At 63.3% G+C, this 56407-nt stretch carries 48 protein-coding genes, 1 tRNA gene and 7 pseudogenes (1 of these 56 cut by a window edge); 18 read left to right on the top strand and 38 right to left on the bottom strand.

Features of this window, described 5'->3' with window-relative positions; translation table 11 throughout:
• From ACVWZM_RS23535 to ACVWZM_RS23555, 5 genes and pseudogenes are all read right to left on the bottom strand, one after another.
• Nucleotides 1-553: the start of an IS4 family transposase gene (locus ACVWZM_RS23535; RefSeq protein ID WP_456854778.1), read on the bottom strand. It extends 728 nt beyond the left edge of the window; only the first 553 of its 1281 coding nucleotides appear in the window; it begins with the start codon at nt 551-553; its stop codon lies beyond the left edge, outside the window.
• A 610-nt stretch (nt 554-1163) separates the two neighbouring features.
• Nucleotides 1164-1443: pseudogene (locus ACVWZM_RS23540) on the bottom strand (IS3 family transposase); the annotation flags it as partial.
• Nucleotides 1442-1738, bottom strand: a complete 297-nt coding sequence (locus tag ACVWZM_RS23545; protein ID WP_456856757.1) for a recombinase family protein — start codon at nt 1736-1738, stop codon at nt 1442-1444. The gene ACVWZM_RS23545 and the pseudogene ACVWZM_RS23540, both read right to left, overlap by 2 nt.
• A 520-nt stretch (nt 1739-2258) precedes the next feature.
• A complete protein-coding gene (locus ACVWZM_RS23550) occupies nt 2259-3434 on the bottom strand; it encodes a zinc ribbon domain-containing protein (protein ID WP_456791496.1) in 1176 nt (391 codons plus the stop codon).
• Nucleotides 3406-4050 (bottom strand): recombinase family protein, encoded by a 645-nt coding sequence (locus tag ACVWZM_RS23555; RefSeq protein WP_456855081.1) that lies wholly within the window; start codon nt 4048-4050, stop codon nt 3406-3408. The genes ACVWZM_RS23550 and ACVWZM_RS23555 overlap by 29 nt, the downstream gene beginning before the upstream one ends.
• A 476-nt stretch (nt 4051-4526) precedes the next feature.
• Between ACVWZM_RS23555 and ACVWZM_RS23560 the strand changes: the two genes are divergently transcribed.
• Entirely contained in the window at nt 4527-4787 is a 261-nt protein-coding gene (locus ACVWZM_RS23560; protein WP_253639201.1) for a hypothetical protein, read from the top strand.
• A gap of 289 nt (nt 4788-5076) precedes the next feature.
• Nucleotides 5077-5622 carry a hypothetical protein gene (locus ACVWZM_RS23565; RefSeq protein WP_456707752.1) on the top strand — a complete coding sequence of 182 codons (546 nt, stop codon included), beginning with the start codon at nt 5077-5079 and terminating at the stop codon, nt 5620-5622.
• Nucleotides 5623-5735: 113 nt separating this feature from the next.
• Here the strand turns inward: ACVWZM_RS23565 and ACVWZM_RS23570 are convergent, their stop codons facing one another.
• Nucleotides 5736-5906: a hypothetical protein gene (locus ACVWZM_RS23570; RefSeq protein WP_456855084.1), complete on the bottom strand. Its 171-nt coding sequence runs from the start codon at nt 5904-5906 to the stop codon at nt 5736-5738.
• 612 nt (nt 5907-6518) lie between these two features.
• A complete protein-coding gene (locus tag ACVWZM_RS23575; RefSeq protein WP_456856759.1) occupies nt 6519-7052 on the bottom strand; it encodes a YfbU family protein in 534 nt (177 codons plus the stop codon).
• A gap of 166 nt (nt 7053-7218) precedes the next feature.
• Here ACVWZM_RS23575 and ACVWZM_RS23580 point away from each other — a divergent pair, with 166 nt between their 5' ends.
• A complete protein-coding gene (locus tag ACVWZM_RS23580) occupies nt 7219-7437 on the top strand; it encodes a DUF6894 family protein (RefSeq protein ID WP_456816479.1) in 219 nt (72 codons plus the stop codon).
• A gap of 5 nt (nt 7438-7442) precedes the next feature.
• Here the strand turns inward: ACVWZM_RS23580 and ACVWZM_RS23585 are convergent, their stop codons facing one another.
• Entirely contained in the window at nt 7443-7961 is a 519-nt protein-coding gene (locus ACVWZM_RS23585) for a pilus assembly protein N-terminal domain-containing protein (protein ID WP_456855085.1), read from the bottom strand.
• Nucleotides 7962-8280: 319 nt separating this feature from the next.
• On the opposite strand from ACVWZM_RS23585, the pseudogene ACVWZM_RS23590 reads away from it, so the two are divergent.
• A pseudogene (locus tag ACVWZM_RS23590) lies at nt 8281-8537 on the top strand (IS5/IS1182 family transposase); the annotation flags it as partial.
• Between the two features lie 260 nt (nt 8538-8797).
• Entirely contained in the window at nt 8798-8971 is a 174-nt protein-coding gene (locus ACVWZM_RS23595) for a hypothetical protein (protein WP_456855087.1), read from the top strand.
• 36 nt (nt 8972-9007) lie between these two features.
• Here ACVWZM_RS23595 and ACVWZM_RS23600 read toward each other — a convergent pair whose 3' ends face one another.
• Entirely contained in the window at nt 9008-10174 is a 1167-nt protein-coding gene (locus ACVWZM_RS23600) for an IS110 family RNA-guided transposase (RefSeq protein ID WP_456856761.1), read from the bottom strand.
• Nucleotides 10175-10772: 598 nt separating this feature from the next.
• Between ACVWZM_RS23600 and ACVWZM_RS23605 the strand changes: the two are divergent.
• A pseudogene (locus ACVWZM_RS23605) lies at nt 10773-11168 on the top strand (reverse transcriptase domain-containing protein); the annotation flags it as partial.
• Nucleotides 11169-11434: 266 nt separating this feature from the next.
• Here the strand turns inward: ACVWZM_RS23605 and ACVWZM_RS23610 are convergent.
• Nucleotides 11435-11614 (bottom strand): annotated as a pseudogene (locus tag ACVWZM_RS23610) (IS481 family transposase); the annotation flags it as partial.
• Nucleotides 11615-11967: 353 nt separating this feature from the next.
• Between ACVWZM_RS23610 and ACVWZM_RS23615 the strand changes: the two are divergent.
• Nucleotides 11968-12147: a hypothetical protein gene (locus ACVWZM_RS23615; protein ID WP_225649137.1), complete on the top strand. Its 180-nt coding sequence runs from the start codon at nt 11968-11970 to the stop codon at nt 12145-12147.
• A 316-nt stretch (nt 12148-12463) separates the two neighbouring features.
• Here ACVWZM_RS23615 and ACVWZM_RS23620 read toward each other — a convergent pair whose 3' ends face one another.
• On the bottom strand, nt 12464-12724 hold the full coding sequence (locus tag ACVWZM_RS23620) for a hypothetical protein (protein ID WP_225649136.1): 261 nt from the start codon (nt 12722-12724) through the stop codon (nt 12464-12466).
• Nucleotides 12725-14083: 1359 nt separating this feature from the next.
• Nucleotides 14084-14160 (bottom strand) — tRNA-His (locus tag ACVWZM_RS23625).
• 492 nt (nt 14161-14652) lie between these two features.
• Here ACVWZM_RS23625 and ACVWZM_RS23630 point away from each other — a divergent pair.
• Nucleotides 14653-15509, top strand: a pseudogene (locus ACVWZM_RS23630) (tyrosine-type recombinase/integrase); the annotation flags it as partial.
• Between the two features lie 69 nt (nt 15510-15578).
• Here the strand turns inward: ACVWZM_RS23630 and ACVWZM_RS23635 are convergent.
• The 4 genes and pseudogenes from ACVWZM_RS23635 to ACVWZM_RS23650 all read right to left on the bottom strand — a co-directional run.
• Nucleotides 15579-16937 (bottom strand): annotated as a pseudogene (locus ACVWZM_RS23635) (S8 family serine peptidase); the annotation flags it as partial.
• Between the two features lie 3 nt (nt 16938-16940).
• Nucleotides 16941-18062, bottom strand: a complete 1122-nt coding sequence (locus ACVWZM_RS23640; RefSeq protein WP_456855088.1) for an AAA family ATPase — start codon at nt 18060-18062, stop codon at nt 16941-16943.
• 719 nt (nt 18063-18781) lie between these two features.
• Entirely contained in the window at nt 18782-20056 is a 1275-nt protein-coding gene (locus ACVWZM_RS23645; protein WP_456855090.1) for a tyrosine-type recombinase/integrase, read from the bottom strand.
• Between the two features lie 146 nt (nt 20057-20202).
• Complete coding sequence (locus ACVWZM_RS23650) at nt 20203-20814, bottom strand: JAB domain-containing protein (protein ID WP_456855091.1); 612 nt, start codon at nt 20812-20814, stop codon at nt 20203-20205.
• Between the two features lie 124 nt (nt 20815-20938).
• Between ACVWZM_RS23650 and ACVWZM_RS23655 the strand changes: the two genes are divergently transcribed.
• Nucleotides 20939-21658, top strand: coding sequence for a DNA-3-methyladenine glycosylase I (locus tag ACVWZM_RS23655; RefSeq protein WP_057019520.1), 720 nt, complete (start codon nt 20939-20941; stop codon nt 21656-21658).
• Nucleotides 21659-21683: 25 nt separating this feature from the next.
• On the opposite strand, the gene map is transcribed toward ACVWZM_RS23655, so the two are convergent.
• Both map and ACVWZM_RS23665 read right to left on the bottom strand, forming a co-directional pair.
• The gene (gene map, locus ACVWZM_RS23660; RefSeq protein WP_016844429.1) at nt 21684-22508 is read right to left on the bottom strand and encodes a type I methionyl aminopeptidase; all 825 of its coding nucleotides are present in this window, start codon (nt 22506-22508) and stop codon (nt 21684-21686) included.
• Nucleotides 22509-22675: 167 nt separating this feature from the next.
• Nucleotides 22676-23992 carry a mechanosensitive ion channel family protein gene (locus tag ACVWZM_RS23665; RefSeq protein WP_057019519.1) on the bottom strand — a complete coding sequence of 439 codons (1317 nt, stop codon included), beginning with the start codon at nt 23990-23992 and terminating at the stop codon, nt 22676-22678.
• A gap of 221 nt (nt 23993-24213) precedes the next feature.
• On the opposite strand from ACVWZM_RS23665, the gene ACVWZM_RS23670 reads away from it, so the two are divergent.
• The gene (locus ACVWZM_RS23670) at nt 24214-26007 is read left to right on the top strand and encodes a potassium/proton antiporter (RefSeq protein WP_057019518.1); all 1794 of its coding nucleotides are present in this window, start codon (nt 24214-24216) and stop codon (nt 26005-26007) included.
• 9 nt (nt 26008-26016) lie between these two features.
• Here the strand turns inward: ACVWZM_RS23670 and ACVWZM_RS23675 are convergent, their stop codons facing one another.
• The 6 genes from ACVWZM_RS23675 to mepA all read right to left on the bottom strand — a co-directional run bounded on the left by ACVWZM_RS23675 (nt 26017) and on the right by mepA (nt 31471).
• Nucleotides 26017-27309: a hypothetical protein gene (locus tag ACVWZM_RS23675; protein ID WP_456855092.1), complete on the bottom strand. Its 1293-nt coding sequence runs from the start codon at nt 27307-27309 to the stop codon at nt 26017-26019.
• A 94-nt stretch (nt 27310-27403) separates the two neighbouring features.
• A complete protein-coding gene (gene modC, locus ACVWZM_RS23680; RefSeq protein ID WP_057019517.1) occupies nt 27404-28075 on the bottom strand; it encodes a molybdenum ABC transporter ATP-binding protein in 672 nt (223 codons plus the stop codon).
• 103 nt (nt 28076-28178) lie between these two features.
• A complete protein-coding gene (gene modB / locus ACVWZM_RS23685) occupies nt 28179-28874 on the bottom strand; it encodes a molybdate ABC transporter permease subunit (RefSeq protein ID WP_092122814.1) in 696 nt (231 codons plus the stop codon).
• Nucleotides 28875-28876: 2 nt separating this feature from the next.
• A complete protein-coding gene (modA, locus tag ACVWZM_RS23690) occupies nt 28877-29662 on the bottom strand; it encodes a molybdate ABC transporter substrate-binding protein (RefSeq protein ID WP_456856763.1) in 786 nt (261 codons plus the stop codon).
• 205 nt (nt 29663-29867) lie between these two features.
• The gene (locus ACVWZM_RS23695) at nt 29868-30377 is read right to left on the bottom strand and encodes a hypothetical protein (RefSeq protein ID WP_168858345.1); all 510 of its coding nucleotides are present in this window, start codon (nt 30375-30377) and stop codon (nt 29868-29870) included.
• 131 nt (nt 30378-30508) lie between these two features.
• Complete coding sequence (gene mepA / locus ACVWZM_RS23700) at nt 30509-31471, bottom strand: penicillin-insensitive murein endopeptidase (RefSeq protein WP_456855093.1); 963 nt, start codon at nt 31469-31471, stop codon at nt 30509-30511.
• 195 nt (nt 31472-31666) lie between these two features.
• Here mepA and ACVWZM_RS23705 point away from each other — a divergent pair, with 195 nt between their 5' ends.
• Together ACVWZM_RS23705 and ACVWZM_RS23710 are read left to right on the top strand one after the other, a co-directional pair.
• On the top strand, nt 31667-32104 hold the full coding sequence (locus ACVWZM_RS23705) for a L,D-transpeptidase (RefSeq protein WP_225163662.1): 438 nt from the start codon (nt 31667-31669) through the stop codon (nt 32102-32104).
• A 353-nt stretch (nt 32105-32457) separates the two neighbouring features.
• Nucleotides 32458-34660, top strand: a pseudogene (locus tag ACVWZM_RS23710) (putative bifunctional diguanylate cyclase/phosphodiesterase).
• Nucleotides 34661-34878: 218 nt separating this feature from the next.
• On the opposite strand, the gene ACVWZM_RS23715 reads toward ACVWZM_RS23710, so the two are convergent.
• The 3 genes from ACVWZM_RS23715 to ACVWZM_RS23725 are packed head-to-tail and all read right to left on the bottom strand — an operon-like array spanning nt 34879 to nt 36760.
• Entirely contained in the window at nt 34879-35325 is a 447-nt protein-coding gene (locus ACVWZM_RS23715) for a DUF1801 domain-containing protein (protein ID WP_057019512.1), read from the bottom strand.
• Between the two features lie 35 nt (nt 35326-35360).
• Nucleotides 35361-36143: a sulfite exporter TauE/SafE family protein gene (locus tag ACVWZM_RS23720; protein WP_456855095.1), complete on the bottom strand. Its 783-nt coding sequence runs from the start codon at nt 36141-36143 to the stop codon at nt 35361-35363.
• A gap of 11 nt (nt 36144-36154) precedes the next feature.
• Complete coding sequence (locus tag ACVWZM_RS23725; protein WP_229189690.1) at nt 36155-36760, bottom strand: TetR/AcrR family transcriptional regulator; 606 nt, start codon at nt 36758-36760, stop codon at nt 36155-36157.
• A gap of 108 nt (nt 36761-36868) precedes the next feature.
• On the opposite strand from ACVWZM_RS23725, the gene ACVWZM_RS23730 reads away from it, so the two are divergent.
• The gene (locus tag ACVWZM_RS23730; protein ID WP_456855096.1) at nt 36869-37762 is read left to right on the top strand and encodes a sterol desaturase family protein; all 894 of its coding nucleotides are present in this window, start codon (nt 36869-36871) and stop codon (nt 37760-37762) included.
• A 21-nt stretch (nt 37763-37783) separates the two neighbouring features.
• Here the strand turns inward: ACVWZM_RS23730 and ACVWZM_RS23735 are convergent, their stop codons facing one another.
• The 6 genes from ACVWZM_RS23735 to lepA all read right to left on the bottom strand — a co-directional run bounded on the left by ACVWZM_RS23735 (nt 37784) and on the right by lepA (nt 46375).
• Nucleotides 37784-39751, bottom strand: coding sequence for a methyl-accepting chemotaxis protein (locus tag ACVWZM_RS23735; protein ID WP_253588679.1), 1968 nt, complete (start codon nt 39749-39751; stop codon nt 37784-37786).
• 179 nt (nt 39752-39930) lie between these two features.
• Entirely contained in the window at nt 39931-40848 is a 918-nt protein-coding gene (locus tag ACVWZM_RS23740; RefSeq protein ID WP_456855097.1) for an NADP-dependent oxidoreductase, read from the bottom strand.
• A 466-nt stretch (nt 40849-41314) separates the two neighbouring features.
• Nucleotides 41315-42487 carry an acyl-CoA dehydrogenase family protein gene (locus ACVWZM_RS23745; RefSeq protein ID WP_076831139.1) on the bottom strand — a complete coding sequence of 391 codons (1173 nt, stop codon included), beginning with the start codon at nt 42485-42487 and terminating at the stop codon, nt 41315-41317.
• Between the two features lie 166 nt (nt 42488-42653).
• Nucleotides 42654-43880: an MFS transporter gene (locus ACVWZM_RS23750; RefSeq protein WP_456855099.1), complete on the bottom strand. Its 1227-nt coding sequence runs from the start codon at nt 43878-43880 to the stop codon at nt 42654-42656.
• A 253-nt stretch (nt 43881-44133) separates the two neighbouring features.
• Nucleotides 44134-44463 carry a hypothetical protein gene (locus ACVWZM_RS23755; RefSeq protein WP_456855100.1) on the bottom strand — a complete coding sequence of 110 codons (330 nt, stop codon included), beginning with the start codon at nt 44461-44463 and terminating at the stop codon, nt 44134-44136.
• A 100-nt stretch (nt 44464-44563) separates the two neighbouring features.
• Nucleotides 44564-46375: a translation elongation factor 4 gene (lepA, locus tag ACVWZM_RS23760; protein WP_057019506.1), complete on the bottom strand. Its 1812-nt coding sequence runs from the start codon at nt 46373-46375 to the stop codon at nt 44564-44566.
• 238 nt (nt 46376-46613) lie between these two features.
• Here lepA and ACVWZM_RS23765 point away from each other — a divergent pair, with 238 nt between their 5' ends.
• Nucleotides 46614-46826: a M15 family metallopeptidase gene (locus ACVWZM_RS23765; protein ID WP_456855101.1), complete on the top strand. Its 213-nt coding sequence runs from the start codon at nt 46614-46616 to the stop codon at nt 46824-46826.
• Between the two features lie 109 nt (nt 46827-46935).
• Nucleotides 46936-48549, top strand: coding sequence for a glycosyltransferase family 39 protein (locus ACVWZM_RS23770; protein ID WP_057019504.1), 1614 nt, complete (start codon nt 46936-46938; stop codon nt 48547-48549).
• A 187-nt stretch (nt 48550-48736) separates the two neighbouring features.
• Here the strand turns inward: ACVWZM_RS23770 and ACVWZM_RS23775 are convergent, their stop codons facing one another.
• From ACVWZM_RS23775 to ACVWZM_RS23795, 5 genes are all read right to left on the bottom strand, one after another.
• A complete protein-coding gene (locus ACVWZM_RS23775; protein WP_028335869.1) occupies nt 48737-49063 on the bottom strand; it encodes an HPr family phosphocarrier protein in 327 nt (108 codons plus the stop codon).
• Nucleotides 49060-49461: a PTS sugar transporter subunit IIA gene (locus ACVWZM_RS23780; protein ID WP_021076632.1), complete on the bottom strand. Its 402-nt coding sequence runs from the start codon at nt 49459-49461 to the stop codon at nt 49060-49062. Before ACVWZM_RS23780 ends, ACVWZM_RS23775 begins: the two co-directional genes overlap by 4 nt.
• A gap of 214 nt (nt 49462-49675) precedes the next feature.
• Nucleotides 49676-50116 carry an HPr kinase/phosphorylase gene (locus ACVWZM_RS23785; RefSeq protein ID WP_456855102.1) on the bottom strand — a complete coding sequence of 147 codons (441 nt, stop codon included), beginning with the start codon at nt 50114-50116 and terminating at the stop codon, nt 49676-49678.
• Complete coding sequence (locus ACVWZM_RS23790) at nt 50113-51921, bottom strand: sensor histidine kinase (protein WP_057019534.1); 1809 nt, start codon at nt 51919-51921, stop codon at nt 50113-50115. Before ACVWZM_RS23790 ends, ACVWZM_RS23785 begins: the two co-directional genes overlap by 4 nt.
• A 110-nt stretch (nt 51922-52031) precedes the next feature.
• The gene (locus ACVWZM_RS23795) at nt 52032-52733 is read right to left on the bottom strand and encodes a response regulator transcription factor (protein WP_016843287.1); all 702 of its coding nucleotides are present in this window, start codon (nt 52731-52733) and stop codon (nt 52032-52034) included.
• 241 nt (nt 52734-52974) lie between these two features.
• Here ACVWZM_RS23795 and ACVWZM_RS23800 point away from each other — a divergent pair, with 241 nt between their 5' ends.
• The 3 genes from ACVWZM_RS23800 to ACVWZM_RS23810 all read left to right on the top strand — a co-directional run bounded on the left by ACVWZM_RS23800 (nt 52975) and on the right by ACVWZM_RS23810 (nt 56202).
• Entirely contained in the window at nt 52975-53709 is a 735-nt protein-coding gene (locus tag ACVWZM_RS23800; RefSeq protein WP_456855104.1) for a HugZ family pyridoxamine 5'-phosphate oxidase, read from the top strand.
• 53 nt (nt 53710-53762) lie between these two features.
• Complete coding sequence (locus ACVWZM_RS23805; RefSeq protein ID WP_456855105.1) at nt 53763-54029, top strand: hypothetical protein; 267 nt, start codon at nt 53763-53765, stop codon at nt 54027-54029.
• A gap of 556 nt (nt 54030-54585) precedes the next feature.
• Nucleotides 54586-56202, top strand: coding sequence for a phosphoenolpyruvate carboxykinase (locus tag ACVWZM_RS23810; RefSeq protein ID WP_456855106.1), 1617 nt, complete (start codon nt 54586-54588; stop codon nt 56200-56202).
• The last annotated feature ends 205 nt before the right edge of the window (nt 56203-56407 follow it).

Consider the following 56407-nt stretch of genomic DNA (forward strand, 5'->3'; position numbering starts at 1 on the left):
CAACACAGGTTCGCACCAGGAAATGCGTTCCGACCTCCTCGGCCAGGCAAAACAGCTCATAGATGTCGCTCTCGCGATCACCAATATGAACGCATCGTCCAGGAGCAGCGAGAAGGTCGGTCGATTGCCGTAAATTCCCGAGCCAGCGGATGCTCTCCTTCTGCTCGATCGGCACCCGTGTCGGATTGATCTTTCGCTTCAGCGCCGTCGTCCCCTTGAACTTCTTGCGGGTCCAGAACTTGATTGCCGACAGTCCGAGCGGAAGCCCCTCGGTCGTCACGGCGAGACTAGAATGCATCAGGATGCCGCACTGTGTGCGTCCTGCCGTCTTGCCCGTAAAGCCGATCAGATCCGGCTTCTCGCGCTTGAAGCTGAATTCCGTCGTGTCATGGAGGACGAGGATCGGTCCCTCCGTCGCCGCTACGCGCCCGCGCGTCGCCTCGAAATGACCGCAAAGAATATCCGCCTCATTGACCCGCTCATTGGAGAAGAAGCGATAGGCGGCCTTCGTGTTGGCCCAGTCCTGACAAACCAACGGGATGCTTTGACCCATGTCGCTCCCGACTTGTGCGAGCAATTTGCAGAACCGGCGACCAAGCCGCTCATCATCCCGCAGCTTCGATCAACCCACGTCTCGATACCGGTCGTCAATCGCTGAGCACGCGTCTCCGCGCGTTCCTTCACCAACCCCATCGAGCACCCCACTTCCGAATCAGGTGCTCAACAATGAATCACAACAGATTCTGCCGATTCAAGATTTCGCCCGCCGCGCCTCGCTCAAATCCGACGTCAAATGTGGGTAATTGAAAGGTGACGAATGATCTTAAAGGTAGCCCTGGCTAGCGCTGTCGTTAGGGAAAGGGGCCTTCTCTCCCTCAATAGTGGGAGGTGGCAGCACCGGCAAGGGGAGGTCAGTTGTATCGGGCCGCAATGGCCGCTTAGGCGTGTCTGCAGTTGCGCTCTTCATGTCAATCTCCGGGTGATCGAGCTTCTCGTCTCAAGTCTGGGCTTCAGTAAAAGCCACAGAGAGTGGCGCGGCAACGTGTCGAGCCATAACAGACACGCTCTCATGTGAGAAGGTGGGCGACAACCTACCAATGTCGGCAGTTGGATGACGGTGCTGGTGAACCGCCCCGGGTTTGCCGGAGGCCAATTGGTTTAAGTTATGCCGCCATGGCGGATTGTTCCAGCATGGCATAGTAGCGTTGTTCGGCTTCGGCGGGCGGGATGTTTCCGATGGGCTCCAGGAGCCGCCGATTGTTGAACCAGTCGACCCATTCCAGGGTGGCGAACCCGACGGCCTCGAAGCTTCGCCTTGGCCCGCGCCGATGGATCACCTTGGCCTTGTAGAGAGATAGTTTCGGCGAGAGCGTTGTCATAGGAATCTCCGACGCTGCCGACGGAAGGTTCGACGCCAGCTTCAGCCAGACGCTCGGTGTACTTAAAGCCGCTCGCCATCCGCAATGAGCACGCCGAATACCGAGCACAGTTCGCGAAGCTGATGCCAGTCCCGATTGTTGCGGGCCAAGCGCGAAGCGTCGAGGCTCACCACGAGACCGGCGTTGCCAAGGCCGATCTCGGCAATGAGCTTCTGGAAACCATGACGATCCACACCGCCAGCACCGGATTTGCCCAGGTCCTCGGCAATGACCTGCACGCGCTCCGGCGGCCAGCCTAGTCCGGTGGCGCGATCGACGAGGCGGTACTGCAGCTCCGTGCTCTCCTGGTGCTGGCGCATCTGGTTCACGGATGACTACCGCACGTAGACATAGGCCAACTTGGCTCGGTGCGCAGTCGTGAGCCGCTCGTCAGCGACGTTCAAGCTGATCAGCACGACCCAGTCCCCTTCCGGGCCTGCTAGGAACCGCTTGCAATCGCCGCAGCAGCGTCGCGAGGATTTGAGCGATCTGGGTTTGCGTCGCGGTCGACAGATTCGGCCACAGGCGCGGAATGTCGGCCATCGGACGGCCAGGTGGACTTGCCAATGTCGGTAGGGGGCGATACGCAACGCGACCTGGAAGCGGTCGGTGGGTCATCGCGAATCACCTTCTTGTCGAGAAGGCCCAGACTCGCGCTCAAATGTTGCATCAATGGGATCAGCGTACGTGCACTGATGCGCGGCAAATCGACGGCGTTCGGGCAGAAGTAATCGCCTCGGCAAGATCCGTCGACGCGATCCGAGCCGCCCTGGGCCTGCCGTCCGGCAGCGCGACAACGACGTAGGCGGGTACTCTGACGTGATCGGCGAACCGATGCCTTCATGATGCCTCCTTCTTCGACCGCTTAGTGCGTCGTACCCGATTGCGAAGCTGACTGATTTGTTCATCTGAGAGCTCGATCTGCCATGGCTGGCCTTTGGTTAACTGATGACCGGCCAGCAATCCGCGCGCGAGATAATCGAACACCGTTTGCGGGGTTACTCCAAGCTCAGCCGCAGCGCCCTGAATCGAGAAGCTACCGTCGGGCCAGCGCATCGGATTCTTGTCGGTGCCGTTGAGTTTGACGGTTGGAATGCCCCAGCGGGTACGCAACAGCCAGACGTTCTCGCCTTTGAAGGCGCAGCCTCGAGCCGCGACGAAGCCTTCCCGATTGAGTGTTGCGGCGATCTCGCCATCCATTTTGTGTTCGGCATTCAGCTCGGCGATCCGTTGCCGTAACCGATCAATGTCGATGTAATCGCGGTAGGTGTGAACGCGCCGCTGCACATGATGCTCGCTGGTTGCGCCGGTGTGCCAGATGATCTTGAGCCACACTTGACCTCGGGTCCGCTTCTGATCAAGAACGACTTCGCTGATGACAAATTGCAGAATGCGCTTGCGATCGGCCGCCGACGTGGTGGCCGCATTCCAAATCCGCGGCAGATTCTCGCCGAGCGCTTGTAGCCCCGCGCGTTCCGCCGAGCCGATCAGAAGCGGCTCTTGCGCGCGCCAGCGCGCATGCTCCTGCTCAACCGCCTCGACAACACGAAGCTTATCTTCCCAAACCCGCTCAAGCGAGCGCGCCACAAGACGGTTCTCGGGCTCGACGGCGTCATACTGACGCCGAGCGCGCTCGGCCTCGTAGCGAGCGCGCTCCACGCGAAGCGCCCACTGGCGCTCGAGCTGACGGCTCTCCTGCTCCAGTTGGCCCGCCGCCGCGAGTGCGATTGCAATCTGATCCGGCATCAGGGCGTCGAGGACCACCCTCTCGACCAGAGCATCAACCGCCAAGGCCCGGACTTCCTGGCACAGTGCACTGCCTTGCTGGTCCCGATCCGAGCGGCAGCAATACACCGGATAGTCGCCATTCGGCCCCGAGTAGCGCAAGCTCATGCGCCGTCCGCAACGGCCGCAGACCGCAATCCCTTGTAGCAGGGCCGCCCCTTTGCGCGGCACGCCAGCGTGCCCTGCCTCAAAGTGGGCGACGTTATCTGCCAGTCGGCGCTGGTTGGCCATGAACTCCTCCCAGCTGATATAACCCGTGTGAGCGGCGCGGAGGCAAACCGGCCAATCGGCGATCGCTACCTTGACCGTTCCCGTCAACGATCCAGGCTGGCATCGGCTCAGATCCTTTTTGCCGGCGACCATAAACATACGCCCCAGCATAGGCTGGATTTTGCAGGATACTAAGGACGCGTCCACTCTCTGACGCACGCCAGACGACCTCGTGTGGAGATGGCCCAAGTAGCGGTCGAACCGGCAAGGACAATCCGTTCCTGCCCAGGTAACGCATCACACGGCGAGCGCTTTGCAGTTCCCGGAATTTGGCAAATACAAGATGAAGACGGGCCTGCACCTCCTCGTCGGGATTGAGAACAATCGTACCCGCCCGATCGTAGGCGAGCCCGGCCGGCAGGGGCAGCCGCAGTTCGCCCCGTGCCGCCTTCTGACGCTCCCCTTGGTGAAGACGCATCCGAAGCTGATGCAACTCCGCCTCGCTCATGATACCGGACAATCCCAACAGCAGGCGGTCGTGGTAGGCTCGCGGATCGTAAAGCCGCTCACCATCCGCAATGAGGACGCCGAACACCGAGCACAGTTCGAGAAGCTGATGCCAGTCAACACCCTTCACTTTGGCACATCGATGCCGTCGAGGGGGCGTCCACCCCATCACAGCAACCGCAACAGAAGCAGAAGAAGTTCAAGCCGCGATTCCAGGTTGACCACGCAGCTCGCCAAATGCCAGAGAAGCTACCGCCAGAACGCCTCGTCACCGGGCGAGATCAAATTGGAAAGGTGGGCGACATCGTCTCGGAATCCCCGAGCGACTTCATATCGGTACACCCGGGCGACTTCGTCGGAATCCGCATCCTTGCCGGCGCCTACTCAAACGAATAGGTGCCGGCCTTGGATTTGCTGTGTCAGGTTGGGGAACGCAGCGTGCCAGTCTGTGGCTTGCCGCGTTCCCGGAGTGGCGCGCTTCGTTCAATGCTGGAGTTGTGGAGTGCGCGGCGCCGCCGCGTTCGGTTGGTGTGTCACATGGCTACGGAATTGCAGAGGCTCGTTAGCTCATAGGTGCATAGGTGTCGCCTCCCGGAGCGCAGCAAGATGGATGGTTGGATAGTAACAGTCGCTTTTTTCAAGGAGGGCGACGACGGTGAGTACAGGCACATAACTTATGCGGTCGCGATCGCAGACCCGGCGGAAGCCGTGAAAATGATTATAGAGGACAGTGGCGCCAAGGCCGCAATGCTCAACTGCCCGATCGAAGAGGGGCAGTTGCAAATGTTGGGCGTGAAGCCCGGTGAGTTTATAGTTGTAAGCGATGAAGAGGTTGGTCCAATCATCTCACGTCCCAAGCGCCATTAGTTCGGCGTCGGATCTCGTTCAACCGCGTCGGGTCAACGACATGTATGTCCGCAAGCCGCTCGAGCAGTTAGTTGGCACGCTCTGATAGTGTACAGCTTTTCTCTCTGGCACGCGGGTTGCTGAGCCATGCATGGCTTGGTCGCTTATCGAATGACCCTCGTGAGTGCTAAGCTGGTTGTCGGCGTGCGAACGACCAATCACAGGCGCCCGCACGCTTTTCTATGTTCAGCCGCAGGCGTCGGTCACACGGGGCAATAGACGCTCTCGTTCTATGCAAACCTGCTTTTCAATGACCCGATTGCTGGTGATGAGCGAAAACTCCGAAGGATGGACGCGCGAGCAGGACGAGCTCTTCTGGCATTTGGTAGGGAAGCAAACTCCGGAGGAAGTCATCGCGGAGGCCCTGAACAAAACTTGTCAGGATCTCAGACGGCGCGGTTACCTGCTGGGCCTGCCACCGAAATGGTTCAAGTCCGCAAAGCGAGTGACTGATGATCTCGAGCGGGAGGGCGGCGGGTCACGTCTAGCGGAGAGATTACCGATTGCCGACCGACCTGTTGCTCCGATCCAGTTTTCGCGTGCCAATGATGCAATGACCGTCGGGTCTCGCGTGATAGTAGCGCGCTGGGCCGGTTCAAAATTGAAGCGACGACGCGGCCTCATCGTTGGTCTTGGCACGACTAGGACAAGGGTGCGCGTCCTGTTGGACGGCAACATGCGCCCGATGACACTGCACGTGTGCCTCTTGGAGGTGGAGGAGGCGCAAGGCTCGCGGAAAGTACAAAACAGCCCAACGCCGCCCGCTAAAAATACACGCGGACGGCGTTGGTTCTAGCCCCAGGAGGAATGGCAAAATCCTGGCCCCACAGGTATGGAGTAGGGGGCACGTCTTCGCTATCCGGGTGAGTCCGGTACTCCGAATGCGTCTCTGCGACGGTTAACGGCCGCTCAGGAGGCGTGGTTCGCAAGCACAAACTTTATTCGTTCAGCCTCTTCCTTCGACAGTTTCTCGGCCCAGGTGCCGTTCCTTAAAAGAGCCGGCCCCTTGCGTTCTCGATCGTAAACCATCCAGCCGACGGTGCCCTGACGAACGATGAACCTTTGTGCAGCCAATTCCAAGACGGCCTCCAATTGCACCTAGAAAAGAAGCTTCGGCACGGGCTAAAAAGCTCCTCGGCTGAGGCGCCGGGCTGCGGTGAGCCAGAAGCCAAACCAAGACTCGATCATGATGTGTGCAAAGATGTAGAGCAGCATCACGCACCAAAAGTTCGTTCGGGCTTTGAGGTGCACAAACACGCTTGAGGAAACGGCAGTTGCCACCCCCCAGCCCCTAAGAAACTCTCACGTTCTAAAATAGCAATCAAACTACTGCCGCAATCAACGGCTGTCTATCGTAAAGAGAGCAACTTCACTCCGTAACTTTCCGGGGAAGGGCCGGTCGCTCGGGCAGTGATGCACCAAAGCAGATGAGGCCAACAATTAGCAGCGCGCCAGCGCATGCCTCTAAGACATTTGATCTATGCCGACGTGTGTACAAGGCGAGAGCTGATCCCAAAATCGTACTGAGGATACCTAGTTCGCCTATCATTTTCGATCCAAATTGCTGAACCTGATAAGTGGCTTTATCGGTGTGACTCTGGTACCCCAACGTAGTGGGGACGCTGTGGCACAATGCCCAAGGTCGGTTCTCGCGATCTCCAGCGCGCACCTTTCGACGTGCGCTCACGCGCTTTAACCCCCGTTGAAGATGGCAATGATATCCTCTTTTGAAAACCGGCCCGCGCTGAGCTTTGTGCGCATCGGCAAATAAGCCTTCAGCATCTTCCGATATCGCGGTAGGGATGTCTGCGTATGCGAGTTGTTCGAGGCGCCCGGAACATCCTTGAAGCGATGCAGATCCTGGACGAGGTAATTCGCAACTCCGTAATGAGGGTCATGATTGCTGTCAAAGCCCGGGAAGATGTCGAGCCCATGCGCGGTGTACCCAAGATCGTCACGCACCTGCTTTCGCTCTGATTGGTCCAACCGCTGAAACTGGTACATGGTCGAGCTGAACATTTCCAGGATCTCAACCGTTTCCGTGACGACTGGATTGGGCTTCTCTGATCGCTCAAAAGGAATGCCACTGAATTGCCAATCGAAGCCCCATAGTTGATCGGCATAGATTGTGTGCGCGACAAAGTCTGGATCAACTTCAGGTTTGCCTTGCAGGCGTTTCGAGATATCCGCGAGCATTAGGGCGATTAGCTTTTCACCATCGGTCATCTTCACGGAAACAGGTCTCCGCGCCGGAATGATCGCGGAGACTACCGAAGCCTGTTTGCGCCAAAAGCGCCCAAGAATGGTGGTTGCAACCACCCTGTCACTTTAGACAGTACGTCCTGACCTGAGATAGGCGCATGATCGCCGCTAACGGACAAGGGCCATTGCTATGCGGCGCTATTATTTCCCGATCATTCACAACGGGCATCTACACCCAGACGAGGAGGGTGAAATGTTCGGCTCGGCAGATCTCGCGGAGCAATACGGTGCCCGTGTTGCTCGAGATATCGGAAGCGATCCCGAGTACGATCACGCCAGCGGCACGGTCGTAAGGGTGGTTGATGGCGAAGGCGCGAACATCGCGCGGTATGGGGTTTGTGGGGTGTAGGCACATCACCAAAGCTTAGCGATATTCCTTGGTAACGCTGCGGGAGTTACCGTCCTTGTCTTGATGGGTATCGGTGAAGATGACGGCAGACGGGCCTCCTGAGGGGAGATCCGGATTGACGCGCCCGCAACCAGTGTGCCAGTGCAGAGGTAGCTATCGTATTCCCGCCCAGGCTTGCCGACGCCAGTAATAGGTGGCTTCTGCCCGTACACCTTCACTAAATGGCCGGCGACACCGATATTGAAACGGTGAATTTCCCTGCCGCCCGCTCCATAAGCTATTGCGAGCGTTTCGCCAGAGCCCGCCCCCTCGATGACAAAGGTCTTGTCGGTCATCGGCCTGATTTTGGCGATTGTTTCGCCGGCAGCTACTTTGATTTCACTGATAGACTGGTCGAACGATACAACCTTGGTCTGCCCCGGGGCGAGTTCTATCGTGTCGTCGGAGGTAACCTCAACTGGCGGCTGAGCAAGCGCGGCTTCGCACAGCAGCATGAATACTGAAAGCAAAGCAAATCGTTTCATTGAAAGCCACTCCCTGAAATGTGGAGAGGGTATGCCGCAACCAGTGATCGAGCGAGACGGTTGTATTCCCGTAGTTTCCCGACCTTGGGGCGATCCCGCAGACCTCCCTGTTGATCGCGGGTGGCGCGGGAGGGGGTATTGGCTTCAGGGGTCGGCCGTGAAGAATGCGGATTGACCTGAGAAATGAGCAGAATTGGTCCTGATGTGGTATTCGATTTGCAGGAAGGCGGGGTGTTGGACCTCGCTTTCTTGCGTTTCGGGATTTTGCTTTTGGGCGATTCGTGATTCCCTGACGGCGTCGTCGACATTGGGGAATGCGATGAGCAAGCCGCGGGATGATCGCCAGAAAGACCTGTTGCTTCCTGCGCTCGATCAGATCATCGACATGGTCATCCGCTGGTGCGGTTGGAAGCGCTGATCGACTGGAACATCCTGAATGAGCGCTTCAGTTCGGTGTCCCAAGCAGGGTCGGGACAGCCGGGCTTGCCGAGGCGGCTAGTGGCGAGCCTGTTCATTGTGAAGCACATGCACAACCTGTCAGATGAGGTGCTGTGCGCTCGCTGGATCGAGAACCCCTCACATGGGGAATTGGGTGTCAAGACAAGATGCACCTTTTTGTTTGACTGGAGCCACCTTTTCGTCCCGACCACATGCGCTCTTGGATGGCGCGCGCAGATCAAGTCAAGGCCGGCCCGAAGGGACGCCGCGAAGCGGCTCGGCCTTGACTTGATCGAGCACGCCATCAAGCTTTTATGGTTGGGTGTAAGCGGACTGCTTCTCTCCTCGCGAAGCGCAAAGTCAAATCGATCGGTTTCCAAGTTCCAAGGCCCGACTGCATGACGCGGCTCGACTGCCGAGCCTGGTCCACCTCACATTCGGTCGCCGCTCATGACGGCCGCACCAATATCCCGCTTGCGGCGGGCAGGGCTCAGGATGACGAGACCATTCTATTAAATCGGCATTTCGCCATGGGGTTCTTCGGCTCGTCGACCTGGGCCACCAGGGTTTGACTGAACCCTGGTGGCTTTAGCGATAGCTTGAGCGGATTAGGCGCTCTTCATGATTGCTCCCTCGATGAGGACGCCGGATGTCGCGTACTTCCAGAGCGCGACAAGCAACTTGCGCGCCAGTGCCACGATGGTCGATTTCTTCAGCCGACCGCTATTGCGCTGGACGCGTTCATTGAACCAGTGGGTCAGCACTGATTTGGGTTGATGCCGCAGCCACAGCCATGCCATCTGGATCAACGTCGCTCGCAATCTCGGATTGCCTGCTTTCGAGACGCCTTGCTCTCGATCGATGGACCCGCTCTGCCAGGGCGTCGGCGCCAGCCCAGCATAAGCGGCAACCTGGCGACGGTTGTCAAAATGTCGGAACAGTCCCTCCGACCATAGGATGGCGGCACACTCGGTGCCGATCCCCTTTAACTGAAGCAGCATCGTGACTGGCGAAGGTGTTGCCGCGGCGGCTTGTACTGCGATGAGCGTGTCGCGTTCGGCCTCGACCGCCTTGATCTGTTCGAGCAGAAGTTCAAGTCGATCCAACTCACGGCGTATCTGGGCTTGCATATGTGCAGGTAGCGCACGGCCATCACCGGTTCGCAGTTCAGCAAGCCGCTCTCGCCGATCCTGGCGTAGCGGCCCGTAATTCGTAATCCCTTGTGCGAACAAGAGGCCCTTGATGCGATTGACATGAGCGACGCGCTCAACGATCAGCGCCTTCCGCTCGCGGCAAATCCGCCGCCGATCCTCTTCCTCTGGAGACGGAGGGCGCGCCATGGCACACACGCGCGGCTCGCCCCGTTTATAAGCCATCAGCGTTCGCAGCAATGCCTCACCGTCAATCCGATCCGTCTTAGCTCGCCTACTTCGGCGTGGCGCCGCAATTGAGGCTGGGTCCACGACGTGGCTTTCGATTCCTTCCTTCTCAAGGACCCGATGAATCCAGAAGCCGTCAAGACCGGCCTCCTGAATGGTGATCATCGGACAGGTGTGCCCGGTCTTGATACGGCTTTTCTCGCTAAGCTTCGAAAATAGCGCGAACAGTCCGGGTACGTCCCCGGCAAGGACAGAATGCTTCGACATCTTCTCACTGCTCCCCGGCGACAACGATGTGATCAACCAGGTTGAGCGACTGAGTTCCAATGACACAAAAATCGCACCAAGATTGGTGCGTATAACGGTCGGCTGTGAGGATTGTGCGGCTGTATGCATGGTCACCTTCCGGTTCCGGATGATTACTTGGGCAACAACATTCTGCAAAAATGCCGGCTGCCATCCACCCATGGGATCTATTACCGTGTGCCACGAACACCGGCGGCGACGCCGGTGATGCTGTGTTGAAGATGGGAGTTTGGCCTCCCGGAGCCGGCCTGCAGGGGCGGGCTTCAAACCACCTCATGCTGCCGCGTTCAAAAGGCGCGGTGGTGAGCGATGAGGAAAAAGGCGGTGAATGAAACCGTCAGGTAAGTGACAAGAAGATGAGTGCAAGCGAACCGCCGATGACGTATCGAAATGGGTTCAAGACGCTGTCAAAACGGGCGTGGGGTAGTAGCGCTCGGAGGAGTGTGGGCGGAGCCTGTTTACGGCCCACGCGGCAGCCGGTGCATAGGCGGCATGATCTCGTCACAGGCTTCAACACGGAACGTGGGAACCTGACGCAATGGGGCGGAGCAACCCGTAATAGTGACGAAGCGGCTGTAATGGCCGTGGAGCAAAGGGGTTGCGTTATCCTGCCGGCGTCACTGAGCCAACCGGGAATACCGGGAGGAGCACGGTGAACTTCGGCAAACCATTGCCCATCACCAAGCGGATGGTGTGGGAGGCTTATAAGCTTGTGAAGAAGAAGGGAAAGGCGGCGGGCGTCGATGGCCAGAGTCTAGAGGACTTTGCCGGCGATCTTGAGAACCACCTCTACCGGCTGTGGAATCGGTTGGCGTCAGGAAGTTACTTCCCGCCACCAGTGCGGCGGGTCGAGATTCCTAAGACCGGCGGTGGGGTTCGTCCTCTTGGCATACCGACGGTCGCGGACCGTATCGCCCAGATGGTGGTCAAACGGTGTCTGGAGCCGGAGTTGGATGGAGAGTTTGATCCGGACTCCTACGGCTACAGGCCCGGAAAGTCGGCCCATCAGGCCATAGAGCAGGTGCGTAAGCGGTGCTGGCAGCACGACTGGGTCGTAGATCTCGACATCAAGAGCTTTTTGGACGTGGCTTCATAATACCCCCGGGTTCATGCAGGTTGGTCAAAAAGGCTGGATTGCGGGGCTAAGACCTTGATGCGGAGTCCTTTTTGCTTCCCGCGTACAACGTGCACGGCTTCGAGTTCGCCGCGCTTGACTCGCTGCAAGACGGTTTGGCGCGACACCCCGAGCGCCCGCATCGCCTCGCGCATCGGCAGAAAGTCGTCGGCCGTTTCGCCGTTGAAGTGCGCCTTGAGTTCATCGGTCAGCCGAATGCGCCAGGGAGCGCCTTAGCGCACGGTCTTTGGCCCCATCGGCGCATCGTGGACAAGGGTGCGCTTACGCCACTTGGCGACCGTCTTTTGGTTGAGCCCGTGCTGGGCGGCTAGCTCTTTGAGCGGAGCCTTCGATCGCTGTATTGCCGCTCGGATCGCGTGCGTGGTCGTGGCGCTGCCATGGAGCATCTGGCCCATAGGTCCTCCCGGAATGAAGGACCAGTTTGGCTGATTCCCCCACACTCCGGGACCAGACATGCTCGCGGCCGGCATCGCTCTCGCGATCGTTGCCATCGTCTCCAGCGTCGGCGGAACGCTCGGCAAAGCCTTCCAAAACATCGCTGCGTACCTGGGCTGAGGGCACCCCATGCAGAGCAATGAGATCATTCGGGTGACAGCAGCTGAGTTCATTGAGGCGGTTCGCGCCCGCCTCGTTCAGTACATCGAAAAGCACATAGGAGCGTCAATAGATGGCCGGTTCATTGGTGAATACGAGGCGACGATATCCGGGGCTCCTATCCGTGTCGTTTCGGCTTGAGGAGGGCAGGGACATGTCCATCACGCCAGAGCGCCAAGCGCTACTTGCTGAGGTCTGGACGGTTCTCACGGCGGCTCGCGATCTCGGCGATATCGTTACGCAGTTGGTTGCGCGCCGGATTGTGGACGCTCACTTGAACAACCGTCAGCCCCTTGAATCGGATATCGAAGTGACCACGACGTACTTCCGCTGAGCACATCAAGTCATTGAAGTTTGACGGGGCCGGCCACTGCGCCGGCCTCTCGTTTTTGGTCGAATCACTCCGAACTGATAGAGTGGACAATCCGAACGATCGAGGTGCGAAGCATGATTGCCATGAGAGTTTTCGAGCGCAACGGGCACCGATGCCTAGAGAAGGTCCGACAAACCGGCCCACAAAGCTTCGAGCTTATGGGGGACACTGCCGAGCCATACGGCGGACCTTACGTGCGAGGTCTGACTTTATGGGACCTTCTGATATGGGCCACTGCTCTTTCCGACCAAGTGACATTGATCCCGGCGGCTGCCCGCTAATTTGTGCCGCGCGGTCGGATAGGTCGCCACGTGCGCGACATCAGCGGATCGTTGCGATCATCGTATATGGGCACAAGCTCGCCAGCCTTCAGCCCAAGGCCCTTCAAATCGGCTTCGCTGAGTTCGGAATTCACGATCGTTGCGTCACCGGCGCTGGCAGCCAATGAGGCTTTCACGGCTTCCGCCTGATCAGCCATAGCGACGGCATAAGTTACATATCGAACCTTGCCGTCTTTGACGACGCCGACCGAAACCATCCATCCTGCTGCCATCTCAGTTCTGATCTATCAAAGAGAGCTTCCGTTTTCGAGGCGGCGGCCTAAGTGACGGCCTAGTGGCTTGAAGCTTCTCAACCGCGGCAAGTACGGCGCTCTTTGTGATCTTTCCCCGAGAGTACTGTTTGACTGCCACTATGGCGTTCTTCAAAGCCTCTTCCCGTGTCATGCCATGATCTCCACAGTGCTTCGCCGTGAGACCCACGGCACGACAGAAGAGAAGCGCGGGTGTTTGGCGGAACTGCCCGCGCTAGCAGGCTTGACGGCTCGCAGGGGGGCGCGAATGCATAAGTAGCCAAGCCCGTGTACGTCTCTGAGCAACTCGCGTGCCAGACGATCATGATGCCACGCGCTCGGCTGATCATCGCGCCGTGCGCACGGACGGCGGGGGCCGCCGCCGACCGTGCGAGTTGCGATGCGAGGCTTGGCCTTCACGAGGTCAGTCAGTAAGAGACCAAGCCATGCATGGCTCAGCAACCCGCGTGCCAAAAGATCAGAAAGAGGAGGGGAAGCAAATTGCGCGCTATCACAGCACGCCAGCTAACTACTCGTGCGGCTTCCGAACGCGCATGTCGTCAACCTGACCCGGTTGAACGGGATCGGACGTGTACGGCTAATGACGCCGCCGTACGCGGCTGAAAGCGAGGTCCCGCCGCGCGCCAGTCATTTCGGGAACCTCTTTCCTTTCCTCCGCGCCGCAGGTTGGGCTAGGATCGCAATCTCACGAGGGCGGACGGGTGACGAGGGAAATGCTGATCAGCGTTGAAGGGCGGCCGGCGATGCTGTCACGGCTCAAACGCATCGAGGAATGGCGCTGGACGCGTCTCCAGCGGTTGCTCGCTGATCCTGCCCGAGACGATGAGAGAGCAATTCGGGCCGCACGCCACTTTCGCGAAGTTGGGGCGCGTCGCGTGGCCGTTGAGCGCGGGGTCATCTAAGCCCTCATCGTGGCGCGCGTCCCGGATCGTCAACCCGAGCCTTTCGGTTTACGTGTCGGGCCTGGGTAACGCGCCGAGCCTTTAAGTGCATTTCGCTGCGCCCGGGCAAAGGTTCGGTCCAATAGCGGTCTCGCCGCGTCTCCGAAAAGAGCAATCGCCCGCTTCCGGAACGTCTTGAATGCTGTAAACGGTTCTTCCTTTTTGAGGCAGTCCGAGGCCAGTTTTTGAAGTCCCCGTTCGAGGTCATCCGTTTTGGCTCGAGAAAACGGCCGCAAAGGCTCGACCGGCGCCGCCATCACGGCTGCCGTCGAATTCACTGTCAATTGGCAGGAGCGGTAGGAATCGAACCCACGTAACCGGTGTTGGAAGCCGGTGCCTTACCACTAGACGATACTCCCGTATTTGGTCCCGGGGGCCAGATTCGAACTGGCGATCACCGGTCCACAGCCGATCGCTTTGGGCCTCTAAGCTACCGCAGGGGAAAATGGAAACTGCAATCGAGCCAGCCGCATCAACTTACGACCGCTACAAGGCTGCCCGTCTTTCCGGGCTGTTCTCAGCGCCGGCGAGCCGTTCGATTGGCGTCTCGACCACTCGCGGATATCGCCTCGAGGAGCGGCTGAGAACGGAGTTGCCTCCGGATCAGTATGACGCGCTGATCTCGCCCGCCTCCAGACGGCACCGGAAGGACCCGACCTGTTGCTAAGTGCAAGAAGTTCGAAGCTGACGCGAAGTGGGGAGAGGCACACTGCGAGAGGAAAAGGCGGCAGTTCTGACTCAGCCGATGTCCGCTTGTTATCGAAGAGCGGCACAGCGACGGATGTTGCGCGAGGTCGCAGATGGGCCAGAGGACTAAACCGCTCGCGCGGTAGGACGCCGCGGCTGGCGGCACGGCCAAGACGATAGCGCAACGGGGCGTCCTGTCTTGAGATCGAGGGGTTCGACAACCTCACTCAAGACAGGAGCATCCCCATGACCGACGAGGCAATGAGCCCGTTGCGCCGGCGCATGATCGAAGACATGACGATCCGCAAGTTGGCCCCGAAGACCCAACATGACTACGTGCAAAGGGTCAAGAACTTCGCCGCATTTCTCGGGCGATCACCGGATACGGCGACCTTCGAGGACGTGCGCCGCTAAAGCTACATCTGACGGCAAGCGGCGTTGGCGCGCCGACCATCAACCAGACCGTCTCGACGCTGCGGTTCTTCTTTCGGGTCACACTCAAGCGCCACGAGATCGTCGAGCATACCCATGTCATTCACGAGCCGCGCAAGCTGCCGGTGGTACTGAGCGTGGAGGAAGTGGCACGGCTGCTCGATGCCGCACCGGGGCTCAAATACAAGGCGGCGCTGAGCGCGGCCTACGGTGCCGGGCTGCGTGCCAACGAGGTCGTCTCGCTCAAGGTCTCCGATATCGACAGCAAGCGGATGATCATCCGCGCCGAGCAGGGCAAGGGCGGCAAGGACCGCAATGTCATGCTGTCGCCCAGCCTGCTCGCGCTGCTACGGGCCTGGTGGAAGATGGCTCGGCCGCAAGGCTGGCTGTTCCCTGGCCGTGACCCGGCCCAGCCAATTACCACACGCTAGCTCAACCGTGCCTGCCACGCCGCTGCCCAGATGGCGGAGATCAACAAGCGCGTCTCGCTGCACACCTTGCGGCACAGCTTCGCCACCCACCTGCTTGAGCAGAACATCGACGTCCGCGTCATCCAGGTGCTGCTCGGCCACGCCAAGCTCGACACCACCGCGCTCTATACCCGCGTCGCCACCAAGACGATCAGCGAGGTCATGAGCCCGCTGGAGCATATCACGCTGAAGCTCAAGGAGGGCAACGCCGTCAGGCTTCATGATTCCGGGACTGCGGCCCGGACCTATCGAGCTATATGGCGCGCGCTTCCAGCCCGCGCCCACCCGGTCGCAGCCGCCGATTGAAAGCCCATTCACGCAATCGGCAGGGGTCTGGATTCGGGCGTTGCCAGAGGTCCAGTCGGATTCGCCGCTGTTGCCAACGGCAATCGCCGGCAACGTCAGTCCATCCGAAAACAGCTGATCGAGAACGGCGGTCCAGGCGTGGACGTCGTTGTCTTCAATCGGAAGATCGGGGCCCAGGCTGAGATTGATAAAATCGTATTTGGGTCTGGACTCCAGGACTTCCTGAATGCGTTCGAGCACGCTGTACAGTTCGCCCTGATCGTCTTTCAGGGTATCGGCATCGAGCACTCTATAGTGATCGACGCTCGCGTAGGGGCGTTCCGCGGTAACGCCGTCCTGCAATGGCCCGAACAACAGGGCGGACGTAACAGCAGTCCCGTGGTTTTGAAATTCGGGCACCGCGTCGCCAATATTTTTCGTTTTTTTCCGGTTAACCCAGGTGTCAAGATTGGCGTCCTTCCTCACGCCGCCGTCGAACACGGCAACGCGCAGATCGCGGTCAATCGGACCATCGGTAGGCAACTGGCAGGCGAACGGCGCGAAGCCGGGGGTAGCCCGCGTTACGGGCCGAAATTGCCGCAAACGCGGCATCTCCCTTGCCAAACGCAGAAACGAATATTTCACCACCTCCGCCGCGACTTCGCGCGGCACTCGCAAGGGAAGGAAGCAAAGGCCCTCGGCGAAGAAGCGCCGCTTATCCAGATCGAGCTGTATGCCGAGCGTATCGAGATAAGCCTCAAATCCGTCCAGAATATACGCATCCTGTCTGATCGGCTGCGCATGCAGCACGACTTCAAGCAACGGCTCCTTCTCGCGTGACCGCAAGGGCTTAAGCTTTTCCTCGGGCGGCTGGGCGCGGAAGTCTTCAATTTTGATGAGATCACCGGCGCCAGCGTCGGCCTCGCTTAGATGCTCGATCCTTTGAGCGAGAGCGCGGAAGTGCGGCCTGGAACCCGCCACGAAAAGCTCCGAGGTGACGGCCGCCTCCGGCGGCTTTTTCTTTGTCCATTTTTCCGGCGAGACCTCGCGGGCGCGGCTACCGATGGTCTCCAGTCCATATGCCTCAAGCAGCTTCGCGGGATAATATGACTTGGCCAGATATGTCGGGTGCAGCGTTACAAGCGCGACCGCCTGATCCTGCGGGCAGACTTCGTCCGGAAGATCATCCAGTTCGCTGGCCGTCTCGGATATTTTTGGCGCGAGACGCCTGCGGGCCTCGGTAAAGCTGTATGGGTGCTTCTTCGGCGCGCCTGCAATGGGCGCCGCCATGTCCGAGGCGAGCCGTTCGCCATATCCGATCAGAAGATTCCCGCGCTCGGCCATGATCTATTCCTCGTCCTGCTCCGGGGCGCCGCCGGGTCTGGTTTTCTTCCGGATGGTGTCGCGGCTTACGCCCGTTAACTCGTGGACTTGGCGCTGCGAAATACCTGCCTCTATCAGCCAAAGGGCTATTTGCCCGCGGTCCTTGCGCGGCAATGGTTCGACCCGGTTTTGGACGACCTGCTCCAGGGCGTCTTCCAGCGGGACATCGCGCGTAACGGCAGCCCGCCGTGCAAGCATGACTTCCCGTTCGATGTCACTGAATGAGAGTCCGCGTAGCATGACCGCCAAGACTCCTTTCCAGGATCCCTGCGCTTTACTGGGCCCGAGGAATGTATCGACGGCCTGGCGGACCGCACCCTCGGTCGGCATGGGGAATTCAATGCGCATTTCGAAGCGCCGCCAGACTGCAGGGTCTAGCAGATCGGCATGGTTCGTCGCGGCGATGAGCAGGCCGGTAGCCGGCCAATCGTCAATTTCCTGCAGCAAAACAGTCACAAGCCGCTTCAGCTCGCCAACGTCGGTCGAGTCGTCACGCCGCTTCGCTATCGAATCGAGCTCGTCGAGTAAAAGTACGCCGTTGACGCTTTTTGCGTAATCCAGAACGTGACGGACATTGGCGCCGGTCCGGCCCAAAAAACTGCTCATGACAGCAGAGAGATCGAGGGTGAGGAGAGGCCGATGCAGCTCGCGGGCCACCCATCGCGCCGCAAGCGTTTTCCCGACGCCGGGGGGGCCCGTAAAGATGATCGAGCGCGTCGGCGAGAGGCCCTGCTTGGACAGCTCATCGCTACGCTGACGTTCAGAAATGATCTGATTGAGCGAGCGCTCGACTCCGGGTTCCCAGATCGGTTCGACGTCGAGGGCAGGCGTCTCTTCGATTCGAAGCAATTGAAGGCGAGATTCGAGGTCAACCGGCACTGGCGCGGTGGCCTCGCGCCGGAGAGGCGACTGGCGGGTGGGCGCTTCCTGCAAAAGGCCGGTCAATTGATCTGCTATGGTCGGCAGCTCCTCCTGATACCGCCGGGCCAGTCGACGAATATACGTCTGCACATCCTGAGGCCTCCCGCTGAGCGCGAGCCGTGCGATTTGGACTATTTCTTCTTCTATTGCGTTCTTGTCGGCCATATCGAAGCGGAACCCTATATTTATTCGTCAGAATCAAAATAGCATATGTGGACTAATTTTCAAGTGCATTGTAAGAACTAGTCCATCTGCGAGGCTTTGGCGTTACCCGCGTTTAGACAGGAATGCCGCGAATATTCGGCCAGCCGGTGCCGTTTTCAGGTCGCATCTCTCCGCCTGAGCCCGGAGAGACCGGGCTCTAGCTAGGCTTCGCCCCGAGCCTCCATTCTGAGTCTCGGCCCACCGGTGACGATCCCTTGCGCAAGGTCATGTGGGGTGAGCAGCACCGGTCGCGCCTTTCAAATCGAGGCAGGCTCAGGGAGGGCGCCGCCCTCCCTCCCTACGGCGCGTCTTCTGTTGGATCGGCGGGGCCGCGCCCGGCGCAGCTCCCTTCAGAACCAACCCGTTCGCAACCCGGCCAGCCGCGAAGCCACACCGACCCAGACCCGCCCGCTCTCGGCGAGGGCGAACCGGATGTATGCGCAGAAAGAAAGGGTTTCGTGATGCAGCGAACCTCCGCACCGCAAAGGACTTACGCCACCATACTGAGGATAAACAGCGGTTCTTCGTGTCGGTGGTTGCGTATGTTTCCCTCCCTGGGCACCAACCCGTCCACCGACACTTTGCCCGGCACATGCCTTCGGAGAGGCAGCGCTCGGGCTTGTGTAGACAATCAGAGCTTCTTCCGTTTTATGATTGACATCGGCGACTGCCACTCACAGTCAAGCCGCTTCTCCGGCGAGATCGTAGCGCAATGCGCGTGTTCTTTTTGGGCGCTTCCTGCCCAGTAATGCGCGCGCAAAGGCGTTCCATTTCTTCATGGCGGCCCGTTTCTCCGGCATATAATTCCAACGATCGTAGCTTTTCGAACTGACATCTTGGAGCGTGTGGTTCTGCAGCCGATCGCGAATTTCTTTGGATAGGCCAGCCTGTCCAGCCAGTGTCTTCCAAGTTCTGCGCAAATCCCTATTGGTCACGACGGGGATCACCTCGCGTTCGCGTTGCCGCCACATGAAGGAGTAGAGCGTGCCATGGCTGACGGGCTTGGTTGGATCTGTCGCAGAGGGGAAAAACCAGCCGTGCGAATTCGGCTTGATAGACTCAATCAACTCTGCCGCGATCTCAGGGACAGGAATAGCGTGCGGCTTACCGTTCTTGGTCTTGGACCAGTCAATGATCTGCTCCTTGGCGTCCCATTGGTTGACATGCAGACGAGCGATTTCCTCAACTCGCTGCCCGGTGAGCATAAGTATGCGCACTGCACGCGTGTAGGGCGGATGCACTGGCGCGTCAGGGCATTCGAGCCAACGGTAAAGACGCACGAATTCTTCTTGATCGAGCCAGCGCGTTCCGACTTTCTTGGGCTCAGTGGGGATGCCAGCAGCGGGATTGTATGCGAGCCGAAAACGCCGTTGCGCCGTGCTCCGGTAATCGTGCTCCGATTTTATGCCCCAGCTATATGCAGATCGAATGTAGCTTCGAACATGGTCCGCCATCGAGCGTTTGCCTCGGTCATAGATCGGTCGGATCAGATCCGTGATTTCCTCCGGCTCGATCTCCCTAGCCGGGCGATTTCGGCCAAGAGTATCCGCGATTTTGTTGAGGCCTTTCTCTGCTTCCTTCCAAGACGATTTTCCGGATGCTTTTAAGTACGCAACATACGCCTCGAAGAGATCGGCCACCGTGCCCGGGCGAGTGTCGCCGGCAATCTTGATGCTGCGGCCCTTCTGGATCATGTCGGCGAAGTCGCGCGTAAAAACATCCCGCGCCTTGCTGAGCGATAGGGAAGGATACGATCCGAGCTTCTTTTTGACGCGTTTCCCATCCCGCCACTGTTGAACCATCCAGTCAGCCGTGACACGGGTGGGCATGGGCTTCATGACTAGAACAAGACGACCGGTGCCGTGTCCCTCACCATCGACGAGGCTTCCCTGTTTGCCAGTCTGCTCCACTTCTTTAAGAGCGCGACGTATTTCTCCGTCAGTAAGGCTTGGCACTGGCTCTCCAATCGGGTCTCAAGTGGGGTCGCTAGGCGGATAGCAGGGGGCGGCGACTGGGGTCGCAACGGCAGCGGATCCCCCTAGAAACAGCCCCCAATATGCCACGCTATCCGGCGGCACGACAAGCCAGAAAATCCTATGATTTAAGGGGTCTGAGCGTGATCGAGCGTTATCAAGAACCATCGAGTGGGATGGTTGTGCACCAGGATCAGCGCGGTGGCGGACAATTCCAGCGCGCGCTTGATCACCTCGCGCGGATAGACCGGGGTGTGATCGACGGTGCCGGTCTGCTGCACCTCGTCGGCGATCAGCTGGTTGCGCTTATCGAGGAACAGGAGGCGGAACTGCTCCTTGTCGGCGAACGCCATGCCGGTGCGGCAATAGTCGATGACGTCGTTCCAGGACGACAGCGCGACGTTGCGCCTGATCTCGCCCTTGGCGATCCGGCCGGCGGCGGCGGCGAGCAGCTTGATCTGGTTGATCGAGGCATCCTTGACGCCCTCGACCTCGCGCAGCCGCGCCACCGGCGCATGCACCACCTCGGCGAACGAGCCGAACTTCTTCAACAGCGCCTTGGCCAACGGCTTGGTGTCGCGGCGCGGGATCGCGGCGAACAGCGCCATTTCCAGCAGCTCATAGTCGGTCAGCGCGTCGGGACCGGCCGCATAGAAGCGCTCGCGCAGCCGTTCGCGATGGCCGTGATAATGTGGCGTCTCGTCGGGCTGATCGGGGCTGTCACTGGCTTTGGCGGGCATCGGCTACAACCATGCCGTGCTCGCGGCGATTTGCAAGAGCCGATGCAACTGCCGGGTTTGCCACGATGCTTCGGGCGAATTACCGTCGGCGGCAACGGTTCGAGAGCAAGAGGGGGAGGGCGGCGTGACATCATTCAAGGTGATCCGCTCGCGCGCGGAGAAGCGCAAGGGCGGGCCGAAGGCGCTGGAGAAACTGCTGCGGCCGCCGGCGGGCGCCAAGGCGCTGGCAAAGCTCAGCGACGACCGCGTGCTGGCCGAGATGACCAGGCGCGTGTTCTGCGCGGGCTTTGCCTGGAGCGTGATCGACGCCAAATGGCCGGGCTTCGAGGAGGCGTTCCTCGGCTTTCAGCCCGCCAAGCTCGCCTTCAAGCCCGACGAATTCTGGGAGAAGCTCGTCAGCGACGCCAGGATCGTGCGCAACGGCGCCAAGATCATGTCGGTGCGCGACAACGGCCGCTTCGTGCAGGAGATCGCGCGCGAGCATGGCAGCTTCGGCAAATTCCTTAGCGCCTGGCCGTCATCGGATGAGGTTGGACTGCTGGAGCTATTGGCCAAGCGCGGCAGCCGGCTCGGCGGCAACACCGGACAGATGCTGCTGCGCTTCCTCGGTTGGGACGGCTTCGTCACCTCGCGCGACGTCGTCGCCTGCCTGCGCGATGCCGGCCTCGATATCGCCGAGGAGGTCAAGTCGAAGCGCGATCTCGCCAAGGTGCAGGCGCAGTTCAACGCCTGGGCGGAGGAGACCGGACTGTCCTATCTGCATCTGTCGCGGATCTGCGCGATGTCGATCGGAGAGAACCATACGCCCGAGGAGATCATCGAGCGCACGCGGAGCGATTATTGACGAGGACGGTTACAGCTGAACCCGATTAGACCTGGACCCACGGCTTCTCGCCATGGCGCTCGGACAGCGTGAAGATCTCGACGCCGTCAGCGGTGACGCCGACCGAGTGCTCGAACTGCGCCGACAGCGAACGGTCGCGGGTCACCGCCGTCCAGCCGTCGGACAGGATCTTCACATGCGGCTTGCCGAGATTGATCATCGGCTCGATGGTGAAGAACATGCCGGGCTTCAGCGGTGCGCCTTCGCCGGGGCGGCCGATATGGATGATGTTCGGCTCGTCGTGGAACAGGCGGCCGAGGCCGTGGCCGCAGAAGTCGCGCACCACGCTCATGCCCTGCGGTTCAACATAGCTCTGGATGGCATGGCCGATATCGCCGGTGGTGGCGCCCGGCTTCACCGCGGCGATGCCGCGCATCATCGCCTCATAGGTCACCTCGATCAGCCGCTCGGCCTTCCGCGCGATGGCGCCGATCGCATACATGCGGCTGGAGTCGCCGTACCAGCCGTCGACGATGAAGGTGACGTCGACATTGACGATGTCGCCTTCCTTCAGCGGCCGGTCGCCCGGCATGCCGTGGCAGACCACGTGATTGATCGAGGTGCAGGTCGAGTAGCGATAGCCGCGATACATCAGCGTCGCCGGATAGGCGCCGTGGTCGAAGGCGAACTTGCGAACGAACTCGTCGATGACCGAAGTCGGGATGCCCGGCTTGACGATGTCGGTGAGCGCATCGAGGCATTTCGACACCAGGGCGCCCGCCTTGCGCATGCCGGCAAAGCCGCTCGGTCCGTGCAGCTTGATCTGACCGGTCTTGCGAAGCGAGGTGTCGGTGGCGTCGATATAGCTCATGGGCGGGCTGTTTCTGCGGGCAAGGGGCTGATTTCAGGCCCTAATTTAATGATCGGCGCGCCCGGCGCAAGCCAAGGTTGGGCATGGGGACATGCCCAAACGGCTTGATTTTCAGGCCATATCCGGAACAGCGACCACCGCTGCGGCGAAAAGACCGCGCTCAAGCGCTAATTGGACACCTCGACCACGCTCTCGACCGGCAGCGCGCCGCCGCGGATGCGGAGTTCCCGCACCGGGTAGGGCACCCTGATCCCCTCCTGCTTGAAGGCGTCCCACAGCGACAGCATGACGTCGCTCTTCACATTGTCCATGCCGTCGGGGTCGGCGATCCAGAAGGTCAGGGAGAATTTCATCCCGGCCTCGGCGAACTCGGTCAGGATGCAGTTCGGCGTCCGGCCCTTGGTGGCGCGCGGATGGGCCGCCGCGGTCGTGATCGCGAGCTTGCAGACCTGCCGCGGATTGGCGTCGTAGTTGGTGGAGAAGGCGATCTTCACCAGCGTGTTCTTGTCGGTATAGGTCCAGTTGGTGACCTTCTGCGTCACCAGGTCCTCGTTCGGGATCAGGAACTCGCGGCCGTCGCCGGCGGCGACCGAGATGTAGCGGGTCTTCATCGCGCTGATCCGGCCCGAATTGTCGCCGATCGTGACGAGGTCGCCGGGCTTCACCGATTTGTCGACCAACAGGATCAGGCCGCTGATGAAATTGGCGACGATCTTCTGCAGGCCGAGACCGATGCCGACGCCGGCCGCGCCGGTGAACACCGCAAGCGCCGAGAGGTTGATGCCGACCGCGCCGAGCGCGATCACGATCGCCGTCACCATCAATCCGATGCGGATGATCTTGACCAGCAGCACCTGGATCGACGGCGTCAGATCGGTGGCGCGGTTGATCCGGCTCTCGGCGAAATTGCCGGCGAGGTTGGTCAGCCACAGCGCCACGATCAGGAGCGCGCCGGCCTTGATCAGCAGCAGCGGCGAAAGGCGGAGGCCGCCGACCACGACCGCATATGCATCCAGCGTGTCGGCCGCCCAATCGAGCTGGCCGATGATGCTGAGGGCGGCGACCACCCATGCCGCGATCGAGACTGTTTTCACGATGAAGGCGTTGTCGATCACCGAGGTGACGAGGCGGATCACCAGCCAGGCGAGCGCCAGCTTGGCGGAGACCGCGATCAGATAGCTGCGGCTCGGCCAGGTCGCGTGCCACATCACGATGCGGGAGATGATCATCAGGACCGCGAACACGGCGGTGGAAGCGCTCTTCACCATCACGCGGGCGAAGTGCCGGAGCGGCAGCGGCCAGCGCATCGCCAGCGACGACATGTCGACCCGCGCATGAATGGCGGTGTCGGCGGCGTAGGCGAGGCCGGCGGCGGCGAGGATGATGCCGAATTGCAGATAGAACCAGGGCGAGGCGACCTCGGCGCCGACCGAGCGCGCCGCCATTTGGATCGATTCGAGGACGTCCTTCCAGTTCATGTCCATCGGCAAAATCTCAACTCGAAGCGCGGGTCAGCCAAATGTGATTCGAATGCCCCGCGAGAATCCCACAAAGGCGCACACGCGACCATCGATACAACACAGTGTCGGGGCGACCTAGGGCTGATGAGACCGGGCACATTGCCGCTTATGTCAGAAATCGGTTGGCGTCCCAGTGTGGCGACGATAAGGATGCAATTGCAAGTATTTGAGACCTCCGAAGGCGCATGGCATCCCTCGACTCCGTCAGTATAGCGATCCTGCTCGGTGCGGTGCTGGTGATGGCCGGCATCCTGTCGAGCCTGCTGGCCTTGCGGTTCGGCGCTCCCTTGCTGCTGGTGTTCTTGCTGGTCGGCATGCTGGCGGGCGATTCCGGCCCCGGCCGGCTGCAGTTCGACGACGTCCGCACCACCTATCTGGTCGGCTCGGTGGCGCTGGCGCTGATCCTGTTCGACGGCGGATTGAAGACGCGGTTTGCCAGCATCCGCACCGTGCTGGTGCCCTCGATGGTGCTGGCGACCGCCGGCGTGCTGTTGACCGCGCTGATCACAGCGCCGGTCGCCCGTTTCGTGCTCGACCTCAACTGGACCGAGTCATTGCTGGTCGGCGCCGTCGTGGCCTCGACCGACGCGGCTGCCGTGTTCCTGCTGGTGCACACCCAGGGTCTGCGGCTACGCCCACGCGTCGGCGCGACGCTGGAGGCGGAATCCGGCACCAACGATCCGTTCGCGATCTTCCTCACCTTGATGCTGGTCGAGTTCATCTCGATCGGCCAGAGCTCGGCCTCGCACATCGCGCTGGAGTTCATCCAGGAGGCGGTGTTCGGCGCCATCATCGGGGTGATCGGCGGCCGGCTGGTGGTTATCGCGCTGAACTATGTAGCGCTGCCGCAGGGCCTGCATGCGCCGTTCGTCACCACCGCGGCACTGGTGATCTTCGGCGGCTCGCAGATCGTGCATGCCTCGGGATTTCTCGCGGTGTATCTCGCCGGTATCATCATCGGCAACCGGCCGACCCGCGCGCATAATTCGGTGGTGACGTTCCTCGACGCCGCGACCTGGCTGGCGCAGATCGTGATGTTCGTGCTGCTCGGCCTCCTGGTCTCGCCGCATCGCCTGCTCTCCAGCGCCGGCGGCGCCGTGCTGGTGGCGTTCGCGCTGATGCTGGTGGCGCGGCCGTTGGCGGTGTTGATCTGCCTCGCACCGTTCAAGTTCAACTGGCGGGAGAAGGTCTTCATCGCCTGGACCGGCCTGCGCGGCGCGGTCGCGATCTTCCTCGCCTCGATCCCGATGCTGGTCGGCCTGTCGAAGGCCTATCTCTATTTCGACGTCGCCTTCGTCGTCGTCATCATCTCGCTGCTGTTGCAGGGCTGGACACTGGCGCCGGCGGCACGGCGGCTGCACGTCGCGCTGCCGCGCGCCGAACGCGGCCCGCGCCGCGTCGAGCTCGATTTGCCCGGCCAGCTCGAGCAGCAGCTGGTCGGCTATCCGGTGCGGCCGAAGAGCCTGTACTTCCGCCGCGGGCTGATCCCGTCCTGGTCGAAGCCGACGCTGGTGATCCGCGACGAGCGGATCCTGACGCCGACCGAGGCCGATCCGGTCGCGCCCGGCGACTACATCTACCTGCTGGCGCCGCCGGAGCGCGCCGAGGCGCTCGACCGCTTCTTCGTCGACATGGCGCCGTCGAGCGCGCCCGATCCGCATCTGCTCGGCGACTTCATGGTGTCGGCGGAGCATACGCTCGGCGAACTCGCCGAGATCTACGGCGTCAAGGTCGACGAGCACCAGGCCAAGCTGACGCTCGCCGACTATTTCGACGTCAATCTCGACCGCGCGCCGAAGGAAGGGGCCGAACTGGCGCTCGACGAGATCGTGCTGGTGGCGCGCAGCATCAGCGGTGGCCGCGTTAACGTCGTCGGCCTGCGCCTGCCGGAGGAAGAGGAGAAGGTCGCGCCGCAAACGCGGATGCAGATCGTCAAGCGCAAGCTCGCCGATATCTGGGCGTCGGTGGCGGGGGTCTGAGGCGCGCCGTTACGTCTTGCGCAGGAAGCTCGAATCCGGCGCGAACTTCCTGATCATGTCGGATAGCCCGTCGTCGGCCGGCGGACCGGATGGGCCCTTGGACGCCGCGTCCGGCTTGGTCTCGCCCTTGATTTTCTGGCCGGAAATCTCGGCCAGCGCCGCGAGCAGCGTCTCGTCGAGATTGTCGGCCGCTGTCTTCGCAGGTGGTGTCGTCGCAGCTGGCGTCGTGGCGGGCGCAGCGGGAGCCGGCGGAGGTGGCGTCGGTGGAGTGGGCGCGACTGCACGGATTTCGGGCTCGCGCCGCGCCGGCGGCGCTGACTCCGGTGCCGGCTTGGACGCATCCTTGAACGCATCCTTGGGGGCGTCCGCCCGCCGGGCGGCAGCCTCGCTGACGGCGGCGATCAACGATGCTTCGAGAGCGGCGGGCGTGTCGGCCGGCATGGGCGGCGGTGTAGCCGGCATCGGCGGCGGTGTGACCGGCACCGGCGGCGGCCCGGCGGGCTTCGCGTCCCGGGTGGCGCGACCGAACAGCGGTTCCCGCTGGCTCGCCGCCTGCGGTCGGCTGTCGGTGGCCTTGCCCGGCTCCCTTCCGGGCTCCTTGGCAGGCTTGAAGAGACCCGCGCGTTCGGCGGCCATCTTGGCGGAAGCCTCCTCGACCGTGGCGAGCAGGGACGCTTCGAGCGCGTTTGCGCGATTGCTTGGCGAAGCCGCCGGCTTGGCGGCAGGGATGATCACCGGCTTTGGCTGCGGCGGGGGCGGCAGCGGCGGCGGCCGAGATGCTTCGACTGGTGCGGGCGGCGGCGGGATCGGCTGACCGTCCCCGGCGCGCGCGATGATGCCGTCGACAATCGCCGCCAGGCGGCCCTTGTCGGGGGCGGCCAGATAGCTCGCTGCCAGCTCGTCGACATATTGCGGGCCGTAATCGGCGAGCACATTGGCGATCTGGGCGAGATCAGGATCGCTGTCGACAAGCCGGCGCCAGGCCTCGCGGTCGTAAGTCTCCCGGCCGTAGGCTGCGTCCCCCTTCTTGTCGGGCCAGGCCACCCGGCGCGACTGACGCTGCCCGGTATCCTGGCCTGCGATCGGATCGAGGGTCGGCGGCTGCAGCCCGTCGCTGAGGCGCGGCGGGGTAAATCCCGAGGCGCCGGCCGGCACGGCGGCATCGGCCGGACGCCGGCGCCGCTCGTCGACCTGCAGCGCGATCAGGCCGACGCCCATCAGCAGGAAGCCGAGCGCGGCCCACGAAATCGTGGCGCACAGCAGCCCGCCGATCAGCAGCAACACCCAGCCAGTCAGTCGCACAAATACACCCTTCCCTATGCCCGATCGGACGTCCCGACGCGGGCCTGGCAGACAAGATAGGCTATCTTATGCCGACTTTCGGAAAAACGGCCAGCTAGGCGCCCGCCGTCAGCACCTTGACACCGCCGAACGCGGTCACCTGGCCGCCGCGCAGCATCACGATCTGGGTGGCGAGCTGGCGCAGCTCGGCCGCGTCGTGGCTGACATAGACCATCGGGATGCCGGCTTCGTCGCGCAGCCGCACCAGATAGGGCAGGATCTCGAGCTTGCGGCTTTCGTCGAGCGCCCCCAGCGGCTCGTCGAGCAGCAGCAGCCGCGGCTTGGACAGCAGCGCCCGGCCGAGCGCGACGCGCTGGCGCTCGCCGCCGGAGAGCTTTCCGGGACGGCGGTCGAGCAGGGCGCCGATGTCGAGCAGGTCGACGACGCGCCGGTGTTGGGCGGGATCTTCGGTGAGGCCGTTCATGCGGCGGCCGTAGTCGAGGTTCTGGCGGACATCGAGATGCGGAAACAGCCGCGCGTCCTGGAACACGTAACCGATGCGGCGGCGCCAGCTCGGGACGTGGATGCCGGTCGCGGTATCGTCGACGGTCTCGCCGTCGATCACGATGGTGCCGCGGTCGGGACGCAACAGTCCCGCGATGGTGTTGATCAGCGAGGTCTTGCCGGAGCCGGACGCGCCGAACAGACCGGTGACGCGGCCCTCGCTGGTGAACGAGGCTGCAAGCGAGAACTCGCCGAGCTGCTTGGTGATGTCGACGCGCAGCATGGCTAAAGCGCGATGAGATTGAGTTGAATCGTCATCGCGCTTTAGCTCCTTGTTTGAGCATGGCCTCTTCGGAAAACCGCTTCACACTTTTCCGGATCATGCTCTATTGCCCATGCAGGCGCGCGGTGGCGCGACGCGCGAACACTTCAGCCGCGACCAGTGCGCCGACCGCGAGCACGATCGAGATGATCACGAGCCGCGCCGCGGCGGTGTCGCCATCCGGCGTTTGGATCAGCGAATAGATCGCCGACGAAATGGTCTGGGTCTCGCCGGGAATGTTGGAGACGAAGGTGATGGTCGCGCCGAACTCGCCGATCGCCTTGGCAAAACCGAGTACCATGCCGGCCAGCACGCCGGGCAGCGCCAGCGGCAGCGTCACGGTTGCGAACACCCGCCACGGCGCGGCGCCGAGCGTCTCGGCCGCCTGCTCGAGGCGGCGGTCGACCGCTTCGATCGAGAGACGGATCGGCCGCACCAGGAGCGGAAACGACATCACGCCGCAGGCGAGCGCCGCGCCGGTCCAGCGGAATGCGAACACGATGCCGAGATGGTCGGCCAGCCAGCCGCCGACCAGGCCGCGCTTGCCGAAGGTCAACAGCAGCAAATAGCCGGTGACGACGGGCGGCAGCACCAGCGGCAGATGCACGGCGGCATCGAGCAGCGACTTGCCCCAGAAATCGCGCCGCGCCAGCAGCCAGGCGAGCGCTACCCCGAACGGGGTCGCCACCAGTGTTGCGATGACGGCGACCCGCAGCGACAGCAGGATCGCCGTCCATTCGGTCGGCGAGATCTCAAACACGCTTAGATCGTCGGGCTGATCAGGAACTTGAAGCCGTATTTCTCGAGGATCGTCTTCGCCGCGGACGAGCGCAGGAAGGCCAGGTACTCGGCGGTCTCCGGTTTCGCGGTCGTGGTTGCTGCGACCGGATAGATGATGGCCGGATGGGTGTCGGCCGGGAAGGTGCCGACGATCTTGACGCCTGGCTCGACCTTGGCGTCGGTCGAATAGACGATGCCGAGCACGGCTTCGCCGCGCGCCACCAGCGTCAGCGCGGCGCGCACGCTCTCGGCCATCGCGAATTTCGGCTCCGCCGCCTGCCAGGCGCCGAGCTTCTCCAGCGCGGCCCTGGCGTATTTGCCGACCGGCACCGCCTTGACGTCGCCGGTCGCGATCCTGCCGTCGCCGGCGAGCTTGGCGAGATCGAAGCCGGGTCCGATGTTGACGTTGTCGAGCTTGGAATCCTTCGGCGCGATCAGCACGATCGAGTTGCCGAGCAGGTTCACCCGCGTCTGCTCATTGATGTTCTTCTGCTTGATCGCATAGTCCATCCAGTCGGTGTCGGCGGAGACGAACACGTCGGCTGGCGCGCCCTGCTCGATCTGTTTTGCCAATGCCGAACTCGCGGCATAGCTGGCGCTGATCTTGACGCCGCTCGTGGCGGTATAGGCCGCGTCGATGTCGTCGAGCGCGTTCTTCATCGAGGCGGCGGCAAAGATGGTGAGCGTCTTGTCCTCGGCGCTCGCGGGCGAATGCATCGCACCGAGCAGGATGACGAAGGCGGTGAAAAGTCCGGCAAGCCTTGAAATTGAAAGTCGTGACATGGAAAGCGCTCCGTGCGGGTTCACGCGCGAACGGGCGCGCAAATCAGGCGTTGAGTGGGGTCTGGCCTGCGACGGACGGAAGCGCTGTTCCGCTGGTCCCCGATGGACTTACGGTCCTCAGGGATATCGCGCTGCAAACATAGCAGGCTGAGGCTTACGGTAAAGGCGACCGTTTGTCTAACCGCTCGTCCTATTCGTCCGCCGGCTGGATCGCGATCGATAGCGAGTTCTCTTTTGAGCCGCTGACCTGCAGCACGAAGGGACTGGCGGCGAGGTCATATTTCACGGTCTTGCGGATACCGTCGCAATCGGTCGCGCCGCTGAACGCCTTTGGCTTCAGGAAATGCCCGTCCTGCACTAGGTCGACCCAGGCTCCGGCCGACAGGCTGACGGTATAGAGCCCGGCCTTCGGCGCGGCCTTGAAGCTGGTGAAGCCGGCGAAGGTGCCCTCCTTCGGCGCGCGCTCCGGCGGAGTCGGCAATTTGGCGTCGCCGGGGGCCACCAGCGCCAGCGTGATCGCGGTCGCCGGCAGCGCCGTCTGCTCGCTCCCTGATACGACCTTGGCGCGATCGGACGCGGTCAGCGCGGCGCGTGCGCGCTCGATCGACCATTTGAACTTGTCACAGCCGCTCGGCTCCTCCGCCGCGAAAGCGGAGGTCGAGACGAGTACGAGCGATGCGGCGAGGAGCGATTTGCGCATGTCTGGTCCATTCATGATGACGGATAGAATAGATCAGCCGCCCCGATCCATCGCCCGAACGCGCTTACGGCGCGACGGCACGAGATCATATCGCAGTTCGAGCCGGCCGGCATAGCCGCCTGACAAAGATGTTATTGCCCTGGCAGCTGCTGTTTGGCGTCGGGGGCGTTCAGCACCGTCCTGCAGTCAGCCGGCATCTGCGCAAGCGTCATCGGCGGGCGGGGTTTCGGCGGCTTCGGCGGAGGCTTCGGATGCAGCACCGAATCCTTGAACCAGAAGGCGAGATCGGACGGCTTGCAGCCTTCGCCCTCCGCCTGCGCCTTCTGGCTCTCGCAGGCCGGGCTGCCGGACGGACATCGCATGCGAATGTGGAAGTGGTAGTCGTGGCCCCACCACGGCCGGATCTTCGACAGCCAGCCGCGATCGCCCGTGGCCTCGCGGCACAGCGCCTTCTTGATCGCGGGATTGACGAAGATGCGCTGCACCGCCGGCTCCCGCGCCGCGTCGCGGATAACGAGTACGTGGCCCGGCGTGAAGACGCGCGGATCGATGTCGAGCCGGTCGTCGCGCACCATCATCACCGCCGACATCTCCTCGCGGTCCTCGCGCGACAATTTGCGATCGGGCATCGGCGTCAGCCAGATGTCGGCGTCGAGTCCGATCTGGTGGCTGGCATGACCGGAGAGCGCGGGGCCGCCGCGCGGCTGGCCGATATCGCCGACCAGGATGCCCGGCCAGCCGGCATCCTTGTGTGCGTTGGCCGCCAGCCGCTTCAGCAGCGCGATCATGTTCGGGTGACCCCAGTAGCGGTTGCGCGACAGGCGCATCACCTGCCAGGTGTCGCCGTTGAGCGGCATCTGCGCGGCGCCGGCGAGACAACCCTTGGTGTAGCCGCCGATCGACCGGGTCGGCAACGCCGCCGGCAGCACCTTGCGCGCGAACAGCTGCTTCGCCCCGATCTTTGGATCATTGGGGTTGGCGAGCGGCGGCAGCGGCTGTGGATTGAGCGAGCCCCTGTCCTGCGCCCGCGCGGAGATGGTGCAGGCGACGAGGGCTAAGATCAGGAGTGGGAACAAACGCAGGCGGGGTGTCATTCGGATCACTCTGTCGGCGCAAGGCTAGCATGGATTCGGAGCAGGCGGACCGCGCTTTCATCCCATTCGCTTGATCGCCCACAGGGTGGATTAAGATTACCTGCGGCTTCCAGGCTCCGATGTGAGCCACGCCACTTTACAAGCGCACGTTGTGGGCGACATCATGTCCGCAATAATTTCAGGGTAGGCGTTATTGTGACGAGCGTATCGTGCGTACGGCTGGCGTTTGCCGCCGCGATTGCCGCGCCGATTTTGGCGCTCTCGCCGGCGCGGGCCGACGTCGTCGTTCACATCGATAAATCATCGCAGCGCATGGCGGTCAGCGTCGATGGCGCGAGACGCTACAACTGGCCGGTGTCGACCGGCCGCCGCGGCTATGGCACGCCGAGTGGGGTGTTCCGTCCGCAGATGCTGGCGCGCCGCTGGTACTCGAAGAAGTACTATAACTCGCCGATGCCGCACTCGATCTTCTTCCACCGCGGCTTTGCCATCCATGGAACATACGAACTCACGCGCCTTGGCGGGCCGGCCTCGCATGGCTGCGTGCGCCTGCATCCCTCGCACGCCGCAATGCTCTATGGGCTGGTCGAGCGCAACGGCCGAGGCGGCACGCGCATCGAAATCACCAACTAAGGTATGATCCGGCAAAATCCGAAGGCTGAGGCGCACCGCGCTTTAACCGCGCGATAACCCTGCCGCACGCTGACGAACATTGATGCGCTTGAAGCGTCTTCGGCGCATTCATTGTGCAATCGCGCGCCGGTTTACGCTTCCTTCACCAAGCGCCGGCGCTTCCACGCTGCGAATCTGTGCCGTGCGCCGCCGGCGCGCCGGGAGCAAACTCGCGCCCGGCGTGAATTCGCCTGCAAAGCAGGCATGCAAGGGTTTCTCAGGCAGCGCAGCTACTCGCCAAGAGATACCAATTTTTCAGAGACTTATCGCAGATATATCGCCGAACTGGAATGCGCGTGGGGCGTGCGATACCGATGATGCGGCCGAAGAAAAAGACCAAGAAACCGAACCAGGCCAAACTGTCCCGTCCTCGGGGCCGTCGTCCCACACCGATGCCGAAAGTGTCGGGCAGATCGCGCCGCCCCGCGGTCGAGATCGGCGAACTGGTGCGCCAGCGCGCGCAGGCCGAAGCCGCGATCGCCGAGGCGCGCAAATCCAACGCGCGGCTGCGTGAGGCGATCGACATCCTGCCGCAGGGCATCGTGTTCCTGGATCCGGAAGGCCGCTACACACTCTGGAACAAGAAATACTCGGAAATCTACAAGCGCAGCTCCGACCTGTTCGAGCACGGTGCGCGCCTCGAAGACACCATCCGCATCGGCGTCGCGCGCGGCGACTATCCCGAGGCTGCCGGCCGCGAGGAAGAGTGGATCGCCGAACGGCTCAGGAAGATGTACCAGCCCGGCGAGCGGCACGAGCAGGTGCTGGCCGACGGCCGCGTGGTGTTGATCGAGGAGCGGCTGACCGCAGATGGCGGCATCGTCGGCCTGCGCGTCGACATCACCGAACTGAAGCAGCGCGAGGCGTCGTTCCGCCTGCTGTTCGACGGCAATCCGGTGCCGATGATCCTGTGCGCGCTCGACGGCGAGCGGATCCTCGCGGTCAACGACGCCGCGATCGCGCATTACGGCTATGTCCGCGCCGAATTCGAGCGGATGACGATCAGGAGCCTGCAGGCGTTCGATGCCGAGCTGCCTTGGGCGGCAGGCCGCAGCAGCGACGAGCAGGCGGCGCGGACCTGGAAGCATGTACGCGCCGACGGTACGCTGATCGACCTTGCGATCTATTCGCGCCAGCTGATGCATGGCGACCAGCCGGCGATGCTGCTCGCGCTGATGGACATCACGGAACGCAAGCGCGCCGAGGCGCGGCTCGCCTTCATGGCCCAGCACGACAGCCTGACCGGCCTGCCCAACCGCAATCTGCTGCGCCAGCAGATGGACGAGATGCTGCAGCACACCCGCCGCTCCACCGACAAGGTCGCGGTGCTGATGCTGGGTCTCGACAATTTCAAGGCGGTCAACGAAACGCTCGGCCACGGCATCGGCGACAAGCTGCTGCGCGCGGTCGCCAAGCGCCTGCGTTCGACGCTGCGCGAGGAAGATGCGCTGGCCCGTCTCAACTCCGATGAGTTCACCATCGTGCAGGGCGGCGTGATGCGGCCCGAGGACGCGGTGTTACTGGCGCGGCGGATTTTGGACGCGATCGGCGAGCCCTATCTGCTCGAGGGGCACTCGGTGGTGATCGGCGCCAGCATCGGGATCGCGATGTCGCCCGGCGACGGCGAGGATTCCGAAAAGCTCCTGAAGAGCGCCGACATGGCCTTGTCGCGCGCCAAGAGCGAATTCCGCGGCACCTTCTCCTTCTTCGAGGCGGAGATGGACGCGCGTGCCCAGAGCCGCCGCAAGATCGAGATCGACCTACGCGATGCGATCCAGAACGAAGGCCTGCGGCCCTATTACCAGCCGCTGGTCGATCTTGCGACCGGGCACATCACCGGCTTCGAGGCGCTGGTGCGCTGGCCGCATCCCGGAGCGCGGCATGATCTCGCCGGGCGAGTTCATCCCGGTGGCCGAGGAGACCGGGCTGATCAATCCGCTGGGCGCGCTGATGCTGCATCGCGCCTGCATGGACGCGGCGCAATGGCCGGATGACGTGCGCGTCGCGGTCAATCTGTCGCCGCTGCAATTCCGTACCGGCAATCTGCTGGCGCTGGTCACCGACGCGCTGCGGCAATCCGGCCTGCCGGCGCGGCGGCTCGAGCTCGAGATCACCGAGACGCTGCTGCTTGAGAAGAGCAGCCAGGTGCTGGCGACGCTGCATGCGCTCCGCGCGCTCGGGGTTCGGATGTCGATGGACGATTTCGGCACCGGCTATTCGAGCCTCAGCTATCTGCGCAGCTTCCCGTTCGACAAGATCAAGATCGACCAGTCGTTCGTGCGCGACCTCGGTGCGAACCCGGACGCGCAGGCGATCGTGCGCTCGATCGTCAGCCTCGGCATCGGGCTCGGCGTCACCATCACCGCCGAGGGCGTCGAGACCGAAGCGGAGTTGAGCCGCCTGCGCGCCGAAGGCTGCCACGAGGGCCAGGGCTTTCTGTTCAGCCGCGCGCGGCCGAACGCCGAGGTCATCAGCCTGCTGAAGGCGCAGCGCGTCGCGACGGCGCTGGTGGCGTAGTGGAGCCTAGAGGCAGAGATGTTACCTCGATCGAGCGTCGGGCTCCCCTTACCTCGCCCCGCGTGCGGGGAGAGGTCGGAACGCATCGTTAGATGCGTTCCGGGTGAGGGGATTCTCCGCGAACGCAGCTATTACCGAATGTGCGGAGACGGCCCCTCACCCCAACCCTCTCCCCGTAAGAACGGGGAGAGGGAGCGTACCGCCGTCGCCTTCACGCCCTACGATTCTTTCTTGTTGAGATGATAAGTCAGCGCCAGCGCCACGCAGTGGCGCAGCGCGGGCTCCGGCAGCTTGCCCGCGACATCGAGCAGGATGGCGCGGTTGCCGCTGTAGCTGAGCTCGGGATAGAGTTCGCGGAAGGTCTCGACCAGATTGGTCTGGCAGTGGAAGTAGACCGCGACCTGGTCGGCAGCCGGCTTCACCTGATCAATCCGGACCGTGCTGCCGCTGCCGGTCTCCGGCGTGAGGTAGCTCGGCTGGCCCCACTTCAATGTCTCTTCCAGCGCGCCGACGCCCTTGGTTGCCTTCGCGGTCTCGAAGATCAGCCGCCGCAGCGCCAGCAGCTTGGCTCTGACCGGGGCAGGGTACGTGTCGAACAGCGCAGCTGCCGGTTTGGCGTGCGGCCGTCGCGCCGCCTTGCTGGTCGATGCTGCCGGCTTGCGCATAATGGGCTCCGTGAGGAGGACGTACCTATATCTATCTACCACAGCGCCTTGAAGGTCATATAGACCGCCATCAGCGAGACGAAGACGATCATCGCGCTGCGTAACCGCGCGCGGTCGATGCGGTTGGCGGCGCGGGCGCCGAGATCGGTGCCGGCCAGCAGGCCGACGATCACGCCCGCCAGCACCGGCCAGGACGCCAGCGAGCCCTCGCTCCAATAGATCCAAGCCGAGGGGATCGTGGTCGGGATCAGCGACATCACGAGGCTGGCCATCTGCGCCTGATGCTGCGGCACCCCGAGCACGGCGCTTAAGCCCACCACGGTCGCCAGTCCGCCGCCGATGCCGAGAAAGCCCGACGACAGGCCCGCCAGCAGCCCGACAATGAGCAGCGCCGGCCAGGATATTTCGCGCGCGGTGACTTTGTCGTCGTGCTTCGCCTCGTCGCGTCCGCCGCGCAGGATCAGCATCGCGTCGAGCACGACGAGATAGGCCATATAGGTCCAGCGCAGCGCGGGCTCGGCGACATGGTTGGCGGCGAGTGCGCCGGCCGCGCCGCCGGCGACAAAGCCGACTGTCAGCAGCGCGATCCAGCGCAATGGCGTGCGGTTGCCGCTCTGCCAATAGCGCCGGATCCCGGTGAGGTTGGTCGGCGGCACCTGCGCGACCAGCGAGATGCCTTGCGCGACATGTTGGCCGGCGCCGAGCAGTAGCACCGAGAACACGACCAGTCCGCCGCCGGGGCTGACGCCGAGCAGCCCGGCGGTCAGACCGCCGGCGAGGCCCGTGCCGATGCCGGCGAGGAGGTCGTGGACGATCACCGCATCCCCCGTCAGCGCCTGGCGGCAAGGCCGGCAAGGAAGATGTCGAAGGCGTGCATCGCTTCCGCGGTCGAGACGGTTTCGCCCCACAGCCGTTGCAGCACGATGCCCTGAAACATCGCGACCATTGCCCGCGCCGCGCCGCGCGGCTGCACGCCGCGGTCGATCGCGCCGCTCTTCTGGCCGCGCCGCAGCAGGTCCACGATCAGGGCGATCGGCTGGCGGATTCCGCTCAGCACCTGGTCGCGGACCACGTCGTCGCGCAGCGCCTCCGCCCAGAGCTGCAACGCGACGCGGCGGGCACGCAGGCCTTCTTCCTTCTGCAGGTCGCCGAGAAAGCCGCGGGCGATCGACCGCAGGCTCTGCAACACATCGTCCGATGGATCCTTGAGCGCCAGCAGCGCGCTGTCGCGGCCATGGCGGCTTTCGCCGATCGCCTGGATCAGCTCCTCCTTGCCCGTGAAATGCCCGTAGATGCAGCCGGCGCTGAGCCCGGACTGCTTGATCACGTCCTGGATCGTAGTCTGGTGAAATCCCTGGCGGGCAAAGCAGATCTCCGCGGCCTGCAGAATCTCCTCGCGACGGATCGCGAGCGTCTCGGGTTTCACCTTCGGCATAGTCGGGTCCTTGTCAGGTCGCGGCCGGCCGATGCGGCGGGCTTGACGATCATTCGTTGCCATTATAAAGAACGAATATTCGTTTTGTAAAGAGGGGAGGCTGACGGCATGATCGGCTTTGCAAAGCTTCTGTGGCATCCGGGCGCGGCTGAGATGGCTCATGTCGAGCTGCCGTCGACCGGCGCGCGGATCGCGTTCCTGCTCGCGTCGTTCGCGATCGTGCTGCTGTTCGAGGCCGCGTTTCCGCTGTTCAGCTACGGCCGCAGCGACCGGATGCGCAATATCGGCCGCAACGCCGCCATCACCGTGATCTTCGTCGGCGTGAACCTTTTGCTCAGCCCGCTGTCGCCGCTGGCCGCGCAATGGACGCTGGATGCGAAATTCGGCCTGTCGCACTGGCTCGGCCTGTCACCCCTGAACCAGCTCCTGCTCGGCATCATCGGGCTCGACCTGTTTGCCTATTTCGCCCACGTCTCCATGCACAAGCTCGGCTGGATGTGGCGCTTCCATCGCATGCACCATGCCGATCGCTTCGTCGACGTCACCACGACGTTCCGCGAGCATCCCGTCGGCTGGCACATCGCCGGCGTCTTCGTGTTCGGAACGCCGGCCTGGGTGCTGGTTACCTATCTGACGCTGTCGGCGCTGAACGCCCAATTCGAGCACGCCAATATCCGCCTGCCCGAGCGGCTCGACCGCTGGCTGCGGCTCGTCTTCGTGACGCCGAACATGCACAAGATGCATCATTCGCGTCATCAGCCGGAGACCGACAGCAATTATTCGAACCTGCTCTCGATCTGGGACCGGCTCGGCGGCACCTATAATCGTGGTCCACGCTTCGCGGAGCTGCGCTATGGCCTCGACGGCTTCGATGATCCCGAGAAGCAGTCGCTGCGCGGCCTGCTGCAGATGCCGTTCATGCGCGATTGGGGGCGGGTCGACGCTCGGCCGGACGACAAGTCCGACCGGTCCGCTCCGCCGCCCGTGCTGCCCTGGCCATGACTTGAAGCCCGGCGCCGCCGCTCAGGCGGCGTTGCGCAGTCCGGCGAGGAAGGTGTCGACGCTGTGCGACAGCGCAGCGGCGTGATCGCCGAGCTGGCCGGACGTATCCAGCACATTGCCGGTGAGGGCGCGGGATTGGCTGGCGGCCTCGCTCGCGCCCGCGATATTGGCGGAGACCTCGACGGTCCCGGTGGACGCCTGCTGCACGCTGCGGGCGATCTCCCGCGTCGCCGAGTCCTGCTGCTCGACGGCGGCTGCGATCGCGGTGGCGATACCCGAGATCTCGCGGATGGTGCCGCTGATGTCGCCGATCGCGCTGACGCAGTTGCCGGTGGCGGACTGGATCGCGCCGACCTGGCCGGCGATCTCCTCGGTCGCCTTCGCGGTCTGGCTCGCCAGGTCCTTCACCTCGGCGGCGACCACGGCAAAGCCGCGACCGGCCTCGCCGGCGCGCGCGGCCTCGATGGTGGCGTTGAGGGCCAGCAGATTGGTCTGGCTCGCGATCGCGCTGATCAGGCGCAGCACGTCGCCGATCTTCTCTGCCGATGCGGCGAGGCTCGTCACCATCTCGGTGGTCTCCATGGCCTTGGTCACGGCGCTGTCGGCGACGCGGCTGGAATGGGTGACCTGGCGGCCGATCTCGGTGATCGAGGACGCCAGCTCCTCGGTTGCGGCTGCGACCGCATTGACGCTGGCGGATGCTTCCTCGGACGCGGCGGCTGCCGCCGAGGTCCGTTCGGAGGCGCCGTTGACGCTGGCGGTGATCTCGCCCGCGACGCGCTGCATGTCGCCCGAGGACCGCGCGACGGCGGCGACCATGCCCTTGACGTCGGCTTCGAAACGATCGGCCATCTGCCGCTGCAAGGCCTGCTTGTCGGCCTCCGCCTTCACCTTGTCGGCCTCCTGCGCCTCGCGCAGCGAGGAGGTTTCGACCATGCTGCGGCGGAACACGTCGACCGCCTTCGCCATCGTGCCGAGCTCGTCGCGGCGCTCGCTGCCGGGTATCGTGACGCTGGTGTCGCCGCTGGACAGGCGGTTCATGACCGCGGTGATCGCGGTGAGCGGCCGCGACAGGCCGCGGCCGAGCAGGAACGCGAGCAGCACGGCGGCGGCCATGATCGCGACCACGCCAAGGATCAGATTGCGCTGCGCGCTTGCCGCGGCGGCTTCATAGTCGCTGGTGTCCTTGACGATCTCGAGCACGGCGACGGGCTCGCCGGCGTAGTTCTTGATCTGGCCGAGATAGAGCTCCACCGCATGGCCGTCGAGAACAGCGTCGCGCAGCAGGGCCGCACCGTTCATGACCCGCTTGAGCTCGTCCTGGGTCGCGACCACGGTATCGCCGAAGGTCGAGGACAGCCGCTTGAAGCTCTGGCCGTCGAACGAATGCACCGCAAGGTCGATGCCGAAGCGCTTTTTGGCGCGGTCGACGAATTCCTTGCCGAAGGCGGCGCCGACGTCGACATTGGCCAGCGTCTTGCCGTCGCGCATGATCGGGGTCATGCCGAAGATCGAAAGCGCTTCGCGGCCGGGCTCGACGCCGACGATCGGCTTGCCGGTCCTGTTCGATTCCACCACCGTGGTGCGCCGCGTCGAGGCGTCGTCGCCGAAAGTCTTCGGCGCATGGACCCGGTAGAAGCTGGTCGCCGGGGGCTGCCAGAACGAGATCAGCGGGATGCCCTGCGCCTTCATCGACGCCCAGGAGGCGCCGAGCAGCTTTCCGAGGCCGTCGCGGTCGCCCTTGGCGATGGCGTCCTCGACCGGCGGCAAGGCGGCGATGACCGCCGAGACCGCGAGCGCCGCGCGCCCCTCGTAGTCGATCGCTGCAATCACGCTGTCATATTGCAGCTTGAGCTGCTGATCGAGCGCGAGCCGCGTCAGCGCCCGCTGCTGGCTGATGGAGAAGCCGCCGAGGATGGCGCAGGCGACTGCGACAGTCAGCGAAATCGCCAGAATCAGGCGGGCGGCAATCGATCGAAGCGTGAACATGGGACCAGCGAAACTCCAGGCATTAGCGCCGCCCGCAAAGTCTCAGAAAAAGCTTAACAACCGGATGTTGCGCCGCCGGTATTCGTGCCGCGACCATGGCCGCCGGTGCTACTTTCGTACTGTTCAACGTCTGGCCGGACAGGGCCGGCCGGCTGCGCGCATCAATAGGCATGTGTCACTCAGGGGCGAACGCGGATGATCGTACTCCCTTTGCGTCGACCGGTCGGATTCAAGGCAGCGACGGCCTCGTCGAGAGTCGAGACGTTGCCGATGTTTGTCCGCAGGCGTCCGTCCCGCACCCGCCGGACGATCTCACTCAGTTGGGAACGATCGGACTCGACGACGAAGTCGACCGCCAGGCCGTCGGAAGGTCGCGCCTCGGCCGGCCCAACGACCGTCACCAGCGTTCCTCCGCCTCGAATCAGTTTTGCCGACCGCTTCTGGATTTCACCGCCAATGACGTCGAACACCAGATCGACTTTGCCGACGTCCTCAAGGGCGTCGTTGCCGAGATCGACGAACTCCTGCGCGCCGAAGCCGAGCACAGTCTGACGGTCGGCGGACCGCCCGGAGCCGATCACATACGCGCCGGCCTCTCGCGCGAGTTGCGTCACCATCGACCCGACCGCGCCGGCCGCGCCGTGTGCGAGGACACTCTGCCCCGCCTGGAGGCGGCCGTGCTGAAATAGTCCTTGCCATGCCGTCAGGCCCGAGACCGGAAGGCTTGCGCCCATTGTGAAGTCGACGTCGCCCGGTAGCGGCGCGAGGTTGCGCGCCTCGATCGCCACATACTCGGCCAGCGTGCCGTCGCGATACCAGTCCGCTAGACCGAACACCCGCTGTCCCACCGATAGCCCTGTAGTGCCATATCCGAGAGCGGTGACCACTCCGGCCAGCTCGTGCCCCGGGATCGACGGTGTTCGGTCACGATCGAGGCGATCGGTCCAGGTCGAGGGCCACGCCAGCTCAGTCGGGACAAATCTCGACGCATAAACCTGAACGACGACGTCGTTTATCGCTGCCTGCGGCTCGGGCCGGTCCACCAGCTTCATCCCGGCCGTTCCCGCGGCTTGGTCCGTTACAACGATGGCCTTCATGGGAATACTCCTTGTCTCTTGGTGGAACTGCTGCAGAGCGCGCGGACGCGCCGACTAACCAAGAACTGCCAAGGCAGTTCGGTTGCTTAGTACGAACGAATAGATGCGCTGCGCCTGCTCATAAAACAGCACCAAGATTGCGAATTTTGGCTGTACCAAGCGCGACGGCTGCCCTCTGCGAGCTCAATGCGTTACCGCACCGCTGAAAAATCCGGGCAGTCGACAGAATCCATTTTGCACAGTCGGGGACAGAATTCAGATTGCGAGGGCCGCCAGTCGTCATGCCCACTGTTGGGCCCAAAACCGACATGCCATGATTACCCGGCGATGTCGTGTTTTAGGGAGCAGAGCCGACACAGCGGACTTATGAGTCAACGCCCTGATGCAATCTGACTTGATCGCGCTTCAGTTCCTGTTCAAGTATGATCTTTTCGGAAAACCGCTTCGCACTTTTCCGGATCATGCTTTAGCGCGCGGTCGGCGGAGCGCCGAGATTGCCTGCCAAAATCGCCTTGCCGGCGTCCTCGTACTGGGTGTCGCGGGCCTGGATCTGCTGCGCGATTGCGTGCATGTCGCGAAACCGTCGCTCGAACGGATTCTTGGCGAACACCGCCGTTGCCCCCGACATGTGATAGGCGATGTCGACCACTGCGGCCGACTGGTGGATGGTCCAGGTCGAGGCGATGCGGATCGCGACGCGATGTGCCTCGGTGATCGGGTCGCCGCGGACGAGATCGTTCCAGACCTCGTGGGCCGTCGCGTACAGATAGGCGCGCGCGGCGCGCAGGCTGGCCTCGGTGCGCCCGATCTGGCCCTGCACGGCATTGTTGTCGCGCATCGCCTTGAGGCCTTGCGGGGTCTTGCCGCGGGCAAGCTCGGTCGCCGCGTCCAGCATGGCGCGCGCGACGCCGAGCGAGGTGGCGGCAAAGCCCATGCTGAACACCATGTTGGTGGAGAGCTTGTAGAGCGGCCCCGGCTCGCGGCACGCGGCGGGATCGTCGCGCAGCGCGGCGAACTGCTCCGGAATGAAGAGGTTGTCGACCGAGTAGGAATCGGTGCCGGTGCCTTTCAGACCGATCACGTCCCAGACGTCATACATTGTCGCTGACGACATCGGGAACAGGATGGTGCGGATCTCCGGCGAACCGTCGGCCTTCTTGCGCGGTGAGCCGTCGTCCTCGACGACGCGGACATGGGCGCCGAGCCAACTCGCCTGCCGCGAGCCCGAGGCAAAATCCCAGCGCGCGCTGGCGCGATAGCCGCCGGGCTCGGCGCGCACCTCATGGGCGATAGCGCCCCAGGCGAGGATGCCGGGCGTGGTGTTGAAGATCTCGTTAGCTGCGTCGGGTTCGAGATAGGCCGCGGTCATGGCGCAGACGCTGCACTGGCCGAGGCACCAGGCGGTCGATGCATCGGCCTTGGCGATCTCCTCCTGCATCTGCATGAAGGCGTCCAGTGTCGCCTCGGCGCCGCCAAAACGCTTCGGCAGCAGCGCGCGATACAGCCCGTTCTCGACCAGTGCCGCGGTGACCGATGGCGTCAGTCGCCGTGTCCGTTCGATCTCGTCGGCTTCACTCGTGATCAGCGGCGCCAGCGCGCGCGCCCGCTCGACAAGGTCGAATCCCTGCGGCTTGTTCATGCGTGTCCTCGGCGCCTTCTGTCATTCTTGTTAGGCAGGCCGGACGATGGTGGCTCATCCGGCAGGAGAGGGCAAGGGAAGGCAAGGCAAGGCGGGACGGCGCCGATGCAGATCAGCTATCCATCCGTTGTGCCGGTGCGCGCGAGTGTGACGAATGCAGCCGCGCTCAGGCGGCGGCGCGGCCGAGATCGAGCGACGGCTGGCGCTTGGTCGAGAAACTCAGCGCCACGGCGACCGCGGCGAGGCCGATCGCAAAGGAACCGGCGTGCAGCCACGTATAGCCGTGGAACGTGTCGAACACGTAACCGCCGGCCCACGGCCCGAGCGCCATGCCGAGGCTCGCGAAGGCCGACACCGCGCCGAACACCGTGCCCATGATGCGCGCGCCGAAGAACTCGCGCACCAGCACGGCGTAGAGCGGCATCACCCCGCCATAGGCGAGCCCGAACACGACAGACAGCGCGTAGAACTCGCCGAGCTGCGCCACCGCGAGATAGGTCGCGATCGACAGCGCCTGCACCAGGAGGCCGCCGACCAGGACCGGCTTGGCGCCGAGCCGGTCGGCGAGCACGCCGAGCAGCAGCCGGCCGCCGAGCCCGGAGAAGCCGGCGAGGCTGTAGACTGTGACCGCGGTGAGCGGCGCGATGCCGCACACCATGGCGTAGGACACCATGTGGAAGATCGGTCCCGAATGCGCCGCGCAGCAGGCGAAATGCGCCAGTGCCAGCGTGATGAATTGCGGCGTGCGCAGCGCCTGCGCCGCGGTCCATTCGGTTTGCGGCACGTTCGCGGCGGTCGGGATTGCGACGTCCGTTCCCTGCGGCGCCGGGCGCACCAGGAACGATGCGGGGATCAGCAACGCCCATGCGGCGATGCCGATGACGAGCATCGCAAAGCGCCAGTCATAGGCCGTGATCAGCCAGCTTGCCGACGGCGCGACGGTCAGCGGCGATACGCCCATGCCGGCCGACACCAGCGCGACGGCGAGGCTGCGATGCTTGTCGATCCAGGCGCTGGCGAGCGCCATCATCGGCGCATAGAAGCTGCCGGCCGCGATCCCGATCAGCACGCCGAAGCAGAGCTGGAATTGCCACAGGCTCTGCGCCTGGCTCGCCGTCACTAAGCCAAGCCCGAGCAGCAGGCTGCCCGCCAGCACCACGATGCGGGTACCGAAGCGGTCGGACAGCGCGCCCCAGGCGAACGCCGCAAAACCCATGCAGAGGAAATCCAGCGTCGCCGCCGCCGAGATGCCGGCGCGCGACCAGCCCATCGCATCCGAGATCGGCTGCAGGAACACCGCGAGCGACAGCATGGTGCCGAAGCCGACGCAGGTCATCAGCGCGCCCGCGCCGACGACGACCCAGCCATAATCCAACCGAGCGGCCTTGCTCATGCGTTTCCCCGGCGCTGTTGTTTGTTGTGGTGCGCGCAGGGAGGATGCTGGCCTATCTGAGGTCCAGGGGCAACATGACGGGCAACATGCCTCTCATTCCGGGATCAGCGGATTGGGCGTTGCATGCGCAAGATGTCGCAGCGACGCGCAGCTAGAGCCTTTTCCGTTCCGATAGAATCGGAACGGGGCTCTAGATTCTTGCTTTGACGCGTTTTCTTCACGCGAACCGGGAGCCACTTCGCTCGAAAACGCTCTAGCCGCACTGCCAGGCGCGCCCGATCGGCGTCCAGGTCCAGCACGGGCCAAAACTGCCGCCATTGTAGCGGCCGCGGTAGAATCCGGGGCGGCCGAAATAGTACCAATCCCCGCCATACCAATATTGCGGCGAATAGTCCGGGTAGCCGCGGGCGGCGCCGCGCGGGCCGAACACCGGAATGGTTTGGTTCGGCGGCTGCCGGTAGCCGGGCAGGAAGCCATAGCCGTGCCAGCGGGTGCCGTGCCGCGTCTTCGAGGAGGCGGCGGAGCTCAGGTCCGGCTGCAGCAGTGCGAGGATGACGATAAGGAGGAACAGGATGCGCAACATGATCGCAGTCTAGTCGGAGCGCGATGCAGTGGCGATTCAAATCATGGTGCGTTTTGTTGCTGGGACAAGAATGGGCAACAGTCGCGCCGGTAGCGCCGCCTCAGCTGTCCACCTTGAGCGCGGCGATGAAGGCTTCCTGCGGGATGTCGACCTTGCCGAACTGCCGCATCTTCTTCTTGCCTTCCTTCTGCTTCTCCAGAAGCTTGCGCTTGCGCGTGATGTCGCCGCCGTAGCACTTCGCGGTGACGTCCTTGCGCAGCGCGCGGACGGTTTCGCGCGCGATCACCTTGCCGCCGATCGCCGCCTGGATCGGGATCTGGAACATGTGCGGTGGAATCAGCTCCTTCATCTTCTCGACCATGGCGCGGCCGCGGCCCTCGGCGCGGGTGCGATGCACCAGCATCGACAGCGCGTCGACCGGCTCGGCGTTGACCAGGATCTGCATCTTGACCAGATCGGCCGGCTTGTAGTCGGTCAGATGATAGTCGAACGAGGCGTAGCCCTTGGAGACCGACTTCAGGCGATCGTAGAAGTCGAACACCACTTCGTTGAGCGGCAGGTCGTATTTCACCATCGCGCGGGAGCCGACATAAGTGAGCTCCTTCTGCGAGCCGCGGCGGTCCTGGCACAGCTTCAAGACGCTGCCGAGATATTCGTCGGGCGTGAGGATCGTCGCCTCGATCCACGGCTCCTCGATCTCGGCGATCTTGACCACGTCGGGCATGTCGACCGGGTTGTGGATCTCGAGCTCGGTGCCGTCGGTCAGCTTCATCTTGTAGATCACGCTCGGCGCGGTCGCGATCAGATTGAGGTCGAATTCGCGCGACAGCCGCTCCTGGATGATTTCCAGATGCAGCAGGCCGAGGAAACCGCAGCGGAAGCCGAAGCCGAGCGCGGCGGAGGTTTCCATCTCGTAGGAGAAGCTTGCGTCGTTGAGCCGCAGCTTGCCCATCGCCGCGCGGAGCGTTTCGAAGTCGTTGGCGTCGACCGGAAACAAGCCGCAGAACACGACCGGAATCGCCGGCTTGAAGCCCGGCAGCATCTCGCTGATCGGCTTCTTGTCATCGGTGATGGTGTCGCCGACGCGGGTGTCGGCAACTTCCTTGATCGCCGCGGTGATGAAGCCGATCTCGCCGGGGCCGAGCTCCTCGACCTGCTCCATCTTCGGCGTGAAGAAGCCGACGCGTTCGATATCGTAGGCCGCGCCGGTGCCCATCATGCGGATGCGGCTCCCCTTCTTCATCACGCCGTCGACGACGCGGATCAAGACGACCACGCCGAGATAGACGTCGTACCAGCTGTCGACCAGCAACGCCTTCAGGGTCGCGTCGCGGTCGCCCTTCGGCGGCGGCAGGCGGGTGACGATCGCTTCCAGCACGTCAGGCACGCCGACGCCGGTCTTGGCCGAGATCATCACGGCGTCGGACGCATCGATGCCGATCACGTCCTCGATCTGCTGCTTGACCTTCTCGGGCTCGGCCGCGGGCAGGTCGACCTTGTTCAGGACCGGCACGATCTCGTGATTGTTGTCGAGCGCCTGATAGACATTGGCGAGCGTCTGCGCCTCGACGCCCTGGCTGGCGTCAACCACGAGCAGGGAACCCTCGCAGGCCGCCAGCGACCGCGAGACCTCGTAGGCGAAGTCGACATGGCCGGGCGTGTCCATCAGGTTGAAGATGTAATCCTTGCCGTCCTTGGCGCGGTAGTTCAGCCGGACGGTCTGCGCCTTGATGGTGATGCCGCGCTCGCGCTCGATATCCATCGAATCGAGCACCTGCTCCTTGCCCGCCATTTCACGATCCGACAGGCCGCCCGTCATCTGGATCAGGCGGTCGGCAAGGGTCGATTTGCCATGGTCGATATGGGCGACGATGGAGAAGTTGCGGATGTTCGAAATCGGGGCAGTTGTCATGGGCGCGGGATAGCATCCGCACCCCCGCGCGGGCAACCAAATTGCGGTATTTTGCAGCGGTGTGACGACGAATCACGGCGCCGTTTCCGGCTGGGTTGCCGTGACCGATTCCCGGGCATGTTCCTGCCAGGTTCGGCGGCCCGAAAATCGTCTTTCGCGTCGCCGACACCGGGCGGATGAGCATGCACGGCTACGCCGCCCCCATCGACCTCAACCTGAAAGTTCGGGATGACCGGCTGTGGGCCGGCAAAGGCAAGACCATCCCCTGCAACAACTGGATGCCGCGCGAGATCGTCGACATCTTCGAGCGCACGGCTTCATCTGGGGCGGCAAATGGTGTCACTACGATACCATGCATTTCGAGCACCGGCCGGACTTCCCCGAAAGTGAATCCGCTGGCTGGAGGCGTTCTCACGCCAAGCTGATTTCACTGGCCACAAAAACGCGCTAAAGCGCGCTGAAATGCGGATGAGCACTCATCGCGCTTCCGCTTTCATTCGGGCATGATCCTTCCGGGAAACCGCTTTCCACTTTTCCGGGGCATGCCTCAGGCACAGGCCATGTCGACCGCCTCCACGCTCCCCGCCGCCCGGCGCACCAAACGCAAGCTGACGATCCGGCGGATTGCCGCCTGGATCGCCTCGCGCGCCACCGATCCCAGGACCAGCCTGTGGTTCGTGATCGGCTTCGCGCTGGTTCATGCGGTGCTGTGGACGCTGATCCTGGTCAAGCTCAAGGCCGCACAGGACATCCATATGGATGTTGCGGAAGCCTATGCCTGGGGCCAGCGCTTCCTGCTCGGCTATGGCAAGCACCCGCCGCTGTCGGGCTGGATCGCCGGGGTCTGGTTCAGGATTTTTCCGGTCACCAACTGGTCGACCTATGCGCTTGCGATGACGACGGTCAGCTTCGCGCTGGTGGTGTGCTGGCTGATCGCGCTGCGTGTCGTCGATCGCCGCCGCGCGTTCTTCATGGTGGTGATGCTCGCGCTCTACCCGATCTTCAATTTCAAGGGCTTCAAATACAACGCCGATCTCGCGCAACTGGTGCCGTTGCCGCTGCTGGTGCTGGCCTATCTGAACGCATTCGAGAAGCGCAGCTTCAAGTCGGGTCTCTGGCTCGGCTTTGCCGGCATGCTGGCGCTGATGACCAAGTACTGGGTGGTGACGATGATCGGCGCCGTCGGGCTGGCCGCGCTGATCCATCCGCAACGGACGCAATTCCTGCGCTCGCCGGCGCCATGGGTTGCGATCGGCACGATGGCGGTGGCGATGATCCCGCACCTGGTGTGGCTGGAGGAGGTGGACTTCGTGCCGTTCACCTATGCCGGTGACGTCTACGCGCTGTCGAGCCGCGCACTCAATGTGCAGCTCGTGATCGGCTATGTCGTGCACAATGTCGGGCTGCTCGCGATTCCCGTCGTGCTGGGCCTGGTGGCGCTGCTGCTGGGCTCGGTGCCGTGGCGGCCGTCGGACGTGCTGGCGCGGGTCTGGTCGCGCGGACCCAATCCCGCCGTCAACCTTCCGCAGGCGCTCAACGTCTGGATCATCCAGCTGATCGTCGCGATCGGGCCGCCGCTCGGCGCGCTGGCGTTCACCGTCTATATCAAGACCGATTGGGGCATCCCGCTGTTCTTCCTGGTGCCGCTTGCGCTGGTCGCGATTCCCTCGCTTCGCTTCCCGCGCATGGCGCTGTTCTCGATCACCGCGATCTGGTTCGTGGCCACGATCGCCACGCTGATCGCCGCGCCCAGCATCGCCACGCAGGAGATCGCGTCCAACCATGTCGGCGGCTCGACCTACGCCGCGCGCTCCGAGCTCGCGCGCGAACTCACCCAGACCTGGCAGGACAGATTCCATTCACGCTGGGCCGTGGTCGTCGCGCGGTCCGATATCGGCGAGCCGATGACGTTCTACAGTCCGGATCATCCGGCGTCGCTGGTGCCGGGCGAAGCCTGGTCGTCGGGGCTGACGTCGCTCGACGAAGCCAAGCGTCTCGGCTTCATCGGCGTCTGCGACACCACCGATCCGGTGTTCCTGAAGCCCTGCGAGGCGTGGATGGCGGAGCACGCCAAGGACGCCGAGCCGCTGGTGATGACCACCATGCGCTTCTTCAACGGCCATCCCGGTCCGTCGACGGTCTGGAAGGTCTATCTGGTGCCGCCGGCGAAGTAGCTTTCGCGCTCCCTCGCCCCGCGCTTGCGGGGTCGAGACGAGCGAAGCTCGCTCTTAGAGGGTTGGGGTGAGGGGCTTTCACCACGATGGCAGTCTATCGATAGACCTGTACCCCTCACCCGGATCGCATCGTTCGATGCGATCCGACCTCTCCCCGCAAGCGGGGCGAGGTAAGAGGTGACGGCCCTTACGTGCCTTCCTCGTTGAACTTGCTGGCGACGAGTTCGGCGATGGCGTCGAGCGCCTGCTGCGCTTCGTCGCCCTTTGCTGAGACCACGACCGTGGTGCCGGGCCCGGCGGCGAGCATCATCAAGCCCATGATCGAGGTGCCGCCGACGGTCTCGGTGCCGCGGGTGACCCAGATCTCGGCGTTGAAGCGCTCGACCAGCTGGACGAACTTGGCCGATGCCCGCGCATGCAGGCCGCGCTTGTTGACGATCAGGAGTTCACGGGAAATGGCGCCCGCTGGCACGCCCGGGCCGACCTGATTTCCGCCCGGGGCCTCGTCGCTCATTTGCCTGCGAGAACGCGGCTGGCGATGGTGACGTATTTGCGGCCGGCTTCCTGGGCCATCGCGATCGCGTCGGGCAGCGAACGCTCCTCGCGAACCTTGGCAAGCTTGACCAGCATGGGAAGGTTGATGCCTGCGAGCACTTCCACCTTCGGGCGGCTCATGCAGGAGATCGCGAGGTTGGACGGCGTGCCGCCAAACATGTCGGTGAGGATCGCAACGCCGTCGCCGCTATCGACGCGGTTCACCGCCTCGATGATGTCGCTTCGACAGAGATCGGAATCGTCCTCGGCCCCGATCGTGATCGCTTCAATTTGTTTCTGCGGACCCATGACGTGTTCGAGCGCCGCTCTGAACTCGTCGGCAAGGCGCCCATGGGTCACCAGCACTAGACCAATCATTGGAAACTCCTCGCGGGCGCCCTTTGGTGCACCGCACGAACGCGCCACTTTGACCATCCAGAGGCCCTACGCAAGAGGGCATCTTGGCTAGTCTCCCGGTTCCTGGCGGTAGAGAGGGGAGGCTGCGCCGGTAAAATCCGACGCGATAGTGGATGTGATATGGTTACCAATTCCCTTCCCACAATTGGCCGCAAGATTACGGGAACATGAACTTTCAGGTTGTCGTCAGCGCGGCGACAACCAGCGGCAGGGGTTGGAAGCCAACGCCGACGGGAATTCGCGGTAACAAAACACCATTAAGGCGAATCGTGAGCGCCTCCGGCGGCGGCAGCCGCTCGGCGTCGTCAGCGGCGAGGTCGACGATCAGCCCCACCACGGCTTCATCTGCGAACGGACAATGGCGGATTCCGAGGCCTCGGATCTCGATCAGACCAGCCAATTGCTGGACCGGACGAACCCACAATTGTTCGCCGGCTGTGTCGAGACGGACACGGTCATCCCCCACCAAAATGGCCGGCGGAAGCGCTCCGGTGCGCCCGGCGAGAATCAGGTCAAGGGCCAGACGCGACTTGCCGGCGCCCGACGGGCCGCGGATCAGCACCGCACGCTCGCCGACCAGAACGGCGGATGCGTGCACGCTTGAATTGTCGCTCATAGTGTCGGCAGCCTGACCACGAAGCGTGCGCCGGCGATGGTGGGCTTGCCGTCTGCGTCCGCAGGGCCAGCGCGGTTCTCGGCCCAGATGCGTCCGCCATGGGCTTCAATGATCTGCTTGGAGATCGCAAGCCCGAGGCCGGAGTTCTGGCCAAACCCTTGGTGCGGCCGGTCGGTGTAGAAGCGCTCGAAGATCCGCTCCAGCGCGTCCTCGCCGATGCCGGGCCCGTCATCGTCGACCACGATCTCGACCTCGCCGCGGTTGCGGCGGCAGACGATGCGCACCTTGTCGCCCGGCTTGGAGAATGATTGCGCGTTCGACAGCAGGTTCGAGATCACCTGGCCGAGCCGTGAATCATGGCCGGGCACAGAGAGCGTATCGGTCGGTCCGCGGCCCTCGAAGCGGGCTTCGACGGCGACGTCGTGGCCGAGCCTGGTCTCGTTGGCGACGCCGGTCAGCGTCGTCAGCAGCCGCCGCAGATCGACCGGCGCCATGTCCTGGCGCTGCAATTCGGCATCGAGCCGGCTGGCGTCGGAGATGTCGGAGATTAGGCGGTCGAGCCGCCTGACGTCATGCTCGATCACGGCGAGCAGCCGCGCGCGGCTGTTGTCGTTGCGCGCCAAAGGCAGCGTCTCGACCGCGGAGCGCAGCGAGGTCAGCGGATTCTTCAGCTCATGGGCGACGTCGGCGGCGAACATCTCGATCGCCTCGATGCGGCTGTACAGCGCGTTGGTCATGTCGCGCAGCGCGCCGGAGAGATGGCCGATCTCGTCGCGGCGCCCGGTGAAGTCGGGAATCTCGACGCGGGTCTGGATGCGGTGGCGGACGCGCTCGGCGCCGTCGGCGAGCCGTCGCACCGGGCCAGCGATCGTGCTCGCCAATAGCAGCGACAGCATGATCATGACGGCGGAGGCGACGCCGCCGATCTTGAGGATGGCGAGGCGCTCGGACATCACCAGCTGGTCGATGTCGTCGCCCTGCGTGGTCAGCATCAATGCACCGCGCACGGCGCGGAAATGCTGCACCGGGACGGCGACCGACACGATGATCGCGCCGCGCTCGGTGACGCGCACGGCGCTGCCCTTCATGCCCTCGAGCGATTGCGCGACTTCGGAATAACCCTTGCCGCCTTCGGGACCGAGTTCGCGATAGATCGGCAGGTCGCCGCGGTTGAGCCAGGTCTTGATGGTGGCCTTGGTCCTTTCATAGAGCGACGGCTTCTCCGACGGCGGCGGCAGCTCCATGCGCAGCACGTCGCCGCGCGCGAACAGATTGCGGCTGTCGAGGATCAGGCCGCCATCGCGGTCGAAGATGCGGGCCCGCGTCTTGGTCGGCGCGATCAGGCGGCGCAGGACCGGCGCGACCCGCTCGGGATTGATCGGGAAATCCGCCGATTCATCCGGCTGGCCATAACTTTCGCCGGGCTTGAGGTCGAGCAGGCGATCGGGGTCGATCGTGACGGTGTTGCCTTCGACGGTGGCCGAGGCCGCGATCGCCTCCGAGATGATCTCGGCATAGACTTGGAGGCTCTGCGTGCGCGCCTCGATCAGGCCAGCGCGGAATTGCGAGAGATAGAGGATGCTGGCGACCAGCGCGACGAGGCCGGCGAGGTTGAGCGAGACGATACGGCGCGTCAGGCTCGAGAACGACAGCGCGAAGAAGAACTGACCGGCGCGGCGCAGCCAGCCGAGCGGACGGCGCCAGCCCTTGTCCTGCGCCACGTCTTCGGCAACGGCGTCCTGATCGAGGAGCTGTGACGCGTCCTCGGTGTTCAGGCCTTGCTCGAGCTGCGTTCGATCAAGCACTGGCAAAGCTGCCGGTTGGTATGGATGTCGTCCCGCGAAGCAATCGTTCGCCCGAGCTTACCCCAGCCGTGCGGAGCCTGTCAGTTAACAAGCCGCCCGGGAAGCGCAGATCAGGCTTCCTTGAAGCGATAGCCGACGCCGTACAGCGTCTCGATCATCTCGAAGTCGTCGTCGACCACCTTGAACTTCTTGCGCAGCCGCTTGATGTGGCTGTCGATGGTGCGGTCGTCGACATAGACCTGGTCGTCATAGGCCGCGTCCATCAGCGCGTTGCGGCTCTTCACGACGCCGGGGCGGGTGGCGAGCGCCTGCAGGATCAGGAATTCGGTCACGGTGAGCGTCACCGGCTCGTTCTTCCAGGTGCAGGTGTGGCGCTCCGGATCCATCCGCAGCAGGCCGCGGTCCAGCGCGCGGGCGTCCGGCTCCTTCGGCGCGGCGGTCGGATCCTTCGGCTGACCGCGGCGGAGTACGGCCTTGACCCGTTCGACCAGCAGGCGCTGCGAGAACGGCTTGCGGATGAAATCGTCGGCGCCCATTTTCAGGCCGAACAATTCGTCGATCTCCTCATCCTTCGAGGTGAGGAAGATCACCGGCAGGTCGGACTTCTGGCGCAGCCGGCGCAGCGTTTCCATGCCGTCCATGCGCGGCATCTTGATATCGAGGATCGCGAGATCGGGCGGCGACGTGCGAAACCCATCCAGCGCCGACGCACCGTCCGTGTAGGTCATGATGCGATAGCCTTCGGCTTCGAGCGCGATCGAAACCGAAGTGAGAATGTTGCGGTCGTCGTCGACCAGGGCGATTGTGGGCATGTGCTGCTTTCACAATGAGAGTGGCTTAGACGGCGGGCACTCTAGCGACGCGCCGTAGAATTGGGCTTCGAACGCGGTCAACGAGCAATGCAAGCTGGGCTGAAGTGTGACCGAGTTCCGCAAAAATCCGCTTCTGCGACCCACGCGATGGGTCCCCATATAGCACCCTTAGACCATGAGAAAAGGCCCTTTTTTCATAGGGAACCCACCCGATTCGCGCATAAAATGACCCGATAGGCCCATGCAACCGACCGCCGACTTCGATCCTGCCCACCTTGCCCGCTCGCTGCTCCGCCGCAGCCGCCAGGGCGCCCTCGCCACGTTGATGGCCGGCACCGGCGATCCCTATTGCTCGCTGGTCAATCTGGCCAGCCATCCCGACGGCTCGCCGATCCTGCTGATTTCCCGGCTGGCGCTGCATACCAAGAACATCCTGGCCGACAGCCGGGTGTCGCTGATGCTGGACGAGCGCGTCGAGGGCGATCCGCTGGAGGGCGCCCGGATCATGCTGGCGGGCAAGGCGGAAGAGGTCGGGGAGGCCGGGCGGGAGCTCGTCCGAAGGCGCTATCTCGCTGCCCATCCGTCAGCGGAAGCCTTTGTGGAATTTAAGGATTTCTCGTTCTTCCGGATCAAGCCAAGCGGTGCCCATCTGGTCGCCGGGTTCGGCCGCATCGTGGACCTCAAACCCGCGCAATTCCTGACCGATCTCGGCGGAGCCGAGGCGCTGCTCGAAGCCGAGCCCGGCGCGGTGGCGCATATGAACGAGGATCACCGCGAGGCCATGAACCTTTACGCGACGCGGCTGCTCGGCGCGGAAAGCGCCGACTGGCTCTGCACCGGCTGCGATCCTGACGGCATGGACATGCAGGCCGGCCGCGACACGTTGCGGCTGGATTTCCCCGAGCGCGTCACCACCGGCACCGAGTTGCGCAAGATGCTGGTGCGGCTCGCCGGCGAGGTGCGCGCCAAGGGATAGCAAGGACAGGAGAAGGACCTGTCCGCACGGCGGCGCTGCGGCCGTGGCGAGGCATGGTGTCGCATGGCTGCGGCGGCGCGATTGCGCGGTCCGGATTTGACAGCGCGATCATTTCGCACGGGCGTGTCGTGTCATCGCCCGTTGGCTCGATCTGCATGCAAGAATGTCTGGCGCGGCTGCATCCGAAAATCAGCCGGATCGCGATGTCGACCGCGATGACGCGCGCGTGCGACCACGCTGATTGCGTTATCATCGATCGCGGGGTCAGCGATCGCCTCGCCGCCAAACGCTACGCGTTGCGGAACGTTCACGGCAGTTGAGCGTTGTACCAATCGGGCTTCGACGAAGGTGTGTTGAGCGCAGTCGAAACTGCTCATCAGCAGCTTCTCACTTGCAGCTCAATGCCGATCAGGTGGTGCCGCGTGCAACACGATGGTCATGCTCGGCTCTGCAGCGCTGCGCCAACGCGCGGCGGCTCATCTCAACGATACATCCTCAGCGCGAAATGCATACCCGGCATTCTCCGCGCCGTTCGCCTTGATCGGCGACGGCGCTGCCCGCCGGCTGGCACTTTTTGTGCATCGCAAAGCTCCTTGCGCGGCGGGAAAGGCGATGAAACGTCGCCCGACTGCCGGCAAAACAACGAGAAAACGAAAGCAAGACGAAAGGGTTTCGCGCTGCGGTACTTGCGCCAGATGATGGGCCTGCCTTGGAATCAGCCAAAAGCCGTTCGATTGGCTTGGCAAGCTTGGCGATCCCCACTATTAGGTCGCCGGACCGAAGCCGAGAGGCTATATTCTGATCACGGTCACCGCGGCGGGGCGCGATTGGCGACATTCGCGCGAACAAGGATACGCGGGTTCGAGGAGGTTCTTCGTGCAAGAGACGGGCGTACATAACGGTGCCTTCGGCGCCGACAAATTCGGCTTAAAAAATCTCAAGGGCGTGCATTGGAATTATGGCGCACCTCAGCTTTACGAGCATTCGCTGCGTAATGGCGAAGCGGCGCTGTCGGCCGATGGCGCGCTTTGCGCGGATACCGGTGTGTTCACCGGGCGCAGTCCGAAGGACAAGTTCACGGTCCGCGACGATCTCACCGACAAGAACATGTGGTGGGCCGGCAACCAGTCGATCACCTCGGAGCAGTTCGCCGCGCTTCATGCCGACTTCCTCAAGCATGCCGAAGGCATGACGCTGTTCGCGCAGGATCTCTACGGCGGCGCCGATCCGAAGCATCGCATCAAGACCCGCGTCTTCACCGAGCTTGCCTGGCACTCGCTGTTCATCCGCACGCTGCTGATCCGCCCCGAGGCGTCGGAGCTCGCGAGCTTCGTGCCCGAGCTCACGATCATCGACCTGCCGAGCTTCCGCGCCGATCCGAAGCGTCACGGCTGCAAGTCGGAGAACGTCGTCGCGATCGATTTCGCCCGCAAGATCGTCCTGATCGGCGGCTCGCAATATGCCGGCGAGATGAAGAAGAGCGTGTTCACCACGCTGAACTATTACCTGCCCGAGAAGGGCGTGATGCCGATGCACTGCTCGGCCAATGTCGGCTCCGACGGCGACACCGCGATCTTCTTCGGCCTGTCCGGCACCGGCAAGACCACGCTCTCGGCCGATCCCAAGCGCACGCTGATCGGCGATGACGAGCATGGCTGGAGCGAGGACGGCGTCTTCAATTTCGAAGGCGGCTGCTACGCCAAGTGCATCAAGCTGTCCGGCGAAGCCGAGCCGGAAATCTACGCCGCCAGCAAGCGATTCGGCGCGGTGCTGGAAAACGTCGTGCTCGGCGCCAATGATCGCGTGCCCGATTTCGACGACGGCTCGAAGACCGAGAACACCCGCTCGGCCTATCCGCTCGATTTCATCCCGAACGCTTCGCGCACCGGCTGCGCACCGCATCCGAAGAACGTCGTGATGCTCGCCGCCGACGCCTTCGGCGTGATGCCGCCGATCGCCAAGCTGACGCCGGCGCAGGCGATGTATCACTTCCTGTCCGGCTACACCGCGAAGGTCGCCGGCACCGAGCGCGGCCTCGGCAACGAGCCGCAGCCGGAATTCTCCACCTGCTTCGGTTCGCCGTTCCTGCCGCGCGATCCGTCGGTCTATGGCAACATGCTGCGCGAGCTGATCGCCAAGCACAATGTCGATTGCTGGCTGGTCAACACCGGCTGGACCGGCGGCAAGTACGGCACCGGCCGCCGCATGCCGATCAAGGTGACCCGCGCGCTGCTCACCGCGGCGCTGAACGGCTCGCTCCGCAACGCCGACTTCCGCACCGACAAGTATTTCGGCTTCGCGGTGCCGACTTCGCTGCCCGGCGTCGAGCCGCACATCCTCGACCCGATCAAGACCTGGGCCGACAAGGTCGAGTTCGACAAGACCGCGCGTGCGCTGGTCGGCATGTTCCAGAAGAACTTCGCCAAGTTCGAAGCGCAGGTCGACGCCGAAGTCCGCGCCGCCGCGCCGGAAGTGAAGCTGGCGGCGGAGTAGTTCGCGCAAGCGATACGCGATTTGAAAAAGGCGGCCCTCGTGGCCGCCTTTTTGATTTTTACGCAGTCAACGAAGCGCGCACCTTTTCGATCCGGCAAGCTGAGCAGCCAACGGCGCCACATACTCCAGTGTCGTCCCGGCGAAGGCCGGGATCCATACTCCGCAGCGGATGTTGTGGTTGGGACTCGTCATTCCACCGGTGCGC

Source organism: Bradyrhizobium sp. USDA 4501 (genome assembly GCF_054062115.1).

What these genes read in the sequence shown, in the direction of transcription:
- mepA (WP_456855093.1), bottom strand. Translation starts at nt 31,471, where the DNA reads ATGACACCCCGCCTGCGTTTGTTCCCACTCCTGATCTTAGCCCTCGTC.
- ACVWZM_RS23755 (WP_456855100.1), bottom strand. Translation starts at nt 44,463, where the DNA reads ATGTTGCGCATCCTGTTCCTCCTTATCGTCATCCTCGCACTGCTGCAG.
- ACVWZM_RS23800 (WP_456855104.1), top strand. Translation starts at nt 52,975, where the DNA reads ATGCAACCGACCGCCGACTTCGATCCTGCCCACCTTGCCCGCTCGCTG.
- ACVWZM_RS23695 (WP_168858345.1), bottom strand. Translation starts at nt 30,377, where the DNA reads ATGCGCAAATCGCTCCTCGCCGCATCGCTCGTACTCGTCTCGACCTCC.
- ACVWZM_RS23575 (WP_456856759.1), bottom strand. Translation starts at nt 7,052, where the DNA reads ATGACCGATGGTGAAAAGCTAATCGCCCTAATGCTCGCGGATATCTCG.
- ACVWZM_RS23745 (WP_076831139.1), bottom strand. Translation starts at nt 42,487, where the DNA reads ATGAACAAGCCGCAGGGATTCGACCTTGTCGAGCGGGCGCGCGCGCTG.
- ACVWZM_RS23725 (WP_229189690.1), bottom strand. Translation starts at nt 36,760, where the DNA reads ATGCCGAAGGTGAAACCCGAGACGCTCGCGATCCGTCGCGAGGAGATT.
- ACVWZM_RS23715 (WP_057019512.1), bottom strand. Translation starts at nt 35,325, where the DNA reads ATGCGCAAGCCGGCAGCATCGACCAGCAAGGCGGCGCGACGGCCGCAC.
- ACVWZM_RS23620 (WP_225649136.1), bottom strand. Translation starts at nt 12,724, where the DNA reads ATGGTTTCGGTCGGCGTCGTCAAAGACGGCAAGGTTCGATATGTAACT.
- ACVWZM_RS23740 (WP_456855097.1), bottom strand. Translation starts at nt 40,848, where the DNA reads ATGAAGGCCATCGTTGTAACGGACCAAGCCGCGGGAACGGCCGGGATG.
- ACVWZM_RS23580 (WP_456816479.1), top strand. Translation starts at nt 7,219, where the DNA reads ATGCGGCGCTATTATTTCCCGATCATTCACAACGGGCATCTACACCCA.
- ACVWZM_RS23640 (WP_456855088.1), bottom strand. Translation starts at nt 18,062, where the DNA reads ATGGCCGACAAGAACGCAATAGAAGAAGAAATAGTCCAAATCGCACGG.
- ACVWZM_RS23775 (WP_028335869.1), bottom strand. Translation starts at nt 49,063, where the DNA reads ATGAGCGACGAGGCCCCGGGCGGAAATCAGGTCGGCCCGGGCGTGCCA.
- ACVWZM_RS23600 (WP_456856761.1), bottom strand. Translation starts at nt 10,174, where the DNA reads ATGCATACAGCCGCACAATCCTCACAGCCGACCGTTATACGCACCAAT.
- ACVWZM_RS23750 (WP_456855099.1), bottom strand. Translation starts at nt 43,880, where the DNA reads ATGAGCAAGGCCGCTCGGTTGGATTATGGCTGGGTCGTCGTCGGCGCG.
- ACVWZM_RS23560 (WP_253639201.1), top strand. Translation starts at nt 4,527, where the DNA reads ATGGATGGTTGGATAGTAACAGTCGCTTTTTTCAAGGAGGGCGACGAC.
- ACVWZM_RS23650 (WP_456855091.1), bottom strand. Translation starts at nt 20,814, where the DNA reads ATGCCCGCCAAAGCCAGTGACAGCCCCGATCAGCCCGACGAGACGCCA.
- ACVWZM_RS23735 (WP_253588679.1), bottom strand. Translation starts at nt 39,751, where the DNA reads ATGTTCACGCTTCGATCGATTGCCGCCCGCCTGATTCTGGCGATTTCG.
- ACVWZM_RS23670 (WP_057019518.1), top strand. Translation starts at nt 24,214, where the DNA reads ATGGCATCCCTCGACTCCGTCAGTATAGCGATCCTGCTCGGTGCGGTG.
- map (WP_016844429.1), bottom strand. Translation starts at nt 22,508, where the DNA reads ATGAGCTATATCGACGCCACCGACACCTCGCTTCGCAAGACCGGTCAG.
- ACVWZM_RS23565 (WP_456707752.1), top strand. Translation starts at nt 5,077, where the DNA reads ATGACCCGATTGCTGGTGATGAGCGAAAACTCCGAAGGATGGACGCGC.
- modC (WP_057019517.1), bottom strand. Translation starts at nt 28,075, where the DNA reads ATGCTGCGCGTCGACATCACCAAGCAGCTCGGCGAGTTCTCGCTTGCA.
- lepA (WP_057019506.1), bottom strand. Translation starts at nt 46,375, where the DNA reads ATGACAACTGCCCCGATTTCGAACATCCGCAACTTCTCCATCGTCGCC.
- ACVWZM_RS23780 (WP_021076632.1), bottom strand. Translation starts at nt 49,461, where the DNA reads ATGATTGGTCTAGTGCTGGTGACCCATGGGCGCCTTGCCGACGAGTTC.
- ACVWZM_RS23795 (WP_016843287.1), bottom strand. Translation starts at nt 52,733, where the DNA reads ATGCCCACAATCGCCCTGGTCGACGACGACCGCAACATTCTCACTTCG.
- ACVWZM_RS23550 (WP_456791496.1), bottom strand. Translation starts at nt 3,434, where the DNA reads ATGGCCAACCAGCGCCGACTGGCAGATAACGTCGCCCACTTTGAGGCA.
- ACVWZM_RS23585 (WP_456855085.1), bottom strand. Translation starts at nt 7,961, where the DNA reads ATGAAACGATTTGCTTTGCTTTCAGTATTCATGCTGCTGTGCGAAGCC.
- ACVWZM_RS23785 (WP_456855102.1), bottom strand. Translation starts at nt 50,116, where the DNA reads ATGAGCGACAATTCAAGCGTGCACGCATCCGCCGTTCTGGTCGGCGAG.
- ACVWZM_RS23615 (WP_225649137.1), top strand. Translation starts at nt 11,968, where the DNA reads ATGTCCATCACGCCAGAGCGCCAAGCGCTACTTGCTGAGGTCTGGACG.
- ACVWZM_RS23770 (WP_057019504.1), top strand. Translation starts at nt 46,936, where the DNA reads ATGTCGACCGCCTCCACGCTCCCCGCCGCCCGGCGCACCAAACGCAAG.
- ACVWZM_RS23545 (WP_456856757.1), bottom strand. Translation starts at nt 1,738, where the DNA reads ATGCGCCAGCACCAGGAGAGCACGGAGCTGCAGTACCGCCTCGTCGAT.
- ACVWZM_RS23665 (WP_057019519.1), bottom strand. Translation starts at nt 23,992, where the DNA reads ATGGACATGAACTGGAAGGACGTCCTCGAATCGATCCAAATGGCGGCG.
- ACVWZM_RS23595 (WP_456855087.1), top strand. Translation starts at nt 8,798, where the DNA reads ATGACGCGGCTCGACTGCCGAGCCTGGTCCACCTCACATTCGGTCGCC.
- ACVWZM_RS23730 (WP_456855096.1), top strand. Translation starts at nt 36,869, where the DNA reads ATGATCGGCTTTGCAAAGCTTCTGTGGCATCCGGGCGCGGCTGAGATG.
- ACVWZM_RS23805 (WP_456855105.1), top strand. Translation starts at nt 53,763, where the DNA reads ATGGTGTCGCATGGCTGCGGCGGCGCGATTGCGCGGTCCGGATTTGAC.